We start from the raw sequence: 55,357 nt of genomic DNA on the forward strand, positions 1-55,357 counted from the left end.
GCCGGCCTCAAACAGGGCTGGGCCTTCTCCTGGCGCTCCCTGATGGCCGCCGAACTCGTCGCCTCCTCCCCCGACCTCGGCCGCGGCCTCGGCCGGTTCCTGGAGGACCAGCGCGAATTCTCCGACATGTCCGGCGTCCTCCTCGGCATCATCCTCATCCTCTTCGTCGGCATCGCCATCGAACTCCTCGTCTTCACCCCCGTCGAACGCCGCGTCCTGCGCAACCGCGGCCTCCTCACCACGAGCAAGTGAGGCACCGCTGATGCCCGCCCTCCTCCTGATCGCCCACGGCAGCCGCGACCCGCGCCACGCCGCGACGGTGGCCGCGCTCGTGGAGGAGGTGCGGGCGCAGCGGGCCGGCATCGAGGTCGCCACCGCCTATCTGGACCACTGCGCGCCGCGGATCCCGCAGGTGGTCGGGCGGCTGGCGGACGCGGTGGCGGTGCCGCTGCTGCTCAACCGGGCGTTCCACGCCAAGCACGACATCCCGGCCGCGCTGCGCGCCGCCGGCTCCCGGCTGCCGGTCGCGGACGTGCTGGGCCCCTCGCCCCTGCTGCTCGCCGCCCTGGACCGCCGCCTCGCCGAGGCCGCTCCGGCGCTCGGCTCGCCCGCCGTCCGGGCCCGTACCGGCGTCGTGCTGGCGGCGGCCGGCTCCTCGGACCCGGCCGCCGACGCCGCGACCCGCGCGGTCGCCGCCGAGTGGCGCCGCACCCGGGGCTGGGCCGCCGTCGAGGTCGCGTACGCCTCCGCCGCGGGCCCGCGTGTCCCCGACGCCCTCGCCGCCCTGCGCGCCGCGGGCTCCGAGCACACCGCCGTCGCCCCCTACCTGCTGGCTCCGGGCCTGCTCCCCGACCGCATCGCGGCCGCCGCCGAGGAGGCCGGGGCGGATGTGCTGGCCCCGGTCCTCGGCCCGTCCCCCGAGGTGGCGGCCCTCCTCCTGCAGCGCCACGACGAGGCCCTGCGGGCCGCCGAAGCGGCGGCCCCGGCCCTCACCGCCTGAGCCTCACGAGGCCTTGCGGTGCTGGTACTCGGCGACCGCGGCGGTGATCACGCTGAGCGGCACCGGCTCGTCGACGTCGGCGATGGCGGCCTCGATCCACTCCCGCATGATCGCCGTCGGCTTCAGCCCCCGCTCCCGCGCACGGCGCCGAACCTCGTCCATCACCGGTTTGGGCAGCCGCAGCGAGGTGGTGATCATCACCGACTCGGCCGCCACCGGCTCTCCCGGCTCGGCACTCATGATCTCGTCCTCGCTCAGCTCGTGCGTCTCGTAGTACTCGGCGATCGCTTCGAGGTCCGCACCGTTGTCAGTCATCCGTCACCTTCAACTCGTCCGTTTGAGGAACAAGCGCCTCTCGGCGGCTGTCATGTCGCGGGCCGTGGCGCAGTACCACGCCGACGGCACCGCCGCGCTCCGCGCCAACACCACCAACAGGTACCGCACGGACCGCGTCACGCCGTGGCACAGGGTCGTCCCCTGACGGCCGCCCGAGAACCAGTGAGGGCGGCAGAACACGACGTCCTCGACCTCCTCCGGATCCACTCCGTGCCTGGCGATGTGCTCCTCGGAGCGCTCGGTCCAGTAGATCTCACTATGCACGAGCAGCAGCGTGTTGCAAACGCATTGCACGGCTCAAGCCGCCGTCACTCGGGCGAGTGACGGCGGCCGGGAGCAGTGACGGCGCGCGCCGCACGGGCCGCACGCCGTCGCGGCCGCCGGCACCCGGGTCACACCCGGCGCAGGGTGAAGGTGTCCGTCGGGTGCCCGGCGTTGGCCTCGGCGAGGCCGCCGGCGAGCCGGTAGAGGCTGCCGGCCGGGCCGCCGACCACCGCGGTGGGGGTGGGGTCGGCCGAGGGGCGGACGGCGGTGAGGCGGGCGGTGCGCCAGTGGTCCTCGGAGCGCAACTCGACCTCGGCGTCCCGTCCCGCGCCGAAGAAGGCGTTGGTGACGCCCGCGATCGAGCCGTCCGGGCGGCCGAGCAGGCCGTCCAGGTGGAGCAGCGCCTGCCCGCCGGCCACCTCGACGCGCCGCAGCGCGGCCGGGTTCCCCAGCGGGACCTGCCACAGGGTGCCGTCGTCCCACTTGCCGAGGATCAGCCGGCCGTCCCGGTGGACGATGCCGTTGAGGCCGTACGCGCCGGGGGCGGGGGCCAGTCGCGGGTCGCGCAGCAGGACGGCGGCGCTGCCGTCCGGGGCGACCCGGTAGACGACGGGGGCGAAGGAGTCGGTGACGTACGCGGTGCCGTCGGGGCCGATCGCGATGTCGTTGGCCAGGTGGTCGGCGCCGTCGGCGGCGACCGCCGCGAGGTCGGTGTAGAAGAGGCGTCGGCCGGTGTCCAGGTCGTAGGCGCCGATCCCGGCGACCTTGCCCAGGGTGGCGGGGGTGCTGCGCTCGCCGATGCCGTTGTCGAGGTTGGTGACCAGGACGCGGCGGTGGACCGGGTCGATCCGCAGGCCGGCGGTCTCGATCAGGGTGCCGGGGTCGTCCACCAGGGTGCGCACGCCGGCGTCGGTGCCGACGGCGGAGACGGTGCCGTGCCGCAGCGAGCCGAGCAGGAAGCGGTGGTGGGCGGCGTCCCAGTCGCCCGACTCGGGGACGAGGCCGGGCGCGCGGCCCTGGATCACGGCGGGTGCCGGGCAGGCGGCGGCCGCGGCGGGCAGCGCCCCGGCCGTGCCGAGGAGGGCGGCCGCGGCGGCGACGGCGGCCAGGGCCCGGCGGGCAGTACGGTTCTGACGGTGGCTCATCGGCGTTCCCTCGCATGTGCGGTCCGTTGACGCGGTCAAGCCTCTCCCGATCGGCCGGCCCGCAGCAGTGCGTGGGAATACTGGTAGTCGGACTACCGGGAAGAACGGGGGACGGGGTGGACGGGGTGGACGTGAGGGACGTGGCCGACACCGGGGAGCGCCGCTCGGCACTGTCGAGCTTTCTGCGCAGTCGTCGCGCGCGGCTGACGCCGCAGGACGTCGGGCTGGCGCCCGGGGTTCGGCGGCGCACCCCGGGGCTGCGCCGCGAGGAGCTGGCGCTGCTCGCCGGGGTGGGGGTGACCTGGTACACGTGGCTGGAGCAGGGGCGGGACATCCACCCGTCGCCGGAGGTGCTGGCGAGCCTCGCCCGTACGCTGCGGCTGGACCGGGCGGAGACGGCGTACCTGTTCCGGCTGGCCGGCGGGCATCCGCTGGACGGCGAGGTGGCCGCGCCCGGGGACGTGCCGGCCCCGCTGCTGCGGCTGATGCGCGCGCAGTGGCCGGCGCCGTCCTTCGTGATGGACGCCAACTGGGACATCCGGGCCTGGAACCCGGGCGCGGACGCGCTGTTCGGCCTGACCGGCCGCCCGCCGCAGGAGTGCAACCTGGCCTGGGTGGTGTTCGGCAACCCGGTGCACCGGGCCCGGGTGGAGCACTGGGAGGAGCACGCCCGGCGCTTCCTGGCCCAGCTGCGCTCCGCCTATGCCGAGCGCGGCGGCGAGGCGACGGCCGTGGGGCGCCGGCTGGCCCGGATGATCCGGCAGGTCCGCGGCGAGTACCCGGAGGCGGACCGCTGGCTGGACGAGCACCAGGTCGCGGAGCGCTCCGGCACCGAGAAGGTGATCCGGCACGAGCGGGTGGGCGTGCTGCGGATCGACCAGCACGTGCTGCTGGCCGCCGAGGGCCTGCAGCTGATCGTGATGTCGCCGCGCGACGCCGGCACCGAGGAGCGGCTGCGCGCGCTGGCGCCGGCCCCGGAAACGGCAACGGCAACGGCAACGGCAACGACGGTGGCCCCGGCCCCGGTGTAGCGCGGACAGCGGTCCGCCGCCCCCGCACGGCGCAGGGGCGGCGGACCGGGAGCGGCGGACCGGGGACGGCGATCAGACTGGGAGGTTCCACTTCTGGTTGGCGGCGCCGTTGCAGTCCCAGATGCCGAGCTGGTTGCCGTTCTCGGTGGCGAAGCCGAGGTCGTCCAGGCAGCGGCCGGACTGCGGGTTGAGCAGCGAGCCGTCGGCCCGGGCCTGCCACTGCTGGGCGCCGCTGCCGTTGCAGTCCCAGATCTGCACCTTGGTGCCGTTGCCGGTGTTGCCGCCCGACACGTCCAGGCACTTGCCGAGCACGCGGATCGTGCCGTCGACGCCGATCCGCCACTTCTGCGCGACCGAGCCGTTGCAGTCGTAGATCTGGACGGCGGTGCCGTTGCCGAGGTTGGCGCCCCGCACGTCGACGCACTTGTTGACGTAGCCGGTGATCTGGCCGGTCGGGCCGGCCGGCGGCGCGGCGCCGAGGACGACGCGCGGGAACATCACGGAGTCGCCGATCATGCAGGAGGCGGACACGGTGCCGTCGCCCATCCCCAGGCCTCCGATGGCGGGGCGGGAGAACTGCACGGTGTGGGTGGAGTTCCAGTAGAGGCAGTTGGCGGTCACGGTCCAGGTCTGCATCGGGTCGAGGCCGCTACAGCTGCCGATGGCGTTCCAGGCGGAGGTGTAGGCGGCGCAGGCGGGGGCGGCCTGGGCGGCGGTGGCCGGTGCCACCACGGCGGCGGCCCCGGCGAGCAGGGCGGTGGTCAGCAGGGCGGAGGTTCGGCGCATGGGAGGGTCGTCCTTCCGAATCGGGGAATCACGTCGACTCACCGTCCACGCCCCGTCGGTGACGGTGCGTCGGATGTGTGGGCCGCGTGAAAGACTCGGGGGTGCGCGGTCGGCCGTCAACCGGCAGGTCACCGGCAGCTGCCGGGTGCGGTGGGGCTGGGCAGGGACGTTGTCCCGGGCGGCAGTTTCGCCGGGTCCACACGGCCGGGCCGTCGAGGGGCCGGGCCGCGGAAGCGGGGACGTCACGGGCGGGCCGCCGGGCCGGCCGGACAGCGCACGGCCCGGCTCCCCCTGCCGGGGGAACCGGGCCGTCGTCGGAACGGAAGGGCGTCAGTCCGTCTTGCGGCGCTGGCGGCCGGTGCCGTAGTTGGAGCCGGACTTGGAGCCGCTGCCGGGCTTGGCGCGGCCCGAGGAGCGGCCGATGAAGCCGGCCGCCTGCGGGCGGTCGCCCTGGGCGGCGGCGCCCATGCGCTGCTTGGGGCGGGGGCGGCGCGGGTTGCCGTTCATGTCGACGTCGGCGGGCAGCGCGGAGCGCTTGCCGGACCGGCGGCGCGGGGCACCGGACTTGGCCCCGGCGGGCTTGTCGGCGCCGTCCTTGGCCGAGGCGCCGGCCCCGGCCTGGGCCGCGACGACCGGTACGGCCAGCGTCACCGCGACGCCGCTGGGCGTGCGGGCGCCGGTGATCCGGGCCAGGTCGGCGTCGCCCGGGCGGATCTTGGTGACGGTCGGGCGGATGCCGGCGACCGTCATCAGCCGGTTGACCTCGCGGCGCTGCTCGGGCAGCACCAGGGTGACGACCGTCCCGGACTCGCCGGCCCGGGCGGTGCGGCCGCCGCGGTGCAGGTAGTCCTTGTGGTCGACCGGCGGGTCCACGTTGACGACCAGGTCCAGGCCGTCGATGTGGATGCCGCGGGCGGCGACGTTGGTGGCGATCAGCGCGGTGACGTGGCCGTCCCGGAACTGGTCCAGGACCCGGTTGCGCTGCGGCTGGGACTTGCCGCCGTGCAGGGCGGCGGCCTTCACGCCGTTGGCGAGCAGTTGCTTGGCCAGCCGGTCGGCGCCGTGCTTGGTGTGCACGAACATGATCACGCGGCCGTCGCGGGAGGCGATGTGCGCGGTGGCGGAGACCTTGTCGGTCTGCTCCAGCTGGAGGACGTGGTGGTCCATGGTGCTGACCGCGCCGGCCGAGGGGTCGACCGAGTGGGTCACCGGGTCGGCGAGGAAGCGCTTGACCAGCCGGTCGACGTTGCGGTCCAGGGTGGCGGAGAACAGCATCCGCTGCCCGCCCTCGGCGACCTGCTCCAGCAGCTTGCTGACCTGCGGCAGGAAGCCCATGTCGGCCATCTGGTCGGCCTCGTCGAGGACCGTGATCGCGACGTCGGAGAGATTGACGTCACCGCGCCCGATCAGGTCGTCCAGCCGGCCCGGGGTGGCCACCAGCACCTCGGTGCCGCGGCGCACCGCGTTGGCCTGCCGGTTGATCGACATGCCGCCGACGACGGTGGTGATCCGCAGGTTGACGGCGGTGGCGTACGGGGTGAGCGCCTCGGTGACCTGCTGCGCCAGCTCGCGGGTGGGCACCAGCACGAGCGCCAGCGGGTGCCGGGCGTCGGCACGGCGCCCGGCGGTGCGGGCGAGCAGCGGCAGGCCGAAGGCCAGGGTCTTGCCGGAGCCGGTGCGGCCGCGGCCGAGCACGTCGCGCCCGGCGATCGAGTCGGGCAGCGTGGCGGCCTGGATCGGGAAGGGCTCGGTGACGCCCTGGCGGGTGAGCGCGGAGAGGATCGCCCTGGGCAGTTCCAGCTCGGCGAAGGAGGCCGCCGGGGGCCGGGGCGGGGTGCCCTGGACCACGGTGAACTCGGTGGCCTCGGGCACGGCGGCGGGGCGGCCCTGCTTGGGGGCGCCGCCGCGGTTGCGCGGCTTGCGCGGGCGGTCGCCGCCGGCGGTGCGGCGGGCCTGGTCGGTGGTGCGGGGGCCGCGGTCGCGCGGCGGGCGGGCAGGGGTGGTCACGGGAGCTCCGTCGGTCGGTCGGCAGCCCGGGCTGCGGGCTGGTCGGCCGTCGGAGGATTTGCGTGTGCCGCCCCGGCCGTACGGCGGCATGAGCGGGGGCCCGCACCGTGCGGTGCGGGCCCCCGCTTCGCGATGATCGCGAGTCAGCGTGGAGCTGACGTCAGCCGATGATCTGGATGTTCTCGGCCTGCGGGCCCTTCTGGCCCTGGGTGACGTCGAACTCGACCTTCTGGCCCTCGAACAGCTCACGGAAGCCCTGAGCCTGGATGTTCGAGTAGTGGGCGAACACGTCGGCGCCGCCGCCATCCTGCTCGATGAAGCCGAAGCCCTTTTCGCTGTTGAACCACTTCACGGTGCCGGTAGCCATAACCGTCTCCTCTAACTGGGGCATCAGGGACCCACACCTCGTGGATCCCCAAGTAGCCGCGATCCCCATCCGGAGACTGAAACACCGGACAAAACAAATGCGCCTGTCGGTTGGAACCAGCAGGCGCACACCACGTTCATGGGAACCAAAACTGCAACTGCATCGACTGTAGCACGGTGGAACCGGGCGTGACCGGGGATTTTCCGCCTCGGAGATCACGTTTGGCGGCTCCGGCAAAGGGGCAGCGGCGCCCCGCCGAAGCGGGACGCCGCCTGTCCTCGCGGACCCGGTCGGACCAGGGCCGACCGGTCGGGTCAGCGCCGGCCGGCCGGCTCCGGCATGCCGTGCGCGCCGGGCAGCGGGGCCGGGCCCTCGCCGTGGCCGTGACCGTGGCCGGGGTCGGCGCCGTGGCCGGGCCACCACGCCTTGTTGCCGATCAGCGCGGTGAGCGCCGGGGTGAAGAACATCGCCATCACGAAGGCGGCCAGGATGATGCCGAAGGCCATCGCGAAGCCGAACTCCAGCATGAAGATGTTGCCCGCGAGCATGAAGGTCGCGAAGGACGCCGCCAGGATGAAGCCGGCCGCCGCGACGGTCGGGCCGCCGTGGCGCAGCGCCTCGCGCGCGGCCTCACGCGGGTTGCGGCCCTCGCGGGCCTCCTCGCGGAGGCGGGCGATGATCAGGATGTTGTAGTCGGTGCCGATCGCCACCACGAAGAGGTAGATGAGGATCGGCAGCATGAACATCAGGCCGGCCTCGCCGCCGAGGTTCTGGAAGAGCAGCGTGGTGGCGCCGAGGGTGGCGGTGAAGCCCAGGCCGACCGAGGCCATCAGGTACCAGGGGGCGACGACGCTGCGCAGTTGCAGGCCGAGGATGAGCAGGATCAGCAGACCCGCGATCGGGAAGACCAGCTTGTAGTCGTGGGTCATCGCGAGGTTGATGTCCTTGTAGATGGCGGTCAGGCCGCCGACCTTCGCCTCGGTGCCGGCCGGTACCTGGCCGTGCGCGGCCTCCCGGAGCCGGGTGAGGGTCGCGATCGCCTCGTTGCTGTCCGGCTTGTCCTTCAGCATGACGGTGAAGTCGGCCGTCACGCCGTCCGCGCTGAGCTGGGGCTTCGGCGCGGCCTGGGCCACTCCGGAGACCTCGCCGAGCTTGGCGGCGTAGGAGTCGAACGCGCCCGGGTCGAGCTTGGCGCCGCTGGTGCTGGTGAGGAAGACGTGGGTCGGGTCGGCCGCACCGGCGGAGAAGCCGTTGATCATCTTGTCCTGAACGACCATCGACTCCTTCTCCTTCGGCATGGAACTGCCCGCGAGGTCGAAGGTGCCGTTGTAGCCCAGGGCGCCGACGGACAGCGCCAGCAGGACGCCGCCGGAGGCGAGCGCGACCACCGCCGGGCGCTTCTGCATCATCCGGCCGAGCGCGGCGAAGCGAGCGTCGTTCGGCTCCCGCATCCACTTCTTGCCCGGCCAGAACACGGCACGGGCCGGGATGACCGCGAGCAGGGCCGGGGCCAGGGTGAGCGAGGCGAAGGCGGTGACCACGACGGCGATGGCCAGGGCGGGGCCGAGGGCCTTGAACATGCCCAGGCTGGAGAGGATCAGCACGGCGAAGGCGACGGTGACCGCGCCGGCGGCGGAGGCGATCGCCTCGCCGACCCGCCCGACCGCGTTGGCCACGGCCTCCTTGCGGTCGTCACCGGCCCGCAGCCGCTCGCGGTAGCGGAACGCCAGGAAGAGGAAGTAGTCGGTGCCGACGCCGAGCACGACGACGATCAGGATCGCCGAGAGTATCGGGGTGGTTTCGAGGCCGAAGGCCTTGGTGGCGTAGTTGATCAGGCCGTTGGAGGTCGGCATGGCGACCACGAGCGAGACCAGGAGCGGCAGCAGGCCGGCCAGGATGCTGCGGAAGATGATCCCGACGATGATCGCGACCAGGACGATCGTCGCCAGTCCGATGAGGGCGTCGGCCGAGCCGGAGGCGTCCTGCTGGTCCAGCGACTGGGCGGCGGCGCCACCGAGCTGGAACTTGACGTCGGTCCCCGCGCTGAGTGCCTTGCCCTCCTCACGGAGGTGCTTGGCGACGTCGCCGAACGCCTTGGGGTCCTGCTGCTTGGTCTTGTCGATGGCTATCGGCGCGAGCGCGTACTTGCCGTCCTTGGACGTGGTCTGCTCGCCGACCGGGATGATCTTCTCGACCGCCTCGATCTTCTTGTCCGTGAGGCCCTGGACGATCTTGGCCATCGCGGCCTTGTCGCCCTCGTTCAGCGCACCGCCGTCGTTGCGCTCGAAGAGTGCCAGCGCGGACGGCGTGAAGCTGGCCGGGAACGCCTGTTCCTGGAGCGCGGCGGCCTGGATCGACTCGTAGTGCTTGGGGAGGAACGACGCCTCGTCCGTCTGTGCGGTGATCTTCGGCGCCGTCGCGACGATGGCGACCATCGCGACGACCCATGCGGCGATCACCCACCACGCACGGCGAACGACGAATTGTCCTAGTCGGTGGAACATGCTCGTGATGCCTCCTGGGCATGGTTCACCGCAGCCCTTGGGGGACGGGACGCTGGGCGACGGCAGGACCGGCTCGGGGAATGCCCGGCGGGCACTCCCTTGCCGGTCGGCAGGTAAGTGGATCTGGGGCATCATCCTACGAGCACTTGCTTGCCGCCCGGCAAGGAGCCCCCGTGTGCTTCAACCCCCGTAGGCCGCCCCGAAGCGGCCCCGCCCAGTTTCCCCCGCCCACAGCCCTCGTGACCTCGTGCTCCGGGTGGATCCATCTCCCCCTCAGGGTGGAGGCGCACCCCCTACCCCCCAGGAGGAGGTCTAGGGGTCCGGGGGTAGGGAAAACCCCACCCAGGCCCCGAGGACAACACCAGGAGAGGGCCACCCGCCAGCCGGATTACCCGTCAACCCCCGCTTCCCTACTGTCGATCGGGACGCCGGACCGCAGCCGGCGCACCGCGACCGGCGGCTCCCCCGACCCAGGGCCGCCGCCGCTCCCGTCCGGCGACCACCGCCGCTCTCCCAGGGGGGAAGACCCACCGTGAAGCCCGTGAAGTCCAGACTCGGCCCGGCGGCCGCCATGGGCGCCTGGAGCGCCCGGCACCGCAAGACCGCCGTGTTCGGCTGGCTGCTCTTCGTCGTCCTGGCCGCCGCGCTCGGCACCGCGCACGGCAGCACCAAGGTGACCGAGGCCGAGTCGATCCCCGGACAGGTCTCCCGGGCCGCGCGGATCCTCGACGAGGCCGGGCTGCAGAGCCCGGCGGGTGAGACCGTCCTGGTCCAGAGCACCACCCGCAGCGCCGACGACCCGGAGTTCCGCGCCGCCGTCGGCCAGGTGGTCGCCGCGGTGAACGGCACCGGAAAGGCCGCCGAGGTCCGCTCGCCGTACGACACCCGGGCGGTCTCCGCGGACGGCCACTCCGCGCTCGTGACGCTGACGCTCAAGGGCGACCGCGAGCAGGCGCCGGACCACGTCCAGCCGGTGCTGGACGCGGTGGCCGGCGTGCAGCGGCAGCACCCCGACCTCACCGTGGTCCAGCTCGGCGACGCCAGCTCCGGCAAGTGGATGCAGGACCAGCTCACGAACGACTTCGCCCGCGCCGAGTGGACGGCCGTGCCGCTCGCCCTCGGCATCCTGCTGGTCGCCTTCGGCGCGCTGGTCGCCGCCGTGCTGCCGGTGGTGCTCGCGCTCACCGCCTTCGTCGCCGCCGCCGGGCTGGTCGCCCTCAGCAGCGGGTTCCTGCACACCAGCGGCGACGCCTCCTCGGTGATGCTGCTGGTCGGCCTCGCCGTCGGCGTCGACTACTGCCTCTTCTACCTGCGCCGCGAGCGCGAGGAGCGGGCCGCCGGGCGCGACGCCGCCACCGCGCTGGCCGTGGCCGCCGCCACCAGCGGCCGGGCCGTACTGGTCTCCGGCGTCACCGTGGTGGTCGCCATGGCCGGCATGTTCCTCACCGGGATCGCCACCTTCAAGGCGATGGCCTTCGCCACCATCGTGGTCGTGATCACCGCCGTGCTCGGCTCGCTCACCGTGCTGCCCGCACTGCTGTCGATGCTCGGCGACCGGGTCGAGAAGGGCCGGGTGCCGTTCCTCGCCCGGCCGCGCCGCCCGGCCGCCGGGGACCGGAGCGGCGGACGGTTCTGGAACGCGGTGCTGACCCCGGTGCTGCGCCACCCGCTGGCCGCCACCGTCCTCGCCGGCGCCTTCCTGCTGGCCGTGGCCGCACCGCTGCTCACCATGCACACCGCCAAGCTGACCTTCCAGCAGCAGCTGCCCGCGGGCAACGCCCTGGTCGCCGCCTCGCAGAAGATCGAGGCCGCCTTCCCGGGCAGCCCCGCCCCCGCCACCGTGGTGATCAGGGCCGCCGACATCGACTCCCCCGCGATGACCGCCGCGATCGCCGAGCTCAGGGCCAGGGCGCTGGCCGGCGGACGGATGCACGGCCCGGTGGAGGTCACCGTGCACCCCGACAAGAACGTGGCCACCGTCGACATCCCGCTCAACGGCACCGGCAACGACGCCACCAGCAACGAAGCCCTGCGGAGCCTGCGCGAGGACCTGGTGCCCGCCACCGTGCTCGCGGTGCCCGGCACCGAGGCCCCGGTCACCGGCCAGACCGCCGGCTCGTACGACTTCAACCGGAAGATGACCGGCTCGATGCCGCTGGTCCTCGGCTTCGTGGTGGTCTTCGCCTTCCTGCTGATGCTCACCTCGTTCCGCTCCCCGGTCGTCGCCGTCACCGCCGTGGTGCTCAACCTGCTCTCGGTGGGCGCCGCGTACGGGGTGCTGACGCTGGTGTTCCAGCACGGCACGGGCGCCTCGCTGCTGGGCACCGCCGGGGTCGGCGCGGTGGAGTCCTGGGTGCCGCTGTTCCTCTTCGTGATCCTCTTCGGGCTCTCGATGGACTACCACGTCTTCGTGGTCTCCCGGATCAAGGAGGGCCACGACCGCGGCCTGCCGACCCGGGACGCGATCGCCCACGGCATCCGCTCCACGGCCGGGGTGGTCACCAGCGCCGCGGTGATCATGGTGGCGGTGTTCTCGGTCTTCGGCTCGCTGTCCATGCAGGTGATGAAGCAGATGGGCGTGGGCCTGGCGGTCGCGGTGCTGATCGACGCCACGGTGATCCGCGCGGTGCTGCTGCCCTCGGTGATGACCCTGCTCGGCGAGCGCAACTGGTACCTGCCGCGCTGGCTGAACTGGCTGCCGGACCTCTCGCACGGCGAGTCCGTCCCGCCGCCCGGCGCCGACCGGGCCCCGCACGGGCCGCCGGCCGCCCCGGCGCAGGGGGCGCGCCACCGCCGGGCCGAGGTCTGAGCCTCCCCCGGCACCCCCGGAGCCCCGGCGTCCCCGACCCGTCCGAGACCCCTCCGAGACCCGTCCGAGCCCCCTCCGACCCGCCCGACGCCGGGCTCCGCAGCGCGCGGGGCCCGGCGTCCTTGCGTCATGATGATCACCGTCCGGGGTTCCCCGGATGAACGTCGGCGGAACGGAAACCCAGTCATGATCCCCTTCGACGAGGGCCGCGCCCGGCTGCTGCTCGCCCGGGCCTGCGAGTCGGCCGGGCTGGCCGCCCCCGACGGGGCCACGCTGCTCGCGCTCGGCGAGAACGCCGTCTTCGACCTCGGCGACCCGGCCGTGGTCGCCAAGGTCGGCCGCGGCCCCGAGCTGTACGACCGGGCCCACCGCGAACTGGCCCTGGCCCACTGGCTGGCCGGCCAGGACGTCCCGGTGGTCCACCCGTACGACGCGGTGGCGCCCGAGCCGCAGCTGGCCGACGGCCACCCGGTCACCTTCTGGCACCGGCTCGCGCCCGCCGTCCGGCCCGCCCGCCCGGTCGACCTCGCCCCGCTGCTGCACGCCCTGCACCAGCTGCCGCTGCCGCCCTTCACCCTCGGTCGGCGCGACCTGCTGGCCCCGGTCGAGCGCTGGCTGGCCTCCGCCGAGGGCCACGTGGACCCGGTGGACGTCGCCTTCCTGCGCCACCGCCGGGACGCCTTCGCGGCCGCCCTGCCCGACCTCGTCCCGCAGCTGCACCCCGGGGTGATCCACGGCGACGCGCTGCCGCGCAACCTCCACATCGGCCCGGACGGGCCGGTGCTGCTCGACCTGGAGTTCATGGCGAACGACCTGCGCGAGCACGACCTGGTGGTCCTCGCCCTCAGCCAGGACCGCTACGGCGTGCCCGTCGAGGAGTACCGCGCGTTCACCGGGGCGTACGGCTGGGACGTGCGCGAGTGGCCCGGCTTCACGGTGCTGCGCGGCGCCCGGGAGACCGCCAGCGCCTCCTGGGTGGCGCAGCAGGCGGCCAGCAACCCGGCCGCGCTGAAGGAGTTCCGGCGCCGGGTCGACTCGCTGCGGGACGGGGCCACCGAGGTGCGCTGGTACCCCTTCTGACGGCCCTCCCCGTTACCCGTGGAGCGGCGGGGCCGCCAGCGGGGCGAGTGTGAGAAGACTCTTACGGCGGGTCGGTCCGGTCCGCAACCGCGGAACGTACGATCGGCGTCCTGTCGGACAGTCGTCCTGACCCGAGAGATCGGCACCGCACTCGCACCTCAGGAGCCGCCGCCATGCACCGGACCGCCCGCCGCCCCTCCGCCCCGACCCGACCGTCCCGATCCGGGCGCCGGCTGCTCGCGGGCTGCGTCGCGGTGGCCGCCGCCCTGGGGCTGGCCGCGTGCGGGACCGCCAGCGGGGCACTCCGGCCGCCGAGCGCGGCGGCGCCGTCCGGGACGCAGACGCCGGCCGCCACCGAACCGGGCGGGACGGCGGCGACCACCCTCGCGCCGGCGCCCGGATCGGACGCCGTGCCACCGGGCGCGGGCTCCCCGGCCGCCCCCGCACCGGCCGCCCCCGCACCGGCGGTGCCGGCGAAGCCGAGGCCGACCGCGGCCACGGGCTCCCCCGTCTCCACCGTGCCGACCACTCCCACCACGCCCACCACACCCACCGCTCCGGCCACCCAGACCCCACCGGTCACCCCGACCGCCGCGCCGTCCTCGCCCGCCGTGCCGCCCCCGCACACCGGCGCGGGCACCGTGATCGGCTCCACCGCCTCCGGCGGCCGCACCGTGGCGCTCACCTTCGACGACGGCCCCGGCCCGGCCACCGGCCAGATCCTCGACCTGCTGGCCCAGTACCACGTCAAGGCCACCTTCTGCCAGATCGGCCAGAACGCCGCCGCCAACCCCGCCATGGTCAAGCGCGTCCTGGCCGCCGGGCACCGGCTCTGCGACCACAGCGTCCACCACCCGCAGCCGTTCGCCAAGCTCCCGCACGACAAGGCCGTGGCCGAGATCACCGACGCCCGGAACATGATCGTCCAGGCCGGCGGCCCCGGCACCGGGGTCGGCTGGTTCCGCGCCCCGGGCGGCGGCTTCAACGCCGACAACGAGCACATCACCGCGAGCCTCGGGATGTCCTCCCTCGGCTGGTCCGTCGACCCGCGCGACTGGGCGCGTCCGGGCACGCCGGCCATCGTCTCGGCCGTGCAGAAGCAGCTCAGGCCCGGCGGCGTGATCCTGATGCACGACGGCGGCGGCGACCGCAGCCAGACCGTGGCCGCACTCAAGCAGCTGCTGCCCTGGCTGGTCGCCCAGGGCTACACCTTCGACTTCCCGGCCGCGTAGGCCAGGGCCGTCGGGGCCTCGGCTCCGCCCGGAACGCTCCGGGCGTTCCCCCCGTTCTCCCCCACCTCCCCGGCCCCCGTACCGCGGACGGCTCCCGTACCGCGGCCGTCCGGGCCGCGTCAGGGCACGCGCAGCCGGTAGACCTGCCGGGAGCCGCCCTCCGGGCCCGGGGCGGCGGCCTCGGCCGGGGTGAAACCCAGCCGCTCGTAGAAGACCCGGGCGCCGCTCGCCACCGCGCCCGGGTGGTCCGGGCCGAAGGTCACCACCTCGACGGTGGCCGGGCCCCGGACATGACGGCGCAGCACGTCCTCGACCAGCTCCCGGCCGACACCGGTGCCCCGGGCGCGCCCGGCCACCACCAGCCAGTGCAGGTGGTACGGCCCCGGGCCCGCGGCGCCGAACAGCAGGCCGCCGAGCAGCCCCTCGCCGTCCTCGGCGACGGTCGCCAGGCCCCCGTCGATGCTGCCGCGCACCGCACGGTGGAACCCCGGCTCGGCGACCATCGGGCCGAACCAGTGCTCGACCTCGGCGGCGAGGGCGAGGAAGCCGGGCAGGTCCGCGGGGCGCGCGGGCCGCACGGCCGTCACCGGGCGGGCCAGCGCGGGTCGACCACCGCCTGCGGGTCCTTGCCGCGGCGCAGCCAGGCCTGGAGGCCCTCGGCCCACTGCCGGTACCAGTCGATCTGCCGGCGGTGCAGCTCGGCGGGCTCCAGCGCCCCCACCTCGGCCGGGTAGCGCCCGGCCAGCGCGACGGCGACCCGCACGGCGGCGAGCGCGTCGCTGCCCGCCTCGTGGGCGTCCGTCAGCTCCACCCCGTACAGCTCGCAGACCCGCTGCAGGGTGCGCGAGCCCTTGCGGTACTTGTCCACGGCCCGGTCGATCACCAGCGCGTCCAGCACCGGCCCGACCGGCCTGCCCAGGCGCTCGGCGAGCGTCGCCAGCCCGTGCCGGCGCAGCTCGGCGTCGAGCAGCGACAGGTCGAACGGCGCGTTGAACGCCACCACCGGCCGCCCGGCGGCGATCCGCTCGCACAGCGCGGCGGCTATCTCCTCCACCGCCTCCTTCGCGGGCCTGCCCTTGCTCCGCGCCACCTCGTCCCCGATCCCGTGGATCGCCGCCGCCTCGGCGGGTATCGGCACCCCGGGGTCGAGCAGCCAGTGCGCGGCGCCCACCCGGGCGGCCCCGACGGTGTCCACGAGCGCGGCCGTGACGATGCGGTCCACGGCCGGGTCGGTGCCCGTGGTCTCCAGGTCGAAGCCGACCAGTGGCTGCTGCCACCAGCTCATCAGGTGTGTCCTTCCGTCCTGCCTCTCGAAACAGCCCCTATCATCACCCGGCCCACCGACAACCCGGCCCGCGGGGAGCCCGGTCACGGGCCCGCCCGGGCCCCGGGCGCGGACGAAGGGGCCGCCCCCGAGCGGCGCCCCGGTCCTGCCCGTGCCCCCTCGTCGGCCCGATGCCGCACCGTTTCGCGGCCGGCGCGACGAGCGCCGGGCCGGGCGTCCGGCCGTGACGTCGAGCCGCCCGGCGCGGCCGTGCCGAACCCGTGGGAGTGCTGAGAGCCCGTCATGCCGACCGGGGCGGGCGCGGCGTGCGACCGGGGCGGGCGCGGCGTGCGACCGGGGCGGCCGGCGTGGGCCAGCGGGGCGGGGTGGGCCAGCGGGGCGGGGTGGGCTAGCGGGGCGGGGTGGCGAGGGCGAGGCGGCTGGGGAGGACGCTGGAGGCGACGGCGAGCAGCAGGCACAGGGCGGTGCCGGCGCCGAGCGGTGCCCAGGGCAGTCGCAGGGCGACGGTGGCCCGGCCGGCCAGGATGCGGTGGTTGAGCAGGGCGGTGGTGCCGTACTGGGTGAGCGCGGTGACGGCCAGGGCGAGCAGCGCGGCGGTGGCGACGACCAGGACGGCCTCCAGCGCGACCATCGACGTGACCTGGCGGCGCACCGTCCCGGCCAGCCGCAGCACGCCGAAGTCGCGCCGGCGGTCGGCGGTGCTCATCACCATGGTGTTGACGATCGCGATCAGCGCGTAGAGCAGGGCGGGCCCGAGGATCGTGGTGGTGGCGATCCAGGCGTAGTGGGCGCCGGGGTCGGGCCCGGGGTCGTGGGCGTCGGTGAGGGTGCCGCCGAGCCGGTCGGCCGGTTCGGCGTCGAGGTGGACGGCGGCGGGACGGGCGCCCGCCAGGTGGCCGGCGACGGCGTCGCCGCTGAGCAGGACCTCGTCCAGGCCGAGCTGGGTGCGGTAGACGAGGGCGAGCCGCAGGCTGGTGACGGTGCCGTCGGCGAGGCGCAGGTTGACCTGGTCGCCGAGTTTCCAGCCGTGGCCGCGGACCTGGTCGGTGGAGGCGGCGAGGGTGGCGCCGCGCAGGTCGGCGGCGCTGCCGTCGACGGCGGGCAGTGTCCAGGCGGTGGCGAGGTCGCCGTCGACGACGGTGGCGGCGGACGGCGCGCTCGCGGGCGAGTCCTCGCCGTGGTCGTCGAAGGCGGGGGCGGCGGCGCCGAGGCCGGTGACCACGGTGGCGGTGGTGGCGGTGGCGTGCAGTCCGGGGCGGGCGGCGGTGAGCCGGTGGGCGGCGTCGGCGGGCAGCGGGGCGCCGCCGGGGCGCAGCACGTACGCGGCGGCGGCGAGGGCCCGGTTCTGGGCGGTCATGGCGTCGGCGAAGGCGGCGGTGGAGCCGACCACGGTGCCGGTGAGCGCGATGGCGAGGAAGGCCGGGGTGGCGGTGGAGACGGTGCGGCGCACGGCGGTGAGGGCGTTCTGCCGGGCGAGCAGCGGGGCGGCGGCGACGGCCCGGGCGAGCGGGGCGCTGAGCAGTCGCAGCAGCGGCGGTACGACGGCCGGTGCGAACAGGGCGAGCGCGGTGATGGCGAGCAGGTCGGCGCCGAGCACCCACTGGGAGGCGAGTTGCGGGTCGTCGGGCTGGTCGCCGGGGGCGGGGGTCATGGTGGGCGCGGCCAGGTAGTAGCCGACGGTGCCGGCCAGGGCGGTGAGGCCGAGCAGCGCGCAGGTCCAGCGCAGCGGGGTCATGGCCGCGCGGTCGGCGGCGGCGTCGCCGAGCGCCTCGACGGCGCGCACCCGGCCGGCCCGCAGGGCGGCGGTGACGGCGCCGAGCAGGGCGACGAGGAGGCCGACGGCGGCGGCGAGCAGCATCGGCCCGGCGGCGGGGTGCGCGGTGAATCCGTCGGGGGCGGCCCCGCGGGCGACCAGCCAGGCGGCGAGCGCGGGTGCGCCGGGCAGCGAGAGCAGGCAGCCGCTGACGGCGGCGGCGAGGGCGACGACGGCGGCCTCGCCGGTGATCAGCCAGACGATCTGCCGGGGCGTGGCGCCGACGGCGCGCAGCATCGCGATCTCCTGGCGGCGCTGGGCGAAGGCGAAGGTCCCGGCGACGACGAAGACGGCGACGAAGGCGGCCATCGCGGCGGTGAACTGGAGCACCTTGTGCAGGGAGGGTGCGCCGAGCGGGGAGTCGTCGCCGGCGGTGTCGTGGAGCAGGCTGCCGGTGGTGGCGACGAGCAGGACGCCGAGGGTGAGGGCGACGTAGGAGCCGGCGAAGGCGGACTTGCGCCGCCGCAGGCTCGCGGTGGCGACCGGCAGCAGGGTGGTGATCGAGGTCATGCCGCCGTCTCCAGGGCGGTCATCCGCTCGGCGACGTGCTGGGCGGTGGGGTGGGGCAGGTCGTCGACGATCCGGCCGTCGGCGAGGAAGAGCACGCGGTCGGCGTAGGCGGCGGCGACCGGGTCGTGGGTGACCATGACGGTGCTCTGGCCCTCCTGGTCGACGAGGTCGCGCAGCAGGGCGAGGACGTCGCGGCTGCTGGCTGAGTCCAGGGCGCCGGTCGGTTCGTCGGCGAACAGCATGCGCGGCCGGGTGATCAGCGCGCGGGCGATCGCGACGCGCTGCTGCTGGCCGCCGGAGAGCTGGGAGGGCAGGTGTCCGGCGCGCTCGCCGAGGCCGACCTGGGCGAGCGCCCCGCGCACCTGCGCGGGGTCGGGGCGGCGGCCGGCCAGCCGTAGCGGCAGCCCGACGTTCTGTTCGGCGGTGAGCGAGCCGACCAGGTTGAAGGCCTGGAAGACGAAGCCGATCCGCTGGCGGCGCAGCACGGTGAGCTCGGTCTCGCCCAGTGCGCCGAGGTCGGCCCCGTCCAGGGTGACCCGGCCGCTGTCGGGCCGGTCGAGGCCGGCGCAGCACTGGAGCAGGGTGCTCTTGCCGGAGCCGGAGGGGCCCATGACGGCGGTGAAGCCGCCGCGGGCGAACTCGACGTCCACCCCCCTGAGCGCCCGTACGGCCTCCGGGCCGGTTCCGTAGGTGCGGTGTACGTCGTCGAGCCGCAGGACGGCCCCATTCTCCCCCGTGATCTTCACAGCAGCCACACCTACCACGGTGGCCACGGCCCTGACCAGGTGGTTTGGGGGAATCGTTATGCCGTCAGCCGCCGTGCCCCGCCGAGGACTTCGGCGCGGACCTCGGTCCCGCCGACGGGGCGGTGCAGGAAGACGTCGACCGGATCCTCGTGGACGACGGTGAAGCCGTGGCGTTCGTACAGTCGCTGGGCGGCGCTGCCGCGGAGGACGACGAGGCGGAACGGTTCTCCGGCGGCGTCGGCCTCGGCGAGGAGGTGGCGCAGCACGGCGGTGCCCAGGCCCCGCCCCTGGAGGTGCGGGGCCAGGTAGAACAGCTCCAGGTGGCGTCCGCCCCGCTCGTCGGGGCGGACGGTGACGCAGCCGGCGAAGGCCCGGTCCACCAGGATGACGGAGGTGTACCTGGTCGAGAAGGACGCCCTCACCCGCTCCCGGGAGCGGGCCGGGTCCCAGCGGCCGAGGCGTTCCAGGTCGGCGCGCATGACCTGGGCCTTGAGGTCCGTGACGGGTTCGAGGTCCTCGGGCGCGGCGGGGCGCAGGCTCCAGTCGGGGGCGATGTTCACGGCCCGCAGTCTGGCAGCCGCGTCACCGCTCCGACCAGCCGTTTTCGTCAGGACACCGGCCGGGAGTCGGCCCAGGCGCCCTCGAACTCCTCGCGGTAGACCTCCAGCAGTCCGGCCTCGGTGCCGCCGGGCTGCTGGCCGGCGCCGCCGCGCAGCACCAGGGCCGGGGACTCCATGCCGCGGGCGCGGCGCAGGTAGGGCTGGATGACGCCGAGGTCGCGGCCCTGCCGGCGGCCGCCCGCCTGGCCGGCCGTGCGGGGGCCCTCGACCAGGTAGGCGGTGAAGCGCGGGGTCTCGTCGAAGACCCGGATCTCGAAGCCGCCCTGGTCCCGCAGCCGGGCCCGCACCCGCCGCACGTGCATGATGTTCATTTCGATGGAGCGCGACAACTCGCTGCGGCCGAGGCCGAGTTCGCGTTCGCGGCGGCGCACCGCGCTGCTCGCCGGGTTGAGGAAGAGCAGCCGCACCCGACAGCCTTCGCCGGCCAGGCGCACCAGGCGCTTGCCGGTGTAGTTCTGGCAGAGCATGCCGAGGCCGATGCCGAGGGCGTCGAGGCGCCGGGCGCCGTCCAGCAGGTCCTCGACGGGGAGGTCGCGCTGGAGCCGGACCCGGTCGGCGTGCACGGCGACGACGTCCGCGTACCGGCCGGCCACCAGGGACTCGACCACGTCGGCGGGCACCCCGCCGGCGCCCCCGTCCAGGACGGCCAGCAGCCGGGCGGCGGCCCGCTCGGTCTGGGCCAGCACGGTCTGGGTGAGCACCCGGTTGCGGGAGACCACGTGCCGGGCCACCTCCAGCTCGTCGAGCGCCAGCTCGATCTCGCGCCGGTCGGCCAGGTACGGCTCGAAGCAGGGCCAGTGCTGCACCATCAGTTCGCGCAGCTGGGGCAGGGTGAGGAAGACGAGCGGGTCGTCGTCGGCCGGGTCGAGGAGGTAGCCCTTGCGGCGGCTGACCTCGCGCACGGCCCCGGCGCGGTGCGCCCACTCCTCGCCGGCCGGCCCGGCGGCGGCGGTGACCCAGTCCTCGCCGTGGGCGGGGGCGTAGATCGGGTGCAGCACCTCGTCGACCAGGGCGCGCAGCCGCTGTTCGACCAGGTTGAGCCAGACGTAGGCGCGGCCGGACAGCCGGACCCGCTGGTAGGCGTCCTCCCATTCGCCGGCCGACCAGGCCAGTGCGGGTATCTCGACCGGGCCGCCCTGGGCGGGCACCAGGGCCCGGCCGGTCAGGGTGGGACGCATGACCACCGTGGGCGCCTCGCTGCGGGTCGCGCCCCGGTCGGGGCCGCCGGGCCCGGAACCGCGGCCGCCGGCGGGGAACACCATGCGCCACCTCATCTGGTTGCTGCGGCCGGCCCCCGCGGGCGCGGGGACCGTCGAAAGCCCGTCGGCCCGCCCCGGGCGGCCGGACGATCAAGGGTACTGCCCGCCGCGAGCCGATCGCAGCCGGATGCCCGGGGCCCCTCCCGCACCACCGGAGCACTCTTCACACGAATGCCCGACGGGCGCTCGTTCGGCCCAACCCGGGCCGGATGTCCCGGCCCGCGGGGAGGGGCTCGGGGAGTATGCCCTGTGCCGCGCGTCACGGCGGCTGTGCCGTGCGTCACGGCGCACGGTCACGCACATGCCCGGCCGCCCGGCCGGGAAGAGAGCGTCCGGGCCCCGGCAGGCGGCCGGTCCCGTTGTCGGAGCACACGTCAGTTTCCGTCGGCAGCAAGGAAGTTGAGAAGTCATGCAGGTCTGGCCCGGTACGCCCTACCCGCTCGGCGCCACCTACGACGGGGCCGGCACCAACTTCGCCGTGTTCTCCGAGAGCGCCGACCGGATCGAGCTGTGCCTGATCGCCGAGGACGGCTCCGAGACGGCCGTCGAGCTGCGCGAGACGGACGCCTTCGTCCGGCACGCCTACCTCCCGGGCGTCCAGCCCGGCCAGCGCTACGGCTTCCGCGTGCACGGCCCGTACAACCCGGGCCTGGGCCAGCGGCACAACAGCGCCAAACTGCTGCTGGACCCGTACGCCAAAGCGATGAGCGGGCACATCGACTGGGACGAGTCGGTCTACGGCTACCACTTCGGCGCCCCCGAGCGCCGCAACGACCTGGACTCCGCCCCGCACACCATGCACTCGGTGGTGATCAACCCGTACTTCGACTGGGGCACCGACCGGCCGCCGCGCACCGACTACCACCGCACCGTCATCTACGAGGCCCACGTCAAGGGCCTGACCCGGCTGCACCCGGGCATCCCCGAGGAGATCCGCGGAACGTACGCGGGCCTGGCCCACCCGGCGGTGATCGAGCACCTGGCCAAGCTCGGCGTCACCGCGATCGAGCTGATGCCGGTGCACCAGTTCGTCCGCGACCACCGGCTGCGGGACCTCGGCCTCGCCAACTACTGGGGCTACAACACCGTCGGCTTCTTCGCCCCGCACTCCTCCTACTCCTCCACCGGCGACCGCGGCCAGCAGGTGCAGGAGTTCAAGTCCATGGTCAAGGCGCTGCACGCGGCCGGGATCGAGGTGATCCTGGACGTCGTCTACAACCACACCGCCGAGGGCAACCACCTGGGGCCGACGCTGTCGCTGCGCGGCCTGGACAACGTCTCCTACTACCGCCTCGCCCGCGACCAGCGCTTCTACGAGGACACCACCGGCACCGGCAACAGCCTGCTGATGCGCAGCCCGCACGTGCTCCAGCTGATCATGGACTCGCTGCGCTACTGGGTCACCGAGATGCACGTGGACGGCTTCCGCTTCGACCTCGCCGCCACCCTCGCCCGGCAGTTCCACGAGGTGGACCGGCTGTCCTCCTTCTTCGACCTGGTCCAGCAGGACCCGGTGGTCTCCCAGGCCAAGCTGATCGCCGAACCCTGGGACCTCGGCGAGGGCGGCTACCAGGTGGGCAACTTCCCCCCGCTGTGGACGGAGTGGAACGGCATGTACCGGGACACCGTGCGGGACCTGTGGCGCGGCGAGAACGCCACCCTCGCCGAGTTCGGCTCCCGGCTCACCGGCTCCGCCGACCTCTACCAGGACGACGGCCGCCGCCCGATCGCCTCGATCAACTTCGTGACCTGCCACGACGGTTTCACCCTGCGCGACCTGGTCTCGTACAACGAGAAGCACAACGACGCCAACGGCGAGGACAACCGGGACGGCGAGTCCTTCAACCGCTCCTGGAACTGCGGCGTCGAGGGCCCCGCCGCCGACCCGGCCGTCGAGGAGCTGCGGGAGCGCCAGCAGCGCAACTTCATCGCCACCCTGATGCTCTCCCAGGGCGTGCCGATGCTCTCGCACGGCGACGAGCTCTGCCGCACCCAGCTGGGCAACAACAACGCCTACTGCCAGGACAACGAACTCACCTGGGTGCACTGGCCCGAGGGCGACGGGCCGCAGGCGCGGCTGCTGGAGTTCACCCAGGGGATGATCTGGCTGCGCCGCGACCACCCGGTGTTCCGGCGGCGGCGGTTCTTCCACGGGCGGCCGGTGTCCGCCTCCGGCGGCTTCGACGACCTCACCGACATCGCCTGGTTCACCCCGACCGGGGAGGAGATGACCAAGCGCAACTGGGGCGCCAGCTACGCCAAGTCGCTGACCGTCTTCCTCAACGGCTACGCGATCTCCGAACCGGACCGGCGCGGCGGCCGGATCGTCGACGACTCCTTCCTGCTGCTGTTCAACGCCCACTCCGAACCGCTGGAGTTCACCGTGCCCGCCGACCACGGGCAGGAGTGGCAGGTCGTGGTCGACACCGCCCGGCCCCGGCTGCCCGCCCCCGGCACCGGCGCCCGGGTCAAGGCCGGGGACGCCCTCTGGCTCACCGACCGCTCCCTGATGGTGCTGCAGCGGCCCGCCTAGGTGCTCCGGTCCGTACCGGCGGTGCCGCGGCGCCCCGCCTGGGGCGTGCCGGCGGTGCCGCGGCGCCCGGCCGGGCCGGTCACCGAACGCGGCGCGGGCCCTTCGGACGGCCGGGGGCGGTCACCTGTTCGGGCCAGCAGCGGGTCTTGGCGGCGGCCTCCCCCGGGTACCTATGGAGCTATGACCCCCGCCGCCGAGCCCGCGCAGCCCCGCCCGGCCGCCACCGTCCCCTCGTCGTCGTACCGCCTCCAGCTCCAGCCCGGCTTCACCCTCCACGACGCCACCGGCGCCGTCCCCTACCTGGCCGCCCTCGGCGTCTCCCACCTGCACCTGTCCCCGCTGCTGGAGGCCGTCCCCGGCTCCACCCACGGCTACGACACCGTCGACCACACCCGGATCAGCGAGCAGCTCGGCGGCGAGCCGGCGCTGCGCGAACTGGCCGCCGCCGCGCACCGCCACGGCCTGCGGCTGATCGCCGACGTGGTGCCCAACCACATGGCCGTGCCCGCCCCCGAACGGCTCAACCGGCCACTGTGGCAGGTGCTGCGCGACGGTCCCGACTCGCCGTACGCGCGCTGGTTCGACATCGACTGGACCGCCCAGGCCGGCCCCGCCGACGCCCCCGGGCGCGGCCGGGTGCTGCTGCCGCTGCTCGGCGACCGGCTCGGCGCCGTCCTGGACCAGCTCACCGTGGACGCCGTGGGGGCGCCTCCCGGCCGCCCGGCGGGGGGAGTGCTGCGCTACCACGAGCACGAGCTGCCGCTGCGCCCCGGCACCGAGGAGCTGCCGCTGTCCGAGCTGCTCGGCCGCCAGTGGTACCGGCTCGCCTGGTGGCGCCTGGCCCGCACCGAGCTCAACTACCGGCGCTTCTTCACCGTCAACGAGCTGATCGCGCTGCGGGCCGAGGACCCGGAGGTGTTCGCCGCCACCCACGCCGTCCTGCTCGGACTGCACGCGGACGGCGTCCTGGACGGCTTCCGGATCGACCACCCGGACGGGCTCGCCGACCCGCGCGGCTACCTGCGGCGCCTGGCAGCGGCCACCGGCGGGGCGTCGGGGACCACCGGCGGGGCGTACGTCGTGGTCGAGAAGATCCTCACCGGCGAGGAGCGGCTGCCCGAGGACTGGCCGGTGGCCGGCACCACCGGCTACGACGCGCTGCGCCGGATCGACGGCGTGCTCACCGACCACGCGGGCGCCTGCCGGCTGGCCGGGGCGTACGAGTCCTTCCGGCACGGCGGCCCGGTCCGGGACCTCTGCGCGGACCCGCACCCCGCCGTCGCCGAGGCCCGGCGCGGGCGGGCCGACATGGCCGGGCCGGACGGCGAACTCGCCGCCGAGGTCGACCGGCTGGTGCGGATCGCGCTGCGGATCGGCGCCGCCGAGCCCGCGCACGCCGACCACTCGCCGGGGCAGCTGCGTGCCGCGCTCGGCCGGCTGCTCACCGGCTACCCGGCGTACCGGCCGTACGCCCGGCCCGGCGAGGCGGTCCCGGCCGCCTCGGCGCAGCAGCTGCGGGCCGCCCTGGAGGGCTCCGCCGACCCGACCGACCGGCTGGTGGCCGCACTCGCCCTCGGCGAGCTGGGCCGGGGCGCCGACAAGGACGAGTTCTGCACCCGCTTCGCCCAGACCGCCGCCGCGGTGGCCGCCAAGGGCGTCGAGGACACCGCCTTCTACCGCTGGAACGCCCTGCCCGGCCTCAACGAGGTCGGCGGCGAGCCCGCCCGGCCCGGACTGCGCCCCGCGGACTTCCACGACTGGTGCCGCTACCTGGAGCGCACCTGGCCGCACAGCATGACGGTGCTGTCCACCCACGACACCAAGCGCAGCGCCGACGCCCGGGCCCGGCTCGCCGTGCTCGCCGAGCGGCCGGACGCCTGGGCCGCCGAGGCCGCCGCCTGGTCCACCGCCGCCGGCCCCGGCTTCGACCCGGACGCCGACTGGCTGCTGTGGCACACCCTGGTCGCCGCCTGGCCGATCGGCCCGGACCGGCTGGTCGCCGCCATGCTCAAATCCGCCCGCGAGGCCAAGCTCCACACCTCCTGGACCACCCCCGACCCCCGCTACGAGCGGGCCCTGGAGCAGCGCGCCCGCGCGGTCCACGCCAACCCCGGGCTGCTCCCCCGGATCGAGGGCGCCGTCCACGCCCTCGCCCCGTACGCCCGCGCCAACACCCTGGCCGCCGCGCTGCTGCACCTCACCGTGCCGGGCGTGCCGGACCTCTACCAGGGCAGCGAGGAGCCGCTGTACACCCTGGTCGACCCGGACAACCGGGGCGTGGTGGACTTCGGCGCGCTCGCCGTGCGGCTCACCGACGCGGCCGCGCCGCGCCCCGGCGACCTCGCCCGGGAGAAGCTGCACCTCACCACCACCGCGCTGCACCTGCGCCGCGCCCGCCCGCTCGGCCCGTACCGGCCGCTGCACGCCGCGGGCCCCGCCGGTGACCACCTGCTGGCCTTCGCCCGGGGCGAGGACGTGGTCACCGCCGTCACCCGGCTGCCGTACGGGCTGGAGCGGGCGGGCGGCTGGCGCGACACCGTGCTGGAGCTGCCGGCCGGCGGGCCCTGGACGGACGAGCTGACCGGGCGCGACCTCCCGGCGGGCACGGTGCCGGTGGCGGAGCTGCTGGCGGCCCTGCCGGTGGCCCTGCTGACGAGGAGGCACTGATGCCGCGCTACCAGGTGTGGGCGCCCAACGCCGCGTCCCGCGTGCGGGTCGACGTCAACGGCTTCGCCTACGACTTGGCCCGCTGCCCGGACCGGGACGGCTGGTGGTCCGGCGAGGCCCCGGCGGGCGACTACGCCTTCCGGCTGGACGACGGCCCGCCGCTGCCCGACCCGCGCTCGGCCCGGCAGCCGCACGGCCCGGAGGGGCCCAGCCGCGCGGTGGACCACGCCGCGTTCCGCTGGTCGCGGCCCGGCCGGCGCGGCCGGGCGCTGCCCGGCGCGGTGCTGTACGAGCTGCACGTGGGCACCTTCACCGCCCGCGGCACCTTCGACGCCGCCGCCGAACGCCTGGACCACCTGGTCGAGTTGGGCGTGGACTTCGTCGAGCTGATGCCGGTCTGCCCGTTCCCCGGCCGGCACGGCTGGGGCTACGACGGGGTCTCGCTCTGGGCCGTCCACGAGCCCTACGGCGGGCCCGAGGGGCTCAAGCGCTTCGTGGACGCCGCCCACCGCAAGGGCCTCGGGGTGGTGCTCGACGTGGTGCACAACCACCTCGGCCCGTCCGGCAACCACCTTCCCGCGTACGGCCCGTACTTCACCGACCGGCACCACACCCCGTGGGGCTCGGCGGTCAACCTGGACGCGCCCGGCTCGGACGAGGTACGCGCCTACCTGATCGGCAGCGCGCTGGCCTGGCTGCGCGACTACCGGATCGACGGGCTGCGGCTGGACGCCGTGCACGCCCTCGCGGACGACCGGGCCGTCCACTTCCTGGAGGAACTCTCCGCCGAGGTGGGGAGGTTGGCGGTCGCCACCAACCGGCCGCTGTTCCTGATCGCCGAGTCCGACCTCAACACCCCGGCCACCACCGCCCCGCCCGAGGCGGGCGGACAGGGCCTCACCGCGCAGTGGAGCGACGACTTCCACCACGCCCTGCACTGCGCGCTCACCGGCGAGTCCCAGGGCTACTACGGGGACTTCGCGCACGCGCCGCTCGCCGCCCTCGCCAAGACGCTCACCCGGGGGTTCTTCCACGACGGCACCTGGTCCTCGTTCCGCGGCCGCCGGCACGGACGCCCGTTCACCCCGCCCGGCAACGGCCACCGGCTGCTCGGCTACCTCCAGACCCACGACCAGGTCGGCAACCGGGCGCTGGGGGACCGCGTCTCCACCAGCCTCTCCCCCGGCCGGCTCGCCTGCGGCGCGGCGCTGGTGCTCACCTCACCGTTCACCCCGATGATCTTCATGGGCGAGGAGTGGGGCGCCGCCACCCCCTGGCAGTACTTCACCGACCACACCGACCCGGACCTCGCCGAGGCCGTCCGGCAGGGCCGGCGCCGGGAGTTCACCGGGCACGGCTGGGCCGCCGAGGCCGTCCCCGACCCCCAGGAGCCGGCCACCGTGCTGCGCTCGGTCCTCGACTGGACCGAGCTCCGGCGCGCCCCCCACGCCGAACTGCTCACGTGGTACCGGACGTTGATCCGGCTGCGGCGCGAGCGCCCGGAGCTGTCCGACCCCGACCTCGGCGCGGTGCGCGCGGACTTCGACGAGGCGGCGGGCCGGCTGGTGGTGCACCGGGGGCCGTACCGGATCGCCGTCAACCTCGGGCCGGACGGGGCCGCGCTGCCGCTCGGGGCCACCGGGCGCGAGGTGGTGGCGGCCTTCGGGGCGGCGGAGCTGGAGGGGACGGCGGTGCGGCTGGCGGCGGACGCGGTGGCGGTCGTCGCCGTGCAGCCCGGCCGGACGTTCACCGGCACGACGGGCCCACCGTAGCGGCCGGGCTCACCGGAGGAAGGTGCCGATCCGCTCCCGGAGCGCCGGGGCGTCCAGGCCGTAGGCGGCCAGGTGCTCCGCGATCGAGCCGTAGTGCCGGTGCTCCTCGCGCGGCACCCCCAGGCCCAGCACCCGGTGCGGGCGGTCGGCGAGCGCCGCGTGCGCCTCGTTCGCGGAGGTGCCCGCCAGGTACGGCTCGACCAGCACCACGTCCGCCCGGTCGCCGAGCGCCGCGCGCAGCCCGGCGGCGTCGAAGGGGCGCACCGTCGCCGCGTACAGCACGGCGACGTCCAGGCCCTCGGTGGCCGCGAGCACCGCGTCCAGCATCGGCCCGACGGCGAGCACGGCTCCGCGCGAGCCGGACCGGACGGTGGTGAAGCGGCCCGGCTCGACCGGCACCGCGGCCGCGTTCCGGTGCTCCGAGAGCCGGACGTACACATTGCGGTCGCCGTCCGCGTAGGCGTGGCGCAGCAGTCGCTCGGCCTCGTCCGGGTGGCCGGGGACGTGGACCGTCCAGTCCGGCAGGGTGTCCAGCAGGGCGACGTCGCCCGGGGACATGTGGGTGCGGCCGCCGGCCGGCCAGTCGTACGAGCCCGCCGCGCTCACCAGCACGGCGCCGACGCCCTGGTGGACGAGGTCCAGCTTGACCTGTTCGAAGGGCCGCTCGATCAGGAAGCTGGCGAAGGTGTGGGCGATCGGACGCATCCCGGTGAGCGCCAGGCCGCCCGTCGCGCCGATCAGCAGCTGCTCGCGGATGCCGACGTTGACCACCCGGTCGGGGTGGCGCTGCTGTGCCGGGGCGAAGGCGGCCGCGGTGATGTCGGCGAGCACCACGGCCAGCCGGGGGTCCTCGTCCAGCAGGCGGGTGGTCACGTCCACGAAGCGCTCGCGCATGGTGTCCATCGGTGAAGTTCCTCTCGGGGGCTCGGTCTTGGCCTGATCGGTCGTGGCCTGATCGGTCGTGGCCTGATCGGTCGTGGCCTGATCGGTCGTGGCGGGGCGGGTCGTGGTGTCGGCGGGCCGGGGCTGCCGCCGGGTGCTCAGTGCTGCTCCTTGGGCTCGACCCGGGCGACCACCACGTGCGGGCGGCCCGGGTGCTCCGCGGTGTACGCGCGGTGCAGCGCCTCGTGGTCGCGCCCGTCCACCGTGGCGGTCGACCAGCCCTCGGCCGCGAAGCGCTGGGCGATGCCGCCCTGCCAGCCGTGCGTGGCCGAGGAGTTGTCGATCACCACCACGTGCAGCCGCTCCAGCCCGTAGGCCCCGGCGAAGGCCACCGCCTCGGCGTTGGAGCCCTCGTCGAACTCCGCGTCGCCGACCAGCACCCACACCGCCGGGTCGGTCAGGCCCTGCGCCCGCAGCCCGAGCGCGGTGCCGACGGCCAGCGGCAGGCCGTGTCCCAGCGAGCCGGAGGCGATCTCGACGCCCGCGAGCAGGGTGCGGTCCGGGTGGTGGCCGAGCGGCGAGTCGTAGCCGCCGAAGCTCGGCAGCACGGCCGGGTCGAGGAAGCCCTTGGCCGCCAGTACGGCGTAGTACGCCATCGGGCCGTGGCCCTTGGAGAGCAGGAAGCGGTCGCGGTCCTGGGCCTCTGCGGTCTCCGGGGCCACCCGCAGCACCCGGTCGTACAGCACCCAGAGCGCGTCCAGGGTGGAGGTGGCGGCCGGGCCGTGCTTCTCGGCGCCGGTCATCAGCGCCATCAGGGCGGGCAGGTCCTCGAATCGGGTGCCGGTCGCGTTCGTGGCGGTCGCGTTCGTCGTCATGACCACGATGCTGCACCTTAAAGCCGACTTGAGGTCAAGCGGCTACAGTGGGTTCCCATGACCGCCCACTCCGACGGCCGCCGGGCCCCCGGCCCGCACCACGGCGACCTGCTCACCATCGGCCAACTCGCCCGCCGCAGTGGCCTCGCCGCCTCCGCGCTGCGCTACTACGAGAGCCTCGACCTGATCCAGGCCACCCGCACCTCCGGCGGCCAGCGCCGCTACACCCGCGGCACGCTGCGCCGGATCGCCTTCATCCGCGCCGCCCAGCGGGTGGGCCTCTCCCTGGACGAGGCGAAGGTCGCCCTCGACCGCCTCCCCGAGCGCCCGGCCCCCAGCGGCACCGAGTGGGACCGGGTCGCCGCGTCCTGGCAGAGCCGGATCGACGAGCAGATCGCCGAACTCCAACGGCTCAAGGCCAAGCTCACCGGCTGCATCGGCTGCGGCTGCCTGTCCCTCTCCCGCTGCGCCCTCTACAACGCCGCCGACCGCGCCGGGGAGGCCGGCCCCGGCGCCCGCTACCTGCTCACCCGCGACCCGGACGGCGGACCCGAACCGGTCCCGTCGGGCATGGAGACCTGCGGCACCCGCCCGGAGGGGCACTGAAAACCCTTTGCGCCGGGGCCGTTCACCTGCCTACGGTACGCCCGTGCTGCCCTTGGTGCTGACGGACGAGGAGTGGGACGCGGTCGTCCCCGACGAGACGGTGATGCGCCCCGGCGCCGAGGCGCTCTGCGCCCGGCTGGGCGTCGGAGGCCTGCCCCTGGAGCGCTTCCCCGAGGGCTCCGTGCCGGTCTACGCGGTCGGCGACGCGCTGGTGCTCAAGCTGTTCCCGGCCGCCTCCGCCCGGGACGGCATCGTCGAGGAGCGCGTGCTCACCCGCCTGGACGGCGCACTGCCGATCCCCACCCCGACCGTCCACGAGGCCGGCGAGTACGTCAACGGCTGGCGCCACGTCCTGATGTCCCGTCTGCCCGGCGAGGGCCTCGCCCCGGCCTGGCCGCGCATCCCGCCGCCCGACCGCGAGCGGATCGCCCGCCGCTGCGGCGAGGCGCTCGCCGCCCTGCACGCCCTCGACCCCGAGCCGCTCGCCGACGTCCTCGGCCCCGGCGACTGGCCGGCCTTCCTGGCCCGCCGGGCCGCGGGCGCGGTGGCCCGCCAGCGCGAACGCGGGCTGGCGCGGGAGTGGCTGGAGCAGATCCCGGACTTCCTCGCCGCCGCCCCGCTCCCCGCCGCACCCGGGCGCTCCCTGCTGCACACCGAGTTCATGCGCGAGCACCTGCTCACCGACCCGGCCGACGGCTGGCGCCTCACCGGCCTGATCGACTTCGAGCCCGCGATGATCGGCGACCCGGCCTACGACCTGGTCGCCGTCGGACTCTTCACCACCCGGGGGGACCCGCACCTGCTCGGCCATCTGCTGAACGCCTACGGCCGCCGCTTCGAGCCCCGGCTGCTGATGGCATGCACCCTGCTCCACGTGTACAGCAATCTGCCGTGGTACCTGCGGGAGTTGAAGCCCGCGGCACGGACGCTGGACGCCCTCGCCGAGGAGTGGTTCGGGATCGCCTAGACGCCCTACGGACGCGGGTCGGTGCGCAGCAGGCTGTACCGGACGACATCGCGCCACGCGCCGGCCCGGAAGGTCACCGCGCGCTGCACGCCCTCCCGGGTGAAGCCGAGCTTCTCCAGGACGCGCTGCTCGGCCAGGTTGCCCGCCTCGGTGTCCGCCTCCAGCCGCATCACCGGGGAGTGCGCGAACAGGTGGTCCACCAGCAGCCGTTGGGCCCGGGTGCCGATCCCGCGCCCGCGCACGTGCGGCAGCAGCTGCACGCCGATGCTCCAGTACGGGGCGGACGGCCGCACCCCGCTGCGGTTGGCGGCGACGAAACCGCCGAACCTGCCCCCGACCTCGACCGCGAGCATCCACTGCCCCTCCTCCAGCAGCCCGCTCTCCAGCCACCGGCGGCGGTACCGCTGCGGATCGCGCCAGCCGTACCACTGGAACTCCCCCAGCATCTCCGGGTCGTTCACCAGCCCCTCGACCACGGGGAGGTCGGCCTCGGCTATCGGGCGCAGGGACACTGATTCATCACTCATGCAGGCGCCAACGCCCGAGCGGACTCGACGGTTCCTCAACCGAGCGGCGGCCGGGGACCGGTGCGCGGCAGGCTGTGGATGGAGCGGGCGAGCCGGAATCCCACGTCGTCGATCCGCAGCGTCGGGTGGCTCCGGCGGCGGACGGAGGCGCGGCAGCTCCAGTGCTCGTCGAACCAGCCGCCGCCGCGCAGGACGCGGTACTCGCCGTACACCTCGGGGTCGTACCGGTCCCAGCACCACTCCCAGACGTTGCCGAGCAGGTCGTACAGCCCGTGGGCGTTCGGGCGCAGCCCGCCCACCTCGTGCGGGCGCTCGCCCGAGTTGCCGCGGTACCAGGCGATGTCGTCCAGCGGGCCGTAGCGCGGGCCGTCCGTGCCGGCGCGGCAGGCGTGTTCCCATTCGGCCTCGGTGGGCAGCCGGTAGCCGTCGGTGGCGCGGTCCCAGGAGACGTCCTCGCCGTCCACCTCGTAGGCGGGCGCGAGGCCTTCGCGCCGGGACAGCTCGTTGCAGTGGCGGACGGCGTCCAGCCAGGAGACGCTGTGCGCGGGGCGGCGGTCGCCGGTCGCGCCCTCGTACTGCTCGCGGGTCACCGGACAGGCCGCCAGCCGGAACGGGGCGACGTCGACGGCCCAACTGCGCCGGGTGCGACGGTCGGAGAGGGTGACCCGGCCGGACGGTACGGTGATCATCCGCCGATCCTAGGGCGTTTCCTGCGGGTCCGGTCGGACGGGCCGCAGGAACGCCCCGACCCCCGGCCCGGCCGGCCACCGGACGGCCACCGGGCACCGACCGGCACCGCGACCGCGCTTCCCCGCACGCCGGACCGATAATGGACGGGACGATTCCGTGGGTGAGAGGTGGCGCATGGCCGGCAGGTTGCGGGTGCTGAGGAAGCAGAACCGGCTCAGCCTGGAGGCACTCGCCGAGCAGGTCGGCGTCACCAAGAGCTACCTCTCCAAGGTCGAGCGCGGTATCAGCGACCCGTCGATCTCGACGGCGCTCAAGCTGGCCCACGCCCTCAAGGTCGACGTCGGCCGGCTCTTCTCGGACGAGGTGGAGCCCGAGCTCGTCACCGTCGTCCGGGCCGGTGAGCGCACTCCCGTCGGCACCGGGGCGGGCTCCGGCGTCTCCCGTTACGAGGGCATCGCGACCGGGCTCAGCGGCAAGCGGATGGTGCCGTTCATGATGTACCCGCCGACCGAACCGGCGGACCCGCCGTTCAAGTCGCACACGGGCGAGGAGTTCTTCTTCGTCCACGCGGGCACCGCCGTGCTGGAGTTCCCCGAGCGGAGCGTCGAACTCGGCCCCGGGGACAGCGTGTACTTCAACTCGGCGCTGCCCCACCGCTGCCGGAGCACCGGGCCGGAGCCGGCCGAGATCCTCGTGGTCATCCACGACGACCCGGACGGCCCCGCGGACCGGGTTCCCGCGCTGCCCTGACGGGCCCGGCGGGCCCGGGGCCGCCCTGAAGCCGTCCCGAGCCCGACTTCAGGGCGGCCCCACGCCGCTGTCAGGCCTTCGGCCCGGCGCCGTCCGCCAGGGCGACTCCCGCCGCGGACAGCAGCGCGGACAGCTGCGCCGTCCGCGCCCCGTCCAGCGGCAGCAAGGGGTGCCGGGGCTCGCCGACGTCCAGGCCGCACAGGGCCAGGCCCGCCTTCACCGTGGTCGGCAGACCCCCGCCGAGCAGGAACTGCAGCACCGGCAGCTGCCGGTAGAACACCCGGCGGGCCGTTTCCGGGTCGCTGGCGCGCACCGCCCGGTACAGGTCGAGGGTGAGCTCGGGGATGAGGCAGGGTGCGGCCGTGCACCAGCCGGCCGCGCCGGCCGCGAACGCCTCCAGGGCGAGCGGGTTGGAGCCGTTGTAGAACGGCAGGGCGCCGTCGGAGAGCTGGGTGAGCCGGTGCATCCGCTGGATGTCGCCGCTGCTCTCCTTGACCATGGTGATGTTCTCCACTTGGTCGACCAGCCGGTGCATGAGTTCCGGGCGGAGGTCGACCCCGGCGGTGGCGGGGTTGTTGTAGATCATCAGGGGGATGCCGATCGCGTCGGCGATCTCGGTGTAGTGCCGGGTGATCTCGCGTTCGTCCAGCCGCCAGTAGGAGAGCGGCAGCACCATCACCACGTCGGCACCGGCCCGTTCGGCGAACCGGGCGCGGCGGACGGCGCTGCGGGTGGTGAGGTCGGCGATGCCGACGACGGTGGGCACCCGGCCGGCGACGGCCGCCACCGACGCCTCGGCGGCGGTGTACCACTCCTGGTCGTCGAGGTAGGCGCTCTCGCCGGTGGAACCGAGCGGGGCGACGGCGTGGCAGCCGGAGCGGACCAGCCGGTCGATCAGCTCGGTGAGCCGGTCGAGGTCCGGGCCGCCGTCGGCCGCGGAGAACGGGGTCACCGGGTAGGCGATGATCCCTTCCAGGGTGGTCGCGGGCATCTCAGGAGTCCTTCCGGGTGACGAGGGCGTCGCCGTGGCCGGCCCGCAGGGCGCGGCGGGCGAAGTAGGCGAAGTTCGCCTGGCCGCGCTTGGGGGTGGAGATCCAGTCGTGCGCCTCCTTGGCGAGCGGTTCGGGGATCTCCTGGATCTTCCCGGCGGCCCCGGCGAGGAGCTGCAGCTCGGCGGCCCGTTCGAAGAGCAGGGCCAGGGTGCACGCCTCCTCGACGGTTCCGGTGGCGACCAGCTGGCCGTGGTGGGCGAGCAGGAGGGCGCGCTTGTCGCCGAGGGCGGCGGAGATGATCTCGCCCTCCTCGTTGCCGACCGGGATGCCGGGCCACTTCTCCAGGAAGGCGCAGTCGTCGTAGAGCGGGCACAGGTCCATGTGCGAGACGACCAGCGGGGTCTCCAGCATCGAGAGCGCGGAGACGTGCAGCGGGTGGGTGTGGATGATGCAGTTGACGTCCGGGCGGGCCCGGTAGACCCAGCTGTGGAACCGGTTGGCCGGGTTGGCCATCCCGTCGCCCTCCAGGACGTGCAGGTCCTCGTCGACGAGGAGGAGGTTGTCCTCGGTGATCTCGTCGAAGCCCAGGCCCAGGCGCTGGGTGTAGTAGGTGCCCGGGCGTTCGGCCCGGGCGGTGATCTGGCCGGCCAGCCCGGAGTCGTGGCCGGCGTCGAACAGGATGCGGCAGGTCAGGGCCAGCTTCTGGCGCACCGTCCAGTCGTTGTCGGGGATCGCGGTCCGCATCCGCTGGTGGGCCAGGTCCACCAGGTCGGTCTTGCCCGTCTCGAACGTGTCGGCCATCGCCGTGGTTCTCCTTCGCTCGTCGGTCGGAGCGGTCCGCCGGGGCGCGGGGTGCGGCCCGCACCGGCGGGCCGCGGGCAGCGGCGACCCGCCCGGCGGCGCCGCGGAGCCCCGGGAAGACACGTCATTCACTTTAGGACACCTTGTGTCCTCGCGTCGACGGGTCACCCACCACCAGGACCCCGGATCCCGGCCCCGACCCCGGCCGCGGCCCCTCCCGCACGGGAAGCCGGCCGGGCCGACTTCCCGTGCGGGAGGCACCCCGCTACGCCCCGGCCTCCCGAAGGGTCACCGTGCACAGCCGCTTGGTGGCGCGGGTCAGGGCGACGTACAGGTCCCGTTCGCCCGCGGGCCGGGCGGCGACGATCCCGTCCGGGTCGACCACGACGGCCTCGTCGAACTCCAGGCCGCGCGCCTCCGACGCCGGGACCAGCCGGGCGTACCGCTCGACCCCGGCGGCCGCCAGTTCCGCCGTCCGGCCGTCCGCGCAGACCACGCCGAGCAGCTCGCCCGGATGCGCGGCGGCCTGCGCCCGCAGCTCGCGCACCAGCTCACCGGCGAGCCGCTCCGGCGCCACCGCGACGGACCGGGGCTCCTCACCGTGCCGGATCGACCGGACCGGCGGCTGCCCCGGGGCGATCCGGCCGAGCAACTCCCCGGTGGTGGCCAGGATCTCCCGCGTGGTCCGGTAGCTGACGGTCAGCGTCCGCAGGTCGAAACGGCGGTCGACGTGCGGGGCGAGCGCCTCGTGCCAGTCCCGTGCGGTCGCCGCCGGGCCCGCCTGCGCGAAGTCGCCGACCAGTGTCATCGACCGGCCCGGGCACCGGCGCAGAATCATCCGCCACTGCATCGCCGTCAGCTCCTGCGCCTCGTCGACGACGACGTGCCCGAAGGCCTGCTCGGGCGGCCCGTCGACCAGGCTCGCCGCCTCGTCGAGGAGCGGCACGTCGGCATCGGCCCACGGCGCGCCGGGCGTGCGCAGCAGCGACGCCCGCTCGTCGTCGCCGAGGTGCGGCAGGCGCGCGGCCAGTGCGTCGGCGTCGGCCAGCAGGGCGTCGACGACCTCGCCCGGCACGAGCCGCGGCCAGAGCTCCTCGACGGCCCGGTCCACGTACGCGTCGTCCAGGAGCGCGGCCCGGACGGCGTCGGCGTCGAACTCGTCGGCCCCCGTGGCGGGTTCGTCGTCGACGCCGAGCCTGCGCAGGTCCCGGGCCGCCATCCGGTCGAGGTCGATGCCGGTGAGCAGCGCGACCTCGGCGTCGATGCGCTCCAGCGCCTCGACCGTGCCGCGGGCCAGCGCGCCGGTCAGGGAGTCCACCAGCAGCTCCAGGAACAGCCGGCGCGCCCGGTTGTGGGCGAGGCCGCTCGCCTGCGCCGCCGCCCGCGCCCCGGCGACCTCCGCCTCCTCCAGGCGGACCCACTCCCGCCCGACCCGGACGGTGAAGTCCCCGCCCGGGGCCTGCCGCGAGCGGACCGACCCGGCCAGCGCGTCGGCCAGTTCGACGCAGCCCTTGAGGCGCGCCGCCCCGAACCCGTCCACGGCGCCCGGCGCGACGCCGGCCAGCTCCTCGCACGTCGCCAGGACGACGTCGTTCTCCCCGAGCGAGGGCAGCACCTGGGAGATGTAGTCGAGGAACCGCGCGTTCGGACCCAGCACCAGCACACCGCGCTCGGCCGCCTTCGGGAACGCGTACAGCACGTACGCGGCGCGGTGCAGCGCCACCACCGTCTTTCCGGTGCCCGGGCCGCCCTGCACCACCGTCACCCCGCGGTGCGACGAGCGGACGATCGCGTCCTGCTCGGTCTGGAGCGTGGCGACCGCCGTCCCCATCCGTCCGGTCCGCCGCTCCCGCAGCGCCGCCGCCAACGGGCCGTCCCCCACGACGTCCCCGGCGGCCGGCTCCGAACCGTCCAGCAGTTCGTCGCTCACCCCGACCACCGTGCGGCCCGTCAGGCTCAGATGGCGGCGCCGCCGCAGCCCCAGGGGGTGGACCGGCGTCGCCTCGTAGAAGGCCCGTGCCGCCTCCGCCCGCCAGTCCACCAGCAACGGCAGCTCGTCCTCGTCCCGTTGCAGCCCCAGCCGCCCGATCCGCAGCACCGTCCCGTCCGCCAGGTCGATCCGGCCGAAGACCAGCCCGCCCTCGGCGCCCTGCAGCCGGCGCACCTCGCCCGCCAGCCGCCCGGCCGCCACCTCCCGCTCGTACACCTCGCCCGCGCCGTCCGCCGCCGACGCGAGCACCCGCCCCAGCTGCTCCCGCGCCCCGGCGAGCCGCTCGTCGAACAGCTCGCCGATGACGGACACCTGCACCCGCTCCAGCTCCACCTGCTGTGCGGCGTTGTCGTGGATCTGCGACAAGGAAGAGCCCCCTCTCGATTCGACCCGCCACTATGCAGAGGAAATCCGGGGAAGTAAATGTTGACTTGTCCGGTTCGCATGTGGCCCTCGAATCCCGTACGGCACTTTTCCCGGCGGAATTCCAGCACGCCCCCCAGGCGCCTCTCCCCACCCTGAGAAAACGCCCTTTCCCGGCCCGGGGCGGGGGTGGCGCCACGCGCCCGCCCGGGCCCGGAACACCTCTGCCGAACCGTGCCCCGGCGGCCCCAACAGCCCACCGCACAGCGGCTTTCGCGCCCGGGGCGCCCGCCCGCCGGACGGCCTACGCTCGGCGGAATGAACCGTACGATCCGCACCACCGAAGACGTCCTCGCCCTCCTCGACGGCCTTTTCCCGCCGGCCGAACCGTTCTGGGACCGGTTCTACGCGGACCGGTCCGCCGAGCGCCCGTTCTTCACGCCGAAACCGGACGAGAACCTGGCCTCCTACCTGGACCGCGGCCTGCTCGCCCCCGGCCGGGCGCTCGACCTCGGCTGCGGCGCCGGCCGCAACGCCGTCCACCTGGCCTCGCTCGGCTTCGAGGTGGACGCCGTCGACCTCTCCGCCACCGCCGTGACCTGGGCCGAGGAGCGCGCCCGCGAGGCCGGCGCGGGCACCGGCCTGCGGTTCCACCGGGCGAGCATCTTCGAGGCCCGGCTCCCCCACGCCCACTACGACCTGGTCTACGACTCCGGCTGCCTGCACCACCTCCCGCCGCACCGCCGGGTCAGCTACCTGGCCCTGCTCGACCGGGTGCTGGCACCGGGCGGGCACTTCGCCGTCACCGCCTTCGCGGCCGGCGCGACGGGCTCCGAGCGGACCGACGAGGAGCTCTACCGGCTCGGCGCCCTGGAGGGCGGCCTGGCGTACTCGCCGGACGAACTCCGCTCGCTGTTCCGCGAGTTCACCCCGCTGGAGATCCGCCCGATGGCCGCCCAGGGCCCCGGATCGACGCTGTTCGGCGTCCCCTTCCTCCTCACCGCGCTCTTCCGCCGGGCTCCCGGCCGCTGACCGGCCTCCCGCCCGGCGCACCGGCCGCCGTCAGTCCCGCTCCCGCCCCACCGCCGCCTCGTACGCCAGCAGCGTGTCCACCACCAGGCGCCGCTGCGCCGCGTCGAGCGGCCCGAGGGCCGTGCGCCAGGCGACGGCCCCCGGGGCGAGCCAGGCCTCGATGGCGGGCAGCCGGGCGGGGGCGATCGCGACGATGCGGCGCCGGCGGTCGGCCTCGTCCTCGCGCCGTTCGAGGATGCCCTGCCGGCTGAGGTCGCCGACCATCAGGCTGACCGTGGTGGGGGCGACCTCCAGCCGGGCGGCGAGGTCGTTCACGCCCATCGGTCCGTCCAGCAGCAGGCAGGCCAGCAGCGACAGGTGGCGGGGCGCCAGTGCGAGGCCGCGCAGCGGCTCGGGGACGGGGATCCGCTTGGCCCGCCCGACCAGCCGGGGCATCAGCAGCAGCATCGACCGCACCGCGTCGTCGAGCCCCGCCCCGGTCGACGACGGCGTGTTCCGCGATTCCCCTTCGGCCGTTGACATCGCACACCCCTCCTCAGTTACCTTTGACATCAAAGCTGTTTTATGTGCAAAGCGAACCCGTCAGCCCATGGTACGAACCGAGCCGAACGGAGCTCCACCATGCCGCACCTGAGCCTGCACATCCGCGAGGAGTCCCTCGACCCCGAGGTCGAGCGGGCCCTCATCGCCGGCCTCACCGAGGCCGTCACGTCCGTCTTCGGCGAACGGGTCCGCCCGCTGGTCGCGGTCGAGCTGATCGGGGTCCCCCAGCGCCGCCGGGGCATCGGCGGACTGCCGACCGAGGAGGTCGCACCGGTGGTCCTGCTGAGCCTGCGGGAGGCGGCCTACCACCTGCCGCAGGTGCCCGACGCGCCCGCCCGTCTGGTCGCGGCGGCCACCGCGGCGATCACCGGTGCGCTCGGCGAGGCCGTCGGACGGCAGACCGTGGTCACCCTCGACGGCGTCCCGGCGGGCCGCTCCGGGATCGGCGGCCGGGTCGCCTGACCGGGGCCGCCCGCGGATCCGTCGCACGGCACCGCGCACCCGCCCCCACCAGCCCGGATGCGCCGCCCCGGCCCGCGCACGGAGGCGGTCGCGCGCCCCTGGAACCCTCCGCGCCCCGCCCACCGCACCCCTCCGAGCCCGGTCACATTCACCCCATGAGCCCCACCAGTCCCAAAGGGAATCCGGGCCTCCGGCCGGAACCCGGCTTTGCGACCGGCGGTCCGGTGGCATAGGTTTCGACCGCCGTCGACACACCATCGACCCTGACCGGCCATCAGTCACGGGGCGGACAGCGGGGCGAGGGGCCAGGCGGCCGCATGCACAGGGGAGGAGCTGCCATGCCGCAAGCCCGCGACCACGGGTCGACCGGGCGGCGGGGACGGACGGACGGCGCCGCGCACCAGCGGCCCACGGCCGGTGCGCGCCCGACCCCCGCCCACGCCACCGGACATCCGAGGAACCGTCAGTTGCGCACCACCAGAGTCGTCACCGCCACCGCCGCAGCCCTCGTCTGCCTGGGCGCCCTCAGCGCCTGCGGGCCGGACAACGGCAGCCAGGACGCCAACCCCGCCCTCCCCGCCGCCACCACCGGGCCCAGCGTCAACCCCAACAAGCCCAGCGGGTCCGACAAGGGCATCCCGGACAAGGCCTGGATGGACACCAAGAGCATCCCGATGGACGAGAGTTACCACTACACGCCGCTGGCGGCCAACGCCAAGCAGCTCTCCGGCCAGGTCCAGTTCAAGGGCATGGAGCTGTGCCGCGCCGCGGTCGCGAAGGACGACGAGCCGCTGTTCACCGGCACCGCCTCCGCCCGGGCCTCGGTCGGCTTCGGCGGGGACCGCTGGACGGCCGAGCAGACCCTGCTGTTCCACGGCGACCCGACCCGCAGCAGCGGCGCCAAGCAGAGCACCAACCTGGCCGAGGGGCGTCTGACGGAGGCGCTCAAGTCCTGCGCCAAGACCGCGCCCGGCGCCACCGTGAAGGTCGACAGCGCCCCGGACGCGCCCTACTTCGCCGCCGTCCTGACCGTCCCGCAGGCCGACGGCAGCACCGTCACCCTGCACGAGTACGTGGTCAGCGACGGCGGTGCGGTCAGCGAACTGGCGGTCTGGGCCACCACCAAGGCCGGCGCCCAGCCCAAGGACGCCTGGAAGGCCCCCGAGGACAAGTACGTCGGCACCGGCATGACCGCGCCGATGTGCGAGGCCCTCCCGGGCTGCGACGGGCACTGACGCCCGACGGGCCCTGACAGGCCGCGGACGGCCGGCGCCGCCGGCGCCCGCGGCGCCCCGCAGACGGCCGCCCGGCCCGTCCGGAACAGGGGACCGGACGGACCGGGCGGCTCCTTCGGGTCCGCTCCCGGGGCCCGGCCCGCGGGCCGGGCGGCCGGTCAGCCCCGCAGGACCGCCAGTTCGACCTCCCGGCCGGTCCCGCCGCCGGGCACCGGCAGCGCCACCCCGGACGGCTCGAAGCCGGCCTTGCGGTACATCGCCTCGGCCCGGGGGTTGTCCTCGTGGACGAACAGCCGCACCCGCTCCACCCGGGGCTCGGTGAGCGACCACGCCCACTCCTGGACGGTCCGGATCAGGTCGAGCGCCAGCCCGGTGCCGCGCGCCCGCGGCCGGACGTAGACGCCGACCACGTGCACCTGGTCGACCTCGACGACGTCGCCCTCCAGGGCCCCGTCCCCCCCGGACCGCTCGACCACTCCGGTCATGGAGCCGAGCCAGGTCCCGTCCTCGGCCTGCGCGACGAACTGCGCCACGTGCGGGTCCGTCGCCGCCCGGGTCGTGCGGTCCCGCCAGAACTCGTCCGGCTTGGCGACGGCCTGCTCGTGGGTCTCCAGGAAGGCCACGGCCGCGACCGGGTCCAGCAGCGCGTCCAGGCGGGTGTCCCTGAGCTGCTGCCACTCGTCGGCCCGCACTCGTCTGATGATCGTCGTACTGGTATTCATCGCGTGATGATGTCATCGGCACCGGCGGCCCGCGCAACCGAATTCGGCGCCTCCGACGGGCCGCTCAGGCCCGGGACCGCGCCAGCAGCCGCGCCAGCAGGGCCGCCGGCCCCTCCGGCAGGCTGCCGTGGACGAGTTCGGTGCGGTGCACCAGCCGGGGCGCGGCGATCGGCGCGTACCCGACCCCCGGTGCCGCCGCGAGCACCGGTTCGGGCAGCAGGGTGAGCCCGTGCCCGGCCACGACCAGCGCGAGCAGTCCGTGCACGTCGGTGCCCTGGTAGCGGGTGGCGGGCCGGAAGCCGTCGACGCCCGTGGCCGCGCGCAGCCGGGCCGCCGTCGGGGTGAGGTCGGGGGCGTCCAGCCAGCGGGCGGCGGAGAGGTCGGCGAGCGCGAGGCCGCCGCGGCCGGCCAGCGGGTGGCCGAGGGGCAGCGCGACGGCGACCGGCCGCTCGGCCACCGCGACGGTGCGCAGCGGGCCGACGTCGGGCAGCGGCAGCGGGTCGCTGGGCGCGGCCAGCCCGTCGATCAGGGCGAGGTCGACCTCGCCGGTGGCGACCTGGGCGGGCAGCACGTCCTGGGCGAGGACCCGGACCACCGGCTCCGTCAGCGGATGGGCCCGGCGCACCTCGCCGAGCGCACGCCCCAGGGTCGCCCCGACCGCCAGCGGGGTGGCCCCGAGCACCAGCCGGGCGCTCGGGGCGCCGGCCAGGCGCGCGACGTCGGCGCGCGCCGCCTCCAGCCGGACCAGCAGCGGTGCGGCGTGCTCCAGCAGCCGCCGCCCGGCCGCGGTCGGGCCGACCGGCCGACGGGACAGCAGTGTCGTGCCGAGGTCCGCCTCCAGCGCGGCGATCTGCTGGGAGACCGCGGACTGGGTGTAGCCGAGCTCCCGCGCCGCCTCCGAGAAGGAGGCGAGGCGGGCGACGGTGACGAAGGTGCGCAGCTGCTGCGGGTCCACGGCGGTCATCAACCGATCTGATCGATACTTAAGGAATCATCGTTGGCGCTGATCTCGGGTGCGGGGTCAGGATAGCCGCATGACCTACCTGACCCCGCGGATCGCCCTGGTCGGCGACCGCTCCCCCGCCGTCCGCTCGCACGCCCGGATCCCGGGCCTGCTGGCCGCCCTCGCCGAGCACGACCACCTCGTCCTGGACGCCTACTGGATCCCGACCGGGGACGCCGCCGCACCCGGCGCCCTGGACGGCTTCGACGCGGTCTGGCTGCTGCCCGGCAGCCCCTACCGCAGCGAGGCCGGCGCGCTGGCCGCCGTCCGGGCCGCCCGCGAACGCGGCATCCCCTTCCTGGGCACCTGCGCCGGGTTCCAGCACGCGGTGCTGGAGTACGCCCGGAACGTCTGCGGCCTGGCCGGGGCCGTCCACGGCGAGGAGCACCCGGAGGCGGAGCAGCAGGTGATCGCCCCGCTGGCCTGCTCACTGGTCGGCCACGAGGGGGCCGTCGCGATCACCCCCGGGAGCCTCGCCGAGCGGGTCCTCGGCGCCACCCGCACCCAGGAGCGCTACCACTGCGCGTACGGCCTCAACTCCGCCTACCTGGACCGGCTGACCGCGCACGGCCTGCGGTTCAGCGGCGCGGACGCCTCGGGCGAGGTGCGGGTCCTGGAGCTGCCCGGACACCCGTTCTTCCTGGCCTCGCTGTTCCAGCCCGAGCTGTCCGGCGACGGCACCCGGGCACACCCCATGGTCCGCGCCCTGGCCCGCGCCGCCGTGGCGCACGCGGACTCCACGGCGGCGGTGGCGAGCGCCTGACCCGACGCCGCGGCGGTGTCGACCACCCGGCCGGACCCCACGGGCCGCGACGAGCGCCCGGCCCGGCGGCGCACCGGCGGCGGCCCCGGCCGGGGCGCCCCGAGCCCGCCTCACATCGGCAGCGACCGCAGCCGCACCGGCCCCTCCGGCCACCCGGCCCCCGGTGCCAGCGGCGCCCACATGGTGCGCAGCGGCATCTCCGCCAGCCGTCCCTCCGGCTGCTCCACCGTCACCCCCTCCGCCACCTCCCGGAACCCGAGCCCCCGGTAGAACGCGGCCAGCGGCGGTCGGCAGAACAGCAGCGCGTACCGGTGGCCGAACGTGCGCGCGTGGTCGAGGGCGGCCCCGACCACGGCCCGCGCGAGGCCGCTGTGGCGCCGGTCGGGCGCGACGCAGACCCCGCCGACGCCCATGGCGGTCAGGTCGGTGCCGCCCACGGTGAGCGGCAGCGGCAACAGCCCGGTGTGGGCGACCAGCCGGCCGTCGGCGGCCCGGACACCGAAGTGGATCTCCTTGGGCAGGAAGGTCAGCCCGGTGTGGGCGACGCCGTACGGGTCCTCCCCGGGGCCGAGGATCTCCTCCTGCTCGGCGCGGCCGTACTGCGCGAGCCGTTCGACCACCGGCGGCCCGGCGGGGTGCGGCCCGGGCGAGAAACGATCATCCATCCCGCCATGCTCTCCTCCTGCCAGGGCCTTTAACCAGTCCCTTCCCAGCCACTCGGTCCGACGGCCGTCCCGGTGCCGCGCCGCTGTGGCAGCATGCCCCTCATGCAGCAGCCCACCGACCAGGCGGCCGCCGACCTCGCCGCACCGCTGCCCGGCCCGCCGCTGCACCTGCCCCGCCCGGTCCGCGCCCTCGCGCCGACCGCCCTGGTGCTGCTGGTCCTCGTCCCCCTCGCCGCCAACGACCCGGACGTGGGCCCGACCGCCTCGCCGGGGACCAACGCGGGCCTGATGGCGCTCGGCGCGCTCGCCCTGGCCCTGCGGCGCCGGCACCCGGCCGCGGTCGCCGCGGTCACCCTGCTGAGCGGCCAACTCCCGCTGGCCGTCGCCCTCTACGGGCTGGCCGCGCGGCGCGGCCGGACCGCGCCGGTGTACGTCCTGGCGGCGCTGGCCGGACTGCGGCTGCTCGTCCCGTTCGACCTCGGGGACGTCGACGCCCCGTCCGAGCTCGCCAACCTGATCGAGGACCCGCTGGTCTTCGGCGCCGTGCCGCTCGCCCTCGGGCTGACCTCCCACCAGCGCGCCCGCACCGTCGCCGTGCTGGCCGAACGCAACCGGCTGCTCGGCGAGCGCAACCGGCTGCTGGAGGAGGCCCGCCGGCACGCCGAGGAGCGCGCGGTGGCCGCCGAACGCGCCCGGCTCGCCCGGGAGATGCACGACGTGGTGTCCAACCGGGTCTCGCTGATCACCCTGCACGCGGGCGCCGGGCAGGTCGCCCGGGCCGAGGACCCGGCCGCCGTCCGGGAGACCCTCGGCCTGATCCGCGCCCTCGGCCTCCAGGCGCTCACCGAACTGCGCGGCCTGCTGGGCGTGCTGACCACCTCCGCCGAACAGGCGCCCTCGCTGCGCGGGCTGCCCGCCCTGGTCGAGGAGTCCCGGCTGGCCGGACTGGCGGTCGGGCTGACCGTCAGCGGACCGGACGAGGGGCTGCCCGACCCGGTGCCCGCCGTGCAGTACGCGGCCTACCGGATCGTCCAGGAGGCGCTGACCAACGCGCACAAGCACGCCCCGGCCGCCGAGGTGGCCGTCACCGTCGAGGTCGCACCGGACGGGCTGCGCCTGACGGTGGTCAACTCCCCCGCCGCCGACGGGGACGCCGAAGCCGCCGGCGGGCGGGCCGATCACCCGGAACTGCCCTCCGGCGGCCACGGCCTGCACGGCATGCACACCCGGGCCGGCGACCTCGGCGGCACCCTGCACGCCGGGCCGACGCCCGAGGGCGGCTTCGCCGTCCGGGCCCGGCTGCCGCTCGGCGCCGCCTGAACGGAGAGGCGCTGCCCGAACGGAGAAGTGGCGCCCGATCGGAGAGGTGCCGCCCGGGCCGGGCCGGGCCGGCGTCAGACCGTCGCGCGCCGCGCCAGCTCCGCCCAGACCTCGTCCACCCGCGCCTCCAGCTCCGCCAGGCCGCCGCTGTTGTCGATCACCAGGTCCGCGATCGCCAGCCGGTCCTCCCGCGAGGCCTGCGCGGCCATCCGGGCCCGGGCCTCCTCCTCGGCCATCCCGCGCAACCGCACCAGCCGGTCCAGCCGCACCTCGTCGGCCGCGTCCACCACCACGACCAGGTCGTACAGCGGCGCCAGGCCGTTCTCGGCCAGCAGCGGCACGTCGTGCACCACGACCGCGTCCGGCGCGGCCGCCGCCTCCAGCTCGGCGGAGCGGGCCCGCACCAGCGGGTGGACGATCGCGTTCAGCGCCTTCAGCCGCTCCGGGTCGGCGAACACGACCGCCCCGAGCGCCGGACGGTCCAGCGCGCCGTCCTCCCGCAGCACCTGCGGTCCGAACTCGGCGACCACGGCCGCCAGACCGTCCGTTCCGGGGGCGACCACCTCGCGGGCGATCACGTCCGAGTCCACGATCACCGCGTCGCGCGCGGCGAACAGCCGGGACACCTCGCTCTTGCCCGCGCCGATGCCACCCGTCAGTCCGATCTTCAGCATGGCGTCAGGCTACCGGCGCGGCACCGGGCCCGTCAGTACGGGCCACGGACGAGGAGCACCGTCGGCACGGGCCACCGACGAGGAACACCGTCCGCACGGGCCACCGGCGGGCACGGCCGTCAGCCCAGCTCCAGGCTCTCGCCCTCCCCCAGCACCGTCAGCTCCGCGCCCGTGCCCGGCCCCTGCGGCCCGACCAGCCGGGTCTGCACCGCGAAGCCGATCGGGCTGAGCACCGCCTCGTGCACCGGCACCGCCTGGCGCGGCCCGGCCTCCCGGACGTAGTCGATCACCTCGGAGGCCTTGCTCCAGGGCGCCGCGAGCGGCAGCAGCAGGGTGTCCACGGCGTGCGGCGGCACGGTGAACGCGTCACCGGGGTGGAACAGCCGGCCGTCGAAGAGGAAGCCGATGTTCTGCACCCGCGGGATGTCCGGGTGGATCTCCGCGTGCCACTCGCCGTGCACCGAGACGCCCAGCCCGCCGATCTCGAAGGCGTCGCCCTCGCCGACCGCCTCGATCCGCTGCGCCACGCCGTCCAGCTGGGCGGCGACGGCCCGGTTGGTCCACACCCGCAGGGCCGGGTCGGCCTCCAGCGCGGCGCGCAGCCGGGACTCCTCGAAGTGGTCCATGTGCTCGTGGGTGATCAGGACGGCGTCCGCCCCGGCCAGTGCGGCGGGGTCGGTGAACGATCCCGGATCGACGACGACGGTGGTGCCGCCGTGCTCGACGCGTACGCAGGCGTGTCCGAACTTGGTGATTCGCATGGCAAAAACCATACAGCAATGCTGTACAGCCTTGCTGCATGAATTGCCGATAGACTTCTCCCATGCCCAGCGAAGCCCCGCACCCGGACACCCTGGAACTCGCCGCCGACCTGCGCGCCGCCCTCGGCACCCTGGTCCGCTCCCTGCGCACCGACGACGAACTGCCGCAGAACCAGGCCGCCGTCCTCGGCCTGCTGGTCCGCGACGAGCTCTCCTGCACCGTCGCCGAACTCGCCGCGCTCCAGCGGGTCCGCCACCAGTCGATGGCCCGCACCGTCGCACTGATGACCGAGGCCGGGCTGGTCACCCAGCAGCCCCACCCCACCGACGGCCGCAAACTGCTGGTCGCCGCCACCGAGGCCGGCCGCGACGCGCTGCTCGACCAGCGCGCGCGCCGCGAACACCTGATCGCCACCGCGATCGAGTCCCGCCTCGACCCCGCCGAACAGGACCGGCTCCGCTCGGCGGTCGACCTGCTACGCCGGCTGGGCTGAACCCACCAGACCCTTGGGCACACCGCCCCCGGACCCGACAGCCTCGGATCCGGCACTCTCGGACCCGACGCCGTCCGACCCGACGGCCTCGACCCCGACGCCGTCCGACCCGGCACTCTCCGACCCGGTCCCGGCGCGCGGCACCGGGAGCACCGCCGGCTCGATCTCCGGCAGGTCGACGTGCTCGCTCAGCCCGAACCGCCGGTGCAGCCGCCGCAGCGGGCCGGGCGCCCACCAGTTGAACTCGCCGAACAGGCTCATCGCGGCGGGCACCAGCAGGCAGCGCACCAGGGTGGCGTCCACCGCGACGGCGACGGCCAGCGCGATGCCCATCTGCTTGACCATCAGCATGTCCCCGAGCGCGAACCCGGCGAAGACGATCACCATCAGCAGCGCCGCCGAGGTGATGATCCGACCGCTGCGCTGCACGCCCAGCTCCACCGCCCGGACACAGTCGTGCCCGCGCAGGGTCAGCTCCCTGATCCGGGAGAGCAGGAACACCTCGTAGTCCATCGACAGCCCGAAGGCGAAGGCGAAGACCAGCACCGGGATGAAGGTCTCCAGCCCGCCGGTCGGGCTGAACCCGAGCAGCCCGCTGAACCAGCCGTCCTGGAACACCAGGGTGAGCGCGCCGAGCGAGGCGCCCAGCGAGAGCAGGTTCATCAGCAGCGCCTTGACCGGCATCACCACCGAGCCGGTCATCAGGAAGAGCAGCACCAGGGTGCCGACCGCGACCAGCCCGAGCGCCCACGGTCCGCGCGAGAGCAGCTCGTCCTGGAAGTCCACCACCGAGGCCGCGCCGCCGGTGACGTAGGTGGTCAGCCCGCCGCGGTCGGCCCGCAGCTCCTCCACCACCTGCTTGGCCTGCCCGCCCTGCGGGTCCCCGTGCACCAGCACGTCGATCGTGGAGACCGCGTCGCCCACCGGCGACACCGCCCGCACCCCGCTCACCCCGGGCAGCTTGGCGACCACGTCGTCCGCGTACGCCTGCGCCACCGACGCCCCGCCCTCGACCACCACGGTGATCGGTGCGGCCGAGGCCTGCGGGAAGCGCTGGTCGATCGTCTCGGCGACCTGCCGCCCGGCCGAGGAGGCGGGCAGCACCGCGGCGCCGGAGTTGCGCATGTCGGCGTGGAGGAACGGCGCGCCGGCCGCCATCAGCAGCGCCACCGAGGCGAGGGTGACCGCCACCGCCCGCTTGCGCACCCGGCGCACGGTCCGGCTGAAGAACCCCTCGTCCGCCACGGGCGCGGCGGGTGTCCTGATCCGCGCGCCGGCGAAGCCGAGCAGTGCGGGGATCAGGGTCAGCGCGGCGGCGACGGCGATCACCACCACGCTCACCCCGGCGGCCGCCACCGCGCCGAGCACCGGGCTGGTGAAAACGAACAGCCCGGAGAGCGCGACGGCGACGGTCAGCCCGGAGAAGGCCACGGTGCGTCCGGCGGTCGCCGCGGTCCGTTCGACGGCGGCGGCGATGTCCGCGCCGTGGCCGCGTTCCTCGCGGAAACGATTCACCATGAGCAGCGCGTAGTCGATCGAGAGCCCGAGCCCCAGCACCGTGGCGATCGGCAGCACGCTGGTGTCGATGTCCATGATCCGGCTGAAACCGAACATGGCCAGCAGCGCGCCGCCCACCGAGGCGACCGCCCCGATCACCGGCAGCGAGGCCGCCGCCAGCCCGCCGAAGACCAGCACCATGACGATCAGCGTGAGCGGCAGCGTCACGATCTCGCCGAACCGGGTGTCCTTCTCGGTCTGCTGCTTGACCTCCTGCTGGAGCACCAGGTCCCCGCCGACCGTGACATGGGCGCCGCCCGCCCCGTTCAGCGCGGCGAGCCGCTCGGTGACGGCGTCGGTCTGGGCGGTGCTCGCGGTGTCGGCCATCCGCACGGTGACCAGGCTCGCCGTCCCGTCGGCGGAGCGCAGCGCGGCCGGCGCCGGGCCGGAGCCGTACGCGTCGAGCGCGGAGGAGACCCCCGGCAGGGCGGCGATCTCGGCGGTGGCCTTCTCGACGGCGGCCTTCACCGCCGGATCGTCCACCAGCCTGCCGTCCACCACGGCGGTCACAGTGCCCTTGGCCGGGTCGGCCGCGGCGACCACCGCACTGCCCCGGTCGGCCTCGGCGCTGGCGGAGGAGGCCCCGGCCACCGAGCCCTCGAAGACGCGTCCCCCGATCAGGACCCCGACCACCAGGACGACGGCCCACAGGCCGAGCACCCAGCGACGGTGGCGGAAGCAGAACCGGCCGAGGGCCGCGAGCCGGCCGCCGACCACGGCGGTGGGGGCGGAGGCAGAGGCGGAGGTGGGGGCGGGGGTGGCGAAAAAGGGGTTTCGCATGAAGAGCCTTTCGGGCAGCTCCCCTCAATCTAGGTGCAACCCGAACTCCGGCCTATAGATGGGCAATGAGCCTCATCTCACACTTTCCTTCACATAAACCACACATAAGTCAAAGCGTGATAAGTCATGGCGAAAAACGAAATGGGCCCCACCCGGAAATCCGGGTGGGGCCCACCGTCTAGCTATCGGCTAGCGGGAAGCGAGAGCCTCAGCTCTGGCCACCGGCCAGCTTCTCGCGCAGAGCGGCCAGGGCCTCGTCGGAGGCCAGGGCGCCCGAGCCCTCGTCGCTGCTGGACGAGTAGGAACCACCGGCGGCAGCGGCGACGGCGTCGCCACCCTCCTCGGCGGCCTGGGCGTCGGCCTCGCGGCTCTTGATGACCTGGGCCTGGTGCTGCTCGAAGCGGGACTGCGCCTCAGCGTACTGGCGCTCCCACTCCTCGCGCTGCTTCTCGAAGCCGGGCAGCCAGTCGTTCGCCTCGGGGTCGAAGCCCTCCGGGTAGATGTAGTTGCCCTGGTCGTCGTACGAGGCGGCCATGCCGTACAGGGTCGGGTCGAACTCGACCTCGGCCGGGTTGGCACCCAGGGCCTCGTTGGCCTGCTTCAGCGACAGGCTGATGCGACGACGCTCAAGGTCGATGTCGATGACCTTGACGAAGATCTCGTCGCCGACCTGGACGACCTGCTCCGGGATCTCGACGTGGCGCTCGGCCAGCTCGGAGATGTGGACCAGACCCTCGATGCCCTCGTCCACGCGGACGAACGCACCGAACGGAACCAGCTTGGTGACCTTACCCGGGACGACCTGACCGATCTGGTGGGTCCGGGCGAACTGCTGCCACGGGTCCTCCTGGGTCGCCTTCAGCGACAGGGAGACGCGCTCGCGGTCCATGTCGACGTCGAGAACCTCGACGGTGACCTCCTGGCCGACCTCGACAACCTCGGACGGGTGGTCGATGTGCTTCCAGGACAGCTCGGAGACGTGCACGAGGCCGTCGACGCCACCCAGGTCCACGAAGGCACCGAAGTTGACGATCGAGGAGACGACGCCGGAGCGCACCTGGCCCTTCTGCAGGGTGGTGAGGAAGGTCTGGCGGACCTCGCTCTGGGTCTGCTCCAGCCAGGCACGGCGGGACAGGACCACGTTGTTGCGGTTCTTGTCCAGCTCGATGATCTTGGCCTCGAGCTCCTTGCCCACGTAGGGCTGGAGGTCGCGGACGCGACGCATCTCGACCAGCGAGGCGGGGAGGAAGCCCCGGAGGCCGATGTCGAGGATGAGACCACCCTTGACGACCTCGATGACGGTACCGGTGACGATGCCGTCCTCTTCCTTGATCTTCTCGATCGTGCCCCAGGCACGCTCGTACTGAGCGCGCTTCTTGGACAGGATGAGACGACCCTCCTTGTCCTCCTTCTGGAGAACCAGGGCCTCGATGTTGTCACCGACGGCGACGACCTCGTGCGGGTCAACGTCGTGCTTGATCGAGAGCTCGCGGGACGGGATGACGCCCTCGGTCTTGTAACCGATGTCGAGGAGAACCTCGTCACGGTCGACCTTCACGATGACGCCCTCGACGATGTCGCCATCGTTGAAGTACTTGATGGTCTCGTCGATGGCGGCGAGGAAGGCCTCCGCGTCGCCGATGTCGTTGACCGCGACCTGCGGGGTGGTGCTGAGGGAGGAGTCGGTGGGGCTCGTCATTAGGAAAAGGGCTCCGGTACGGACATGAAAGTCGTAGGTAATGCCACGCGGAGGGCCCGTATCGCTCCCACCGAAAGCCGGACAGCCAAGAACACGGCACACCGGGATTCCCGTACAACGAGAACCGGCGTCCGTCTTGCGACCGTGGGGTCTTCGACAGATGCGAGCGCGACCTGCTCCGTCCGAGGCGCGCAGGCCCGCAGCGCAACTTGTAGCATACGGGGACGGCCAGGCACGGTCAATGCCGAAGGACGGCAAGACGGTGGAGCCCGGTACGGATCAGGCCATATCCTCCGAATGCGCGCCTTGCGGCGACACCCGAAGGGGCCACGTCCCCGGATGCCACCGCCAGGATCCGGACCCTGACGGGCCGGTTCGCGGCAGCGGCGCTTCCGCATTCCATACCCTACGCGATGGGCATTGTCACCGTGGCCACCACCCCCCAGTCGGACCTGCACGATCTTGACACCTCCCCCGCGCGGGCCGAGGAGGAGGATGGCGACGACGCGATCCGCCGCGAGGCCGGCACCGGGGAGAGCAGCCGCGCCAGCCGGCACTGGTGGGACCGCAACGCCGACGAGTACCAGGACGAACACGGCGAGTTCCTCGGCGACGACCGCTTCACCTGGTGCCCCGAAGGCCTGGACGAGGCCGACGCCCGCCTGCTCGGCGAGGTGGCCGGCCGGGACGTCCTGGAGATCGGCGCCGGCGCCGCCCAGTGCTCCCGCTGGCTCGCCGCCCGGGGCGCCCGGCCGGTCGCCCTGGACATCTCCTACCGCCAGCTCCAGCACTCCCGCCGGATCGACCTCGGCCGCGGCACCGACCCCGTCGCCGTCGTCCAGGCCGACGCCGCCGTCCTGCCCTTCGCCGACGCCTCCTTCGACCTCGCCTGCTCCGCCTACGGCGCCGTCCCGTTCAGCGCCGACACCACCGCACTGATGCGCGAGGTCCACCGGGTGCTGCGGCCCGGCGGGCGCTGGGTGTTCTCGGTGACCCACCCGATCCGCTGGGCCTTCCCGGACGAGCCCGGCGTCGAGGGCCTCACCGCGGTGTCCTCCTACTTCGACCGCACCCCCTACGTCGAGCAGGACGAACAGGGCCGCGCCACCTACGTCGAACACCACCGCACCCTCGGCGACCGGGTCCGCGAACTCGTCACCGCCGGCTTCCGGCTGGTGGACCTGGTCGAGCCCGAGTGGCCGGCCGGACTGGAACAGGAGTGGGGCGGCTGGTCCCCGCTGCGCGGGCGGCTGATCCCCGGCACGGCGATCTTCGTCACCGAGCGGGGCTGAGCCCCTCCATGAACCCGGCCTGGCGCGAACTGCCCGTCCGCACCGCCCTGCCCGCCCTGCACCGCGCGTTGGACGAACACGGCACCGCCGTCCTCGCCGCACCGCCCGGCACCGGCAAGACCACTCTGGTGCCGCTCGCCCTGGCCGGACTGCTCGATCCGGGCGGTCCGGTGCGCCGGGTGCTGGTCGCCGAGCCCCGCCGGCTCGCGGTACGGGCGGCCGCCCGGCGGATGGCCTGGCTGCTCGGCGAACCGGTCGGCGGCCGGATCGGCCACACCGTGCGCGGCGAGCGCACGGCGGGCCCGGACACCGTGGTCGAGGTGGTCACCACCGGCGTGCTGCTGCAACGGCTCCAGCGCGACCAGGAACTGCCCGGCGTGGACGTGGTGGTGCTCGACGAATGCCACGAACGGCACCTGGACGCCGACACCGCGCTCGCCTTCCTGCTCGACGTCCGGGCGGCACTGCGGCCCGAACTGCGGCTGGTCTGCGCCTCGGCCACCTCCGACACCGAGGCCTGGGCCGAACTGCTCGGCGGCGCGCCCGTGGTGGAGGCGCACGGGACGTCCCACCCGGTCGAGGCGGTCTGGGCGCCGCCGCCCCGCGCCGTCCGGCCCGCCCACGGCACCCGGGTGGACCAGGCCCTGCTCGACCACGTCGCCTCGACCGTCCGGCGGGCCCTGAACGAGCGCGACGGCGACGTGCTCTGCTTCCTGCCCGGCGTCGGCGAGATCGCCCGGGTCGCCGGGCAACTGGGCGGCGTCACGGCCGAGGTGCTGCAACTGCACGGCCGCGCCCCGCAGGCCGTCCAGGACGCCGCCCTCACCCCGTCCCCTTCACGGCGGGTCGTCCTCACCACCGCCGTCGCCGAGTCCAGCCTCACCGTGCCGGGCGTACGGGTCGTGGTCGACGCCGGACTGGCCCGCGAACCCCGCACCGACCACGCCCGCGGACTGGCCGGGCTGGTCACCGTCCGGGCCTCCCTCGCCGCCGCCCGCCAACGCGCCGGCCGCGCCGGACGCGAAGCCCCCGGCACCGTCTACCGCTGCTGGAACGAGGCCGAGGACGCCCTCGCCGCCCGCTTCCCCACCCCCGAGATCGCGCTCGCCGACCTCACCCCCTTCGCTCTCCAGGCCGCCTGCTGGGGCGACCCGGACGCCACCGGCCTCGCCCTGCCCGACGCCCCGCCCGCCGGGGCGATGGCCGCCGCCCGACAGACCCTCCAAGCCCTCGGCGCCGTGGACGCGGACGGGCGGGCCACGGCCCGCGGCGTCCGGCTCGCCCGCACCGGACTGCACCCCCGGCTCGGCCGCGCCCTGGTCGACGGCGCGGCGGCAGTCGGTGCGCGGCGGGCCGCCGAGGTGGTCGCGCTGCTCTCCGAAGAACCGCCGCGCGCGCTCGGCGACGACCTCGGCGCGGTCTGGCGGACGGTCCGCTCCTCCCGGGACCCCTACGCGGGCCGCTGGCGCGACGAGGTCCGCCGCCTCCTGCGCGGCGCCGGCTCCGAACCCGCCACCCAGCTCTCCGACGGCGCCGCCGCCGGCCTCGTCGTCGCCCTCGCCTTCCCCGAACGCATCGCCCGCGCCCGGGTCGACAAGCCCGCCCCCGGCGAGCGCAGCCCGTACCTGATGGCCTCCGGGACGGCCGCCGAACTCGCCCCCGGCACCACGCTCGGCGCCGTGCCCTGGCTCGCCGTCGCGGTCGCCGACCGCCCGGCGGGGTCGCACTCGGCCCGGGTACTGCACGCCGCGGCGCTGGACGAGGACACTGCTCTGGTCGCGGGTGCGGCGCTGCTGACCGCTCGTGAGGAGGTCCACTGGGACACCCGGCGCGGCGAGGTCGTCTCCCGCCGGGTGGAGTCGCTGGGCGCGATCGAGCTCGCGGAGAAGCCCCTCAACCGCCCCGACCGGGCGCTCGTCCGCGCCGCCCTCCTCGAAGGCCTCACCCGCGAGGGCATCAGCACCCTGCTGACGTTCCCCTCTGGCCTTCGCGAACGCCTCGCCTTCCTCCACACCGCCCTCGGCACCCCCTGGCCCGACGTCAGCGACGAGGCTCTGCTTGAGCGCGCCGACGAGTGGCTGGAGCCCGAACTCTCCCGCGCCCGCCGCCGCTCCGACCTCGCCCGGATTGATACGACGGCCGCCCTCCAGAGGCTCCTCCCCTGGGCCACCGGCGAGGCAGGCCGACTGGACGACCTCGCCCCCGAACGCATCACCGTGCCGTCAGGATCGAAGATACGAGTCGACTACACCACCGAACGCCCGGTGCTAGCGGTCAAGTTGCAAGAACTCTTCGGCTGGACCAAGACTCCCATCCTGGCCGGAGGACGCGTTCCGCTGACCATCCACCTGCTCTCCCCCGCCGGCCGCCCCGCCGCCGTCACCGGTGATTTGGAGAGCTTCTGGCGCGAGGGCTACCGCGCCGTCCGCGCTGATCTCAGGGGTCGTTACCCCCGCCACCCCTGGCCCGAAGACCCGACCACAGCCGAACCCACCCGCCGCACCAACACCCGGAAATAGCGACGGAAGACCCCACTGCCCATCTGGGCAGTGGGGTCTCGGGCAGCTCGCACGGTGCGCCAGACGTCGCCGAACTCGCCGTCTCGAACGGCTGCAACGAACGACCGCCATGCATCGGCGCGGAAGGCCAGGGCAGGACCTCGGGGCCTTGGAGTCACAGACGGGGACGATGCCGGGCCATCCTGTCGGATGCCTCGATGCACTGTCCGCCGTTGCTGCTGTAGCTGGACTTGAAGTGCAGGGCGACCTCCAGGCCGCCGTCGCCTCCTTCGTAGGCAGCCATACCAATCGAGGACACGGCCCCTCCGTCTCCCGTATGACCCGGCTCAAGCCCAGGGCGCCGCGACGCCGGCCCTCTGCTGACGGACCCCTCCAAGCACCAGGTCAGCGCGAGCGGCCGAGCAGCGCGCCCGTCTCCGCGCGCCGGTTCCAGGCGATGACGGCCAGCGGCACCATGAAGAGGAACGGGGTCCCGGCGTTCTCGCCGTGCATCGCGGTGAGCTGGGTAACGAACGCGAACGACAGGAAGACGATCAGCGCCGTCGCGGCCGGCCCGGCCAGCCGGCGGACCAGCAGGCCGACCGCTCCGGCCAGCTCCACCAGTCCGGTCAGGTACATGAACCAGTG

Annotated in this window: 48 protein-coding genes and 1 pseudogene (1 of these 49 cut by a window edge); 20 read left to right on the top strand and 29 right to left on the bottom strand. The window is 74.6% G+C overall.

The annotated features are described in order from the left end of the window. Both ACWGKU_RS15980 and ACWGKU_RS15985 read left to right on the top strand, forming a co-directional pair. Positions 1-252: pseudogene (locus ACWGKU_RS15980) on the top strand (ABC transporter permease); the annotation flags it as partial. Positions 253-262: 10 nt separating this feature from the next. Next, a complete protein-coding gene (locus tag ACWGKU_RS15985; RefSeq protein ID WP_401048597.1) occupies positions 263-1,000 on the top strand; it encodes a sirohydrochlorin chelatase in 738 nt (245 codons plus the stop codon). 3 nt (positions 1,001-1,003) lie between these two features. Here the strand turns inward: ACWGKU_RS15985 and ACWGKU_RS15990 are convergent, their stop codons facing one another. Beyond that, complete coding sequence (locus ACWGKU_RS15990) at positions 1,004-1,315, bottom strand: hypothetical protein (RefSeq protein WP_387693326.1); 312 nt, start codon at positions 1,313-1,315, stop codon at positions 1,004-1,006. A 413-nt stretch (positions 1,316-1,728) separates the two neighbouring features. After that, a complete protein-coding gene (locus ACWGKU_RS15995; RefSeq protein WP_452178610.1) occupies positions 1,729-2,745 on the bottom strand; it encodes a hypothetical protein in 1,017 nt (338 codons plus the stop codon). A gap of 125 nt (positions 2,746-2,870) precedes the next feature. Here ACWGKU_RS15995 and ACWGKU_RS16000 point away from each other — a divergent pair, with 125 nt between their 5' ends. After that, entirely contained in the window at positions 2,871-3,776 is a 906-nt protein-coding gene (locus ACWGKU_RS16000; protein WP_452178611.1) for a helix-turn-helix transcriptional regulator, read from the top strand. Between the two features lie 72 nt (positions 3,777-3,848). Here the strand turns inward: ACWGKU_RS16000 and ACWGKU_RS16005 are convergent, their stop codons facing one another. From ACWGKU_RS16005 to ACWGKU_RS16020, 4 genes are all read right to left on the bottom strand, one after another. Beyond that, positions 3,849-4,562 (bottom strand): ricin-type beta-trefoil lectin domain protein, encoded by a 714-nt coding sequence (locus tag ACWGKU_RS16005; RefSeq protein WP_452178612.1) that lies wholly within the window; start codon positions 4,560-4,562, stop codon positions 3,849-3,851. Between the two features lie 330 nt (positions 4,563-4,892). Continuing rightward, positions 4,893-6,659: a DEAD/DEAH box helicase gene (locus ACWGKU_RS16010; protein ID WP_401054274.1), complete on the bottom strand. Its 1,767-nt coding sequence runs from the start codon at positions 6,657-6,659 to the stop codon at positions 4,893-4,895. Positions 6,660-6,729: 70 nt separating this feature from the next. Then, a complete protein-coding gene (locus ACWGKU_RS16015; protein ID WP_030060364.1) occupies positions 6,730-6,936 on the bottom strand; it encodes a cold-shock protein in 207 nt (68 codons plus the stop codon). Positions 6,937-7,250: 314 nt separating this feature from the next. Next, positions 7,251-9,440, bottom strand: a complete 2,190-nt coding sequence (locus ACWGKU_RS16020) for an MMPL family transporter (protein ID WP_401054892.1) — start codon at positions 9,438-9,440, stop codon at positions 7,251-7,253. Between the two features lie 571 nt (positions 9,441-10,011). Here ACWGKU_RS16020 and ACWGKU_RS16025 point away from each other — a divergent pair. From ACWGKU_RS16025 to ACWGKU_RS16035, 3 genes are all read left to right on the top strand, one after another. Continuing rightward, positions 10,012-12,249, top strand: coding sequence for an MMPL family transporter (locus tag ACWGKU_RS16025; protein ID WP_452178637.1), 2,238 nt, complete (start codon positions 10,012-10,014; stop codon positions 12,247-12,249). A gap of 186 nt (positions 12,250-12,435) precedes the next feature. Beyond that, on the top strand, positions 12,436-13,329 hold the full coding sequence (locus tag ACWGKU_RS16030; protein ID WP_452178614.1) for a phosphotransferase enzyme family protein: 894 nt from the start codon (positions 12,436-12,438) through the stop codon (positions 13,327-13,329). A gap of 173 nt (positions 13,330-13,502) precedes the next feature. Continuing rightward, positions 13,503-14,561: a polysaccharide deacetylase family protein gene (locus ACWGKU_RS16035; RefSeq protein WP_452178615.1), complete on the top strand. Its 1,059-nt coding sequence runs from the start codon at positions 13,503-13,505 to the stop codon at positions 14,559-14,561. A gap of 119 nt (positions 14,562-14,680) precedes the next feature. On the opposite strand, the gene ACWGKU_RS16040 is transcribed toward ACWGKU_RS16035, so the two are convergent. The 6 genes from ACWGKU_RS16040 to ACWGKU_RS16065 form a co-directional block, all read right to left on the bottom strand. After that, positions 14,681-15,148, bottom strand: a complete 468-nt coding sequence (locus tag ACWGKU_RS16040; RefSeq protein ID WP_380355251.1) for a GNAT family N-acetyltransferase — start codon at positions 15,146-15,148, stop codon at positions 14,681-14,683. Then, positions 15,145-15,846, bottom strand: coding sequence for an exonuclease domain-containing protein (locus ACWGKU_RS16045; RefSeq protein ID WP_452178616.1), 702 nt, complete (start codon positions 15,844-15,846; stop codon positions 15,145-15,147). Before ACWGKU_RS16045 ends, ACWGKU_RS16040 begins: the two co-directional genes overlap by 4 nt. 388 nt (positions 15,847-16,234) lie before the next feature. Then, the gene (locus tag ACWGKU_RS16050) at positions 16,235-18,169 is read right to left on the bottom strand and encodes an FtsX-like permease family protein (protein ID WP_452178617.1); all 1,935 of its coding nucleotides are present in this window, start codon (positions 18,167-18,169) and stop codon (positions 16,235-16,237) included. Then, the gene (locus tag ACWGKU_RS16055) at positions 18,166-18,915 is read right to left on the bottom strand and encodes an ABC transporter ATP-binding protein (protein WP_401046922.1); all 750 of its coding nucleotides are present in this window, start codon (positions 18,913-18,915) and stop codon (positions 18,166-18,168) included. The genes ACWGKU_RS16050 and ACWGKU_RS16055 overlap by 4 nt, the downstream gene beginning before the upstream one ends. A 56-nt stretch (positions 18,916-18,971) precedes the next feature. Beyond that, positions 18,972-19,475, bottom strand: a complete 504-nt coding sequence (locus ACWGKU_RS16060) for a GNAT family N-acetyltransferase (RefSeq protein ID WP_452178618.1) — start codon at positions 19,473-19,475, stop codon at positions 18,972-18,974. Between the two features lie 47 nt (positions 19,476-19,522). Further along, positions 19,523-20,797 (bottom strand): SAV2148 family HEPN domain-containing protein, encoded by a 1,275-nt coding sequence (locus tag ACWGKU_RS16065; protein WP_401046911.1) that lies wholly within the window; start codon positions 20,795-20,797, stop codon positions 19,523-19,525. Between the two features lie 406 nt (positions 20,798-21,203). Between ACWGKU_RS16065 and glgX the strand changes: the two genes are divergently transcribed. The 3 genes from glgX (at position 21,204) to treZ (ending at position 27,766) form a co-directional block, all read left to right on the top strand. After that, positions 21,204-23,327, top strand: coding sequence for a glycogen debranching protein GlgX (gene glgX, locus ACWGKU_RS16070; RefSeq protein WP_401046914.1), 2,124 nt, complete (start codon positions 21,204-21,206; stop codon positions 23,325-23,327). 180 nt (positions 23,328-23,507) lie between these two features. Next, positions 23,508-25,994, top strand: coding sequence for a malto-oligosyltrehalose synthase (treY, locus tag ACWGKU_RS16075; RefSeq protein WP_452178619.1), 2,487 nt, complete (start codon positions 23,508-23,510; stop codon positions 25,992-25,994). Further along, complete coding sequence (gene treZ, locus ACWGKU_RS16080; protein ID WP_452178620.1) at positions 25,994-27,766, top strand: malto-oligosyltrehalose trehalohydrolase; 1,773 nt, start codon at positions 25,994-25,996, stop codon at positions 27,764-27,766. Before treY ends, treZ begins: the two co-directional genes overlap by 1 nt. A 9-nt stretch (positions 27,767-27,775) precedes the next feature. Here the strand turns inward: treZ and ACWGKU_RS16085 are convergent, their stop codons facing one another. Both ACWGKU_RS16085 and ACWGKU_RS16090 read right to left on the bottom strand, forming a co-directional pair. After that, positions 27,776-28,669 carry a transketolase family protein gene (locus tag ACWGKU_RS16085; RefSeq protein ID WP_452178621.1) on the bottom strand — a complete coding sequence of 298 codons (894 nt, stop codon included), beginning with the start codon at positions 28,667-28,669 and terminating at the stop codon, positions 27,776-27,778. A gap of 137 nt (positions 28,670-28,806) precedes the next feature. Then, complete coding sequence (locus ACWGKU_RS16090) at positions 28,807-29,523, bottom strand: thiamine pyrophosphate-dependent enzyme (protein WP_452178622.1); 717 nt, start codon at positions 29,521-29,523, stop codon at positions 28,807-28,809. Between the two features lie 57 nt (positions 29,524-29,580). Here ACWGKU_RS16090 and soxR point away from each other — a divergent pair, with 57 nt between their 5' ends. Both soxR and ACWGKU_RS16100 read left to right on the top strand, forming a co-directional pair. Beyond that, on the top strand, positions 29,581-30,129 hold the full coding sequence (gene soxR, locus ACWGKU_RS16095) for a redox-sensitive transcriptional activator SoxR (protein WP_359909625.1): 549 nt from the start codon (positions 29,581-29,583) through the stop codon (positions 30,127-30,129). Between the two features lie 43 nt (positions 30,130-30,172). Further along, on the top strand, positions 30,173-31,096 hold the full coding sequence (locus ACWGKU_RS16100; protein ID WP_452178623.1) for a phosphotransferase family protein: 924 nt from the start codon (positions 30,173-30,175) through the stop codon (positions 31,094-31,096). 5 nt (positions 31,097-31,101) lie between these two features. On the opposite strand, the gene ACWGKU_RS16105 is transcribed toward ACWGKU_RS16100, so the two are convergent. Then, entirely contained in the window at positions 31,102-31,623 is a 522-nt protein-coding gene (locus ACWGKU_RS16105) for a GNAT family N-acetyltransferase (protein ID WP_401047601.1), read from the bottom strand. 35 nt (positions 31,624-31,658) lie between these two features. Beyond that, on the bottom strand, positions 31,659-32,312 hold the full coding sequence (locus ACWGKU_RS16110; RefSeq protein ID WP_401047598.1) for a formylglycine-generating enzyme family protein: 654 nt from the start codon (positions 32,310-32,312) through the stop codon (positions 31,659-31,661). Positions 32,313-32,487: 175 nt separating this feature from the next. On the opposite strand from ACWGKU_RS16110, the gene ACWGKU_RS16115 reads away from it, so the two are divergent. After that, positions 32,488-33,063, top strand: a complete 576-nt coding sequence (locus tag ACWGKU_RS16115; RefSeq protein ID WP_452178624.1) for a helix-turn-helix domain-containing protein — start codon at positions 32,488-32,490, stop codon at positions 33,061-33,063. 70 nt (positions 33,064-33,133) lie between these two features. On the opposite strand, the gene ACWGKU_RS16120 is transcribed toward ACWGKU_RS16115, so the two are convergent. The 3 genes from ACWGKU_RS16120 to ACWGKU_RS16130 form a co-directional block, all read right to left on the bottom strand. Beyond that, positions 33,134-34,054 (bottom strand): dihydrodipicolinate synthase family protein, encoded by a 921-nt coding sequence (locus ACWGKU_RS16120; protein ID WP_452178625.1) that lies wholly within the window; start codon positions 34,052-34,054, stop codon positions 33,134-33,136. Position 34,055: 1 nt separating this feature from the next. Further along, positions 34,056-34,856 (bottom strand): aldolase, encoded by an 801-nt coding sequence (locus ACWGKU_RS16125; protein WP_452178626.1) that lies wholly within the window; start codon positions 34,854-34,856, stop codon positions 34,056-34,058. Between the two features lie 265 nt (positions 34,857-35,121). Then, positions 35,122-37,212: a HelD family protein gene (locus tag ACWGKU_RS16130; protein WP_452178627.1), complete on the bottom strand. Its 2,091-nt coding sequence runs from the start codon at positions 37,210-37,212 to the stop codon at positions 35,122-35,124. A gap of 315 nt (positions 37,213-37,527) precedes the next feature. Between ACWGKU_RS16130 and ACWGKU_RS16135 the strand changes: the two genes are divergently transcribed. Beyond that, positions 37,528-38,241, top strand: a complete 714-nt coding sequence (locus ACWGKU_RS16135; RefSeq protein ID WP_452178628.1) for a class I SAM-dependent methyltransferase — start codon at positions 37,528-37,530, stop codon at positions 38,239-38,241. 30 nt (positions 38,242-38,271) lie between these two features. Here the strand turns inward: ACWGKU_RS16135 and ACWGKU_RS16140 are convergent, their stop codons facing one another. Then, positions 38,272-38,763 (bottom strand): MarR family transcriptional regulator, encoded by a 492-nt coding sequence (locus ACWGKU_RS16140; RefSeq protein ID WP_452178629.1) that lies wholly within the window; start codon positions 38,761-38,763, stop codon positions 38,272-38,274. A 99-nt stretch (positions 38,764-38,862) separates the two neighbouring features. Here ACWGKU_RS16140 and ACWGKU_RS16145 point away from each other — a divergent pair, with 99 nt between their 5' ends. Continuing rightward, entirely contained in the window at positions 38,863-39,246 is a 384-nt protein-coding gene (locus ACWGKU_RS16145; protein WP_452178630.1) for a tautomerase family protein, read from the top strand. A 467-nt stretch (positions 39,247-39,713) separates the two neighbouring features. After that, the gene (locus tag ACWGKU_RS16150) at positions 39,714-40,481 is read left to right on the top strand and encodes a hypothetical protein (RefSeq protein WP_401054705.1); all 768 of its coding nucleotides are present in this window, start codon (positions 39,714-39,716) and stop codon (positions 40,479-40,481) included. A gap of 158 nt (positions 40,482-40,639) precedes the next feature. Here ACWGKU_RS16150 and ACWGKU_RS16155 read toward each other — a convergent pair whose 3' ends face one another. Then, the gene (locus ACWGKU_RS16155; RefSeq protein WP_401055161.1) at positions 40,640-41,203 is read right to left on the bottom strand and encodes a GNAT family N-acetyltransferase; all 564 of its coding nucleotides are present in this window, start codon (positions 41,201-41,203) and stop codon (positions 40,640-40,642) included. Between the two features lie 64 nt (positions 41,204-41,267). Then, entirely contained in the window at positions 41,268-42,158 is an 891-nt protein-coding gene (locus tag ACWGKU_RS16160; RefSeq protein WP_452178638.1) for a LysR family transcriptional regulator, read from the bottom strand. 79 nt (positions 42,159-42,237) lie between these two features. Between ACWGKU_RS16160 and ACWGKU_RS16165 the strand changes: the two genes are divergently transcribed. Continuing rightward, complete coding sequence (locus ACWGKU_RS16165) at positions 42,238-42,969, top strand: CTP synthase C-terminal region-related (seleno)protein (RefSeq protein ID WP_452178631.1); 732 nt, start codon at positions 42,238-42,240, stop codon at positions 42,967-42,969. Positions 42,970-43,079: 110 nt separating this feature from the next. Here the strand turns inward: ACWGKU_RS16165 and ACWGKU_RS16170 are convergent, their stop codons facing one another. Next, positions 43,080-43,634, bottom strand: coding sequence for a GNAT family N-acetyltransferase (locus ACWGKU_RS16170; RefSeq protein ID WP_452178632.1), 555 nt, complete (start codon positions 43,632-43,634; stop codon positions 43,080-43,082). Positions 43,635-43,736: 102 nt separating this feature from the next. On the opposite strand from ACWGKU_RS16170, the gene ACWGKU_RS16175 reads away from it, so the two are divergent. Beyond that, the gene (locus tag ACWGKU_RS16175; protein WP_452178633.1) at positions 43,737-44,954 is read left to right on the top strand and encodes a sensor histidine kinase; all 1,218 of its coding nucleotides are present in this window, start codon (positions 43,737-43,739) and stop codon (positions 44,952-44,954) included. 74 nt (positions 44,955-45,028) lie between these two features. On the opposite strand, the gene coaE is transcribed toward ACWGKU_RS16175, so the two are convergent. Together coaE and ACWGKU_RS16185 are read right to left on the bottom strand one after the other, a co-directional pair. Next, entirely contained in the window at positions 45,029-45,628 is a 600-nt protein-coding gene (coaE, locus tag ACWGKU_RS16180; RefSeq protein ID WP_401046817.1) for a dephospho-CoA kinase, read from the bottom strand. A 119-nt stretch (positions 45,629-45,747) separates the two neighbouring features. Next, complete coding sequence (locus tag ACWGKU_RS16185) at positions 45,748-46,389, bottom strand: MBL fold metallo-hydrolase (RefSeq protein WP_380545528.1); 642 nt, start codon at positions 46,387-46,389, stop codon at positions 45,748-45,750. A 62-nt stretch (positions 46,390-46,451) separates the two neighbouring features. Between ACWGKU_RS16185 and ACWGKU_RS16190 the strand changes: the two genes are divergently transcribed. Further along, the gene (locus ACWGKU_RS16190) at positions 46,452-46,883 is read left to right on the top strand and encodes a MarR family winged helix-turn-helix transcriptional regulator (RefSeq protein WP_401046821.1); all 432 of its coding nucleotides are present in this window, start codon (positions 46,452-46,454) and stop codon (positions 46,881-46,883) included. Here the strand turns inward: ACWGKU_RS16190 and ACWGKU_RS16195 are convergent. Together ACWGKU_RS16195 and rpsA are read right to left on the bottom strand one after the other, a co-directional pair. Continuing rightward, positions 46,866-49,220 carry an MMPL family transporter gene (locus tag ACWGKU_RS16195; protein ID WP_452178634.1) on the bottom strand — a complete coding sequence of 785 codons (2,355 nt, stop codon included), beginning with the start codon at positions 49,218-49,220 and terminating at the stop codon, positions 46,866-46,868. The genes ACWGKU_RS16190 and ACWGKU_RS16195 overlap by 18 nt on opposite strands. A 208-nt stretch (positions 49,221-49,428) precedes the next feature. Then, positions 49,429-50,919, bottom strand: coding sequence for a 30S ribosomal protein S1 (rpsA, locus tag ACWGKU_RS16200; RefSeq protein ID WP_049653883.1), 1,491 nt, complete (start codon positions 50,917-50,919; stop codon positions 49,429-49,431). Between the two features lie 413 nt (positions 50,920-51,332). On the opposite strand from rpsA, the gene ACWGKU_RS16205 reads away from it, so the two are divergent. Next, positions 51,333-52,211, top strand: a complete 879-nt coding sequence (locus ACWGKU_RS16205) for a class I SAM-dependent methyltransferase (RefSeq protein ID WP_380545534.1) — start codon at positions 51,333-51,335, stop codon at positions 52,209-52,211. Positions 52,212-52,219: 8 nt separating this feature from the next. Beyond that, the gene (gene hrpB / locus ACWGKU_RS16210; protein WP_452178635.1) at positions 52,220-54,730 is read left to right on the top strand and encodes an ATP-dependent helicase HrpB; all 2,511 of its coding nucleotides are present in this window, start codon (positions 52,220-52,222) and stop codon (positions 54,728-54,730) included. 154 nt (positions 54,731-54,884) lie between these two features. Here the strand turns inward: hrpB and ACWGKU_RS16215 are convergent, their stop codons facing one another. Both ACWGKU_RS16215 and ACWGKU_RS16220 read right to left on the bottom strand, forming a co-directional pair. Next, positions 54,885-55,013, bottom strand: coding sequence for a DUF397 domain-containing protein (locus ACWGKU_RS16215; RefSeq protein ID WP_401054921.1), 129 nt, complete (start codon positions 55,011-55,013; stop codon positions 54,885-54,887). Positions 55,014-55,114: 101 nt separating this feature from the next. Next, positions 55,115-55,357, bottom strand: partial view of a DoxX family protein gene (locus tag ACWGKU_RS16220; RefSeq protein ID WP_401054922.1) — the 3' portion only. Its footprint extends 186 nt past the window's final position; the window shows 243 of its 429 coding nt (coding positions 187-429); the start codon falls outside the window, past its right edge — the gene reads right to left on this strand; the stop codon is at positions 55,115-55,117.

The sequence above is a fragment of the Kitasatospora sp. NPDC054768 genome, assembly GCF_053612025.1.

Excerpts from the sequence above, each read along its gene's own strand:
- ACWGKU_RS16110 (WP_401047598.1), bottom strand. The coding sequence starts at position 32,312 with ATGATCACCGTACCGTCCGGCCGGGTCACCCTCTCCGACCGTCGCACC.
- ACWGKU_RS16115 (WP_452178624.1), top strand. The coding sequence starts at position 32,488 with ATGGCCGGCAGGTTGCGGGTGCTGAGGAAGCAGAACCGGCTCAGCCTG.
- ACWGKU_RS16020 (WP_401054892.1), bottom strand. The coding sequence starts at position 9,440 with ATGTTCCACCGACTAGGACAATTCGTCGTTCGCCGTGCGTGGTGGGTG.
- treZ (WP_452178620.1), top strand. The coding sequence starts at position 25,994 with ATGCCGCGCTACCAGGTGTGGGCGCCCAACGCCGCGTCCCGCGTGCGG.
- ACWGKU_RS16195 (WP_452178634.1), bottom strand. The coding sequence starts at position 49,220 with ATGCGAAACCCCTTTTTCGCCACCCCCGCCCCCACCTCCGCCTCTGCC.
- ACWGKU_RS16085 (WP_452178621.1), bottom strand. The coding sequence starts at position 28,669 with ATGGACACCATGCGCGAGCGCTTCGTGGACGTGACCACCCGCCTGCTG.
- ACWGKU_RS16050 (WP_452178617.1), bottom strand. The coding sequence starts at position 18,169 with ATGACCTCGATCACCACCCTGCTGCCGGTCGCCACCGCGAGCCTGCGG.
- ACWGKU_RS16010 (WP_401054274.1), bottom strand. The coding sequence starts at position 6,659 with ATGCCGCCGTACGGCCGGGGCGGCACACGCAAATCCTCCGACGGCCGA.
- ACWGKU_RS16165 (WP_452178631.1), top strand. The coding sequence starts at position 42,238 with ATGACCTACCTGACCCCGCGGATCGCCCTGGTCGGCGACCGCTCCCCC.
- hrpB (WP_452178635.1), top strand. The coding sequence starts at position 52,220 with ATGAACCCGGCCTGGCGCGAACTGCCCGTCCGCACCGCCCTGCCCGCC.
- ACWGKU_RS16045 (WP_452178616.1), bottom strand. The coding sequence starts at position 15,846 with ATGAGCTGGTGGCAGCAGCCACTGGTCGGCTTCGACCTGGAGACCACG.
- ACWGKU_RS16135 (WP_452178628.1), top strand. The coding sequence starts at position 37,528 with ATGAACCGTACGATCCGCACCACCGAAGACGTCCTCGCCCTCCTCGAC.
- ACWGKU_RS16185 (WP_380545528.1), bottom strand. The coding sequence starts at position 46,389 with ATGCGAATCACCAAGTTCGGACACGCCTGCGTACGCGTCGAGCACGGC.
- ACWGKU_RS16215 (WP_401054921.1), bottom strand. The coding sequence starts at position 55,013 with ATGGCTGCCTACGAAGGAGGCGACGGCGGCCTGGAGGTCGCCCTGCAC.
- ACWGKU_RS15985 (WP_401048597.1), top strand. The coding sequence starts at position 263 with ATGCCCGCCCTCCTCCTGATCGCCCACGGCAGCCGCGACCCGCGCCAC.
- ACWGKU_RS16175 (WP_452178633.1), top strand. The coding sequence starts at position 43,737 with ATGCAGCAGCCCACCGACCAGGCGGCCGCCGACCTCGCCGCACCGCTG.
- ACWGKU_RS16155 (WP_401055161.1), bottom strand. The coding sequence starts at position 41,203 with ATGAATACCAGTACGACGATCATCAGACGAGTGCGGGCCGACGAGTGG.
- coaE (WP_401046817.1), bottom strand. The coding sequence starts at position 45,628 with ATGCTGAAGATCGGACTGACGGGTGGCATCGGCGCGGGCAAGAGCGAG.
- ACWGKU_RS16090 (WP_452178622.1), bottom strand. The coding sequence starts at position 29,523 with ATGACGACGAACGCGACCGCCACGAACGCGACCGGCACCCGATTCGAG.
- glgX (WP_401046914.1), top strand. The coding sequence starts at position 21,204 with ATGCAGGTCTGGCCCGGTACGCCCTACCCGCTCGGCGCCACCTACGAC.
- ACWGKU_RS16035 (WP_452178615.1), top strand. The coding sequence starts at position 13,503 with ATGCACCGGACCGCCCGCCGCCCCTCCGCCCCGACCCGACCGTCCCGA.
- treY (WP_452178619.1), top strand. The coding sequence starts at position 23,508 with ATGACCCCCGCCGCCGAGCCCGCGCAGCCCCGCCCGGCCGCCACCGTC.
- ACWGKU_RS16145 (WP_452178630.1), top strand. The coding sequence starts at position 38,863 with ATGCCGCACCTGAGCCTGCACATCCGCGAGGAGTCCCTCGACCCCGAG.
- ACWGKU_RS16120 (WP_452178625.1), bottom strand. The coding sequence starts at position 34,054 with ATGCCCGCGACCACCCTGGAAGGGATCATCGCCTACCCGGTGACCCCG.
- ACWGKU_RS16205 (WP_380545534.1), top strand. The coding sequence starts at position 51,333 with ATGGGCATTGTCACCGTGGCCACCACCCCCCAGTCGGACCTGCACGAT.
- ACWGKU_RS15995 (WP_452178610.1), bottom strand. The coding sequence starts at position 2,745 with ATGAGCCACCGTCAGAACCGTACTGCCCGCCGGGCCCTGGCCGCCGTC.
- ACWGKU_RS16170 (WP_452178632.1), bottom strand. The coding sequence starts at position 43,634 with ATGGATGATCGTTTCTCGCCCGGGCCGCACCCCGCCGGGCCGCCGGTG.
- ACWGKU_RS16030 (WP_452178614.1), top strand. The coding sequence starts at position 12,436 with ATGATCCCCTTCGACGAGGGCCGCGCCCGGCTGCTGCTCGCCCGGGCC.
- ACWGKU_RS16190 (WP_401046821.1), top strand. The coding sequence starts at position 46,452 with ATGCCCAGCGAAGCCCCGCACCCGGACACCCTGGAACTCGCCGCCGAC.
- ACWGKU_RS16140 (WP_452178629.1), bottom strand. The coding sequence starts at position 38,763 with ATGTCAACGGCCGAAGGGGAATCGCGGAACACGCCGTCGTCGACCGGG.
- ACWGKU_RS16005 (WP_452178612.1), bottom strand. The coding sequence starts at position 4,562 with ATGCGCCGAACCTCCGCCCTGCTGACCACCGCCCTGCTCGCCGGGGCC.
- ACWGKU_RS16065 (WP_401046911.1), bottom strand. The coding sequence starts at position 20,797 with ATGGTGTTCCCCGCCGGCGGCCGCGGTTCCGGGCCCGGCGGCCCCGAC.
- ACWGKU_RS15990 (WP_387693326.1), bottom strand. The coding sequence starts at position 1,315 with ATGACTGACAACGGTGCGGACCTCGAAGCGATCGCCGAGTACTACGAG.
- soxR (WP_359909625.1), top strand. The coding sequence starts at position 29,581 with ATGACCGCCCACTCCGACGGCCGCCGGGCCCCCGGCCCGCACCACGGC.
- ACWGKU_RS16125 (WP_452178626.1), bottom strand. The coding sequence starts at position 34,856 with ATGGCCGACACGTTCGAGACGGGCAAGACCGACCTGGTGGACCTGGCC.
- ACWGKU_RS16015 (WP_030060364.1), bottom strand. The coding sequence starts at position 6,936 with ATGGCTACCGGCACCGTGAAGTGGTTCAACAGCGAAAAGGGCTTCGGC.
- ACWGKU_RS16025 (WP_452178637.1), top strand. The coding sequence starts at position 10,012 with ATGGGCGCCTGGAGCGCCCGGCACCGCAAGACCGCCGTGTTCGGCTGG.
- ACWGKU_RS16105 (WP_401047601.1), bottom strand. The coding sequence starts at position 31,623 with ATGAGTGATGAATCAGTGTCCCTGCGCCCGATAGCCGAGGCCGACCTC.
- rpsA (WP_049653883.1), bottom strand. The coding sequence starts at position 50,919 with ATGACGAGCCCCACCGACTCCTCCCTCAGCACCACCCCGCAGGTCGCG.